The 48,030-nt window shown below is 37.7% G+C and carries 45 protein-coding genes and 1 pseudogene; 26 read left to right on the top strand and 20 right to left on the bottom strand.

The window, feature by feature from the left end; all coding sequences use genetic code 11:
- Positions 1–316 precede the first annotated feature (316 nt).
- Positions 317–1,459, bottom strand: a complete 1,143-nt coding sequence (locus tag KO495_RS15065) for an AI-2E family transporter (RefSeq protein ID WP_215981233.1) — start codon at positions 1,457–1,459, stop codon at positions 317–319.
- 522 nt (positions 1,460–1,981) lie between these two features.
- Here KO495_RS15065 and KO495_RS15060 point away from each other — a divergent pair.
- Complete coding sequence (locus tag KO495_RS15060; protein ID WP_215981232.1) at positions 1,982–3,313, top strand: DUF2254 domain-containing protein; 1,332 nt, start codon at positions 1,982–1,984, stop codon at positions 3,311–3,313.
- Positions 3,314–3,646: 333 nt separating this feature from the next.
- Here KO495_RS15060 and KO495_RS15055 read toward each other — a convergent pair whose 3' ends face one another.
- Together KO495_RS15055 and KO495_RS15050 are read right to left on the bottom strand one after the other, a co-directional pair.
- Entirely contained in the window at positions 3,647–3,862 is a 216-nt protein-coding gene (locus KO495_RS15055; protein ID WP_215981231.1) for a hypothetical protein, read from the bottom strand.
- 44 nt (positions 3,863–3,906) lie between these two features.
- A complete protein-coding gene (locus KO495_RS15050) occupies positions 3,907–4,083 on the bottom strand; it encodes a DUF1328 domain-containing protein (protein WP_215981230.1) in 177 nt (58 codons plus the stop codon).
- Between the two features lie 308 nt (positions 4,084–4,391).
- Between KO495_RS15050 and KO495_RS15045 the strand changes: the two genes are divergently transcribed.
- On the top strand, positions 4,392–4,820 hold the full coding sequence (locus tag KO495_RS15045) for an MgtC/SapB family protein (protein ID WP_215981229.1): 429 nt from the start codon (positions 4,392–4,394) through the stop codon (positions 4,818–4,820).
- Between the two features lie 72 nt (positions 4,821–4,892).
- Here the strand turns inward: KO495_RS15045 and KO495_RS15040 are convergent, their stop codons facing one another.
- From KO495_RS15040 to KO495_RS15030, 3 genes are read right to left on the bottom strand one after another with little or no spacing between them, the layout of a single operon-like run.
- Entirely contained in the window at positions 4,893–6,647 is a 1,755-nt protein-coding gene (locus KO495_RS15040; protein ID WP_215981228.1) for a GMC family oxidoreductase, read from the bottom strand.
- Positions 6,647–7,315, bottom strand: a complete 669-nt coding sequence (locus tag KO495_RS15035) for a gluconate 2-dehydrogenase subunit 3 family protein (protein ID WP_215981227.1) — start codon at positions 7,313–7,315, stop codon at positions 6,647–6,649. The genes KO495_RS15040 and KO495_RS15035 overlap by 1 nt, the downstream gene beginning before the upstream one ends.
- A gap of 16 nt (positions 7,316–7,331) precedes the next feature.
- Positions 7,332–7,895 (bottom strand): thioredoxin family protein, encoded by a 564-nt coding sequence (locus KO495_RS15030; RefSeq protein WP_215981226.1) that lies wholly within the window; start codon positions 7,893–7,895, stop codon positions 7,332–7,334.
- A 185-nt stretch (positions 7,896–8,080) separates the two neighbouring features.
- Between KO495_RS15030 and rph the strand changes: the two genes are divergently transcribed.
- A complete protein-coding gene (rph, locus tag KO495_RS15025) occupies positions 8,081–8,794 on the top strand; it encodes a ribonuclease PH (protein WP_215981225.1) in 714 nt (237 codons plus the stop codon).
- Positions 8,795–8,829: 35 nt separating this feature from the next.
- Positions 8,830–9,483, top strand: coding sequence for an orotate phosphoribosyltransferase (gene pyrE, locus KO495_RS15020; RefSeq protein ID WP_215981224.1), 654 nt, complete (start codon positions 8,830–8,832; stop codon positions 9,481–9,483).
- A 16-nt stretch (positions 9,484–9,499) separates the two neighbouring features.
- Here pyrE and KO495_RS15015 read toward each other — a convergent pair whose 3' ends face one another.
- The 3 genes from KO495_RS15015 to waaA form a co-directional block, all read right to left on the bottom strand.
- On the bottom strand, positions 9,500–10,246 hold the full coding sequence (locus tag KO495_RS15015) for a 3-deoxy-D-manno-octulosonic acid kinase (protein WP_215981223.1): 747 nt from the start codon (positions 10,244–10,246) through the stop codon (positions 9,500–9,502).
- A 201-nt stretch (positions 10,247–10,447) separates the two neighbouring features.
- Positions 10,448–11,092 carry a PEP-CTERM sorting domain-containing protein gene (locus KO495_RS15010; RefSeq protein ID WP_215981222.1) on the bottom strand — a complete coding sequence of 215 codons (645 nt, stop codon included), beginning with the start codon at positions 11,090–11,092 and terminating at the stop codon, positions 10,448–10,450.
- Between the two features lie 216 nt (positions 11,093–11,308).
- The gene (gene waaA, locus KO495_RS15005) at positions 11,309–12,610 is read right to left on the bottom strand and encodes a lipid IV(A) 3-deoxy-D-manno-octulosonic acid transferase (protein WP_215981221.1); all 1,302 of its coding nucleotides are present in this window, start codon (positions 12,608–12,610) and stop codon (positions 11,309–11,311) included.
- A 179-nt stretch (positions 12,611–12,789) separates the two neighbouring features.
- On the opposite strand from waaA, the gene KO495_RS15000 reads away from it, so the two are divergent.
- From KO495_RS15000 to glpG, 5 genes are all read left to right on the top strand, one after another.
- A complete protein-coding gene (locus tag KO495_RS15000) occupies positions 12,790–13,569 on the top strand; it encodes an alpha/beta hydrolase (RefSeq protein ID WP_215981220.1) in 780 nt (259 codons plus the stop codon).
- Between the two features lie 230 nt (positions 13,570–13,799).
- Entirely contained in the window at positions 13,800–14,993 is a 1,194-nt protein-coding gene (locus tag KO495_RS14995; protein ID WP_215981219.1) for a glycine C-acetyltransferase, read from the top strand.
- Positions 14,994–15,096: 103 nt separating this feature from the next.
- Positions 15,097–16,122, top strand: a complete 1,026-nt coding sequence (gene tdh / locus KO495_RS14990) for an L-threonine 3-dehydrogenase (RefSeq protein ID WP_215981218.1) — start codon at positions 15,097–15,099, stop codon at positions 16,120–16,122.
- Between the two features lie 82 nt (positions 16,123–16,204).
- The gene (gene glpE / locus KO495_RS14985; RefSeq protein WP_289847632.1) at positions 16,205–16,537 is read left to right on the top strand and encodes a thiosulfate sulfurtransferase GlpE; all 333 of its coding nucleotides are present in this window, start codon (positions 16,205–16,207) and stop codon (positions 16,535–16,537) included.
- Entirely contained in the window at positions 16,537–17,433 is an 897-nt protein-coding gene (gene glpG / locus KO495_RS14980; RefSeq protein ID WP_215981217.1) for a rhomboid family intramembrane serine protease GlpG, read from the top strand. The genes glpE and glpG overlap by 1 nt, the downstream gene beginning before the upstream one ends.
- Before the next feature lie 80 nt (positions 17,434–17,513).
- Here glpG and KO495_RS14975 read toward each other — a convergent pair whose 3' ends face one another.
- Complete coding sequence (locus tag KO495_RS14975; RefSeq protein ID WP_215981216.1) at positions 17,514–17,900, bottom strand: flagellar basal body-associated protein FliL; 387 nt, start codon at positions 17,898–17,900, stop codon at positions 17,514–17,516.
- 178 nt (positions 17,901–18,078) lie between these two features.
- On the opposite strand from KO495_RS14975, the gene KO495_RS14970 reads away from it, so the two are divergent.
- A complete protein-coding gene (locus KO495_RS14970; RefSeq protein ID WP_215981215.1) occupies positions 18,079–18,681 on the top strand; it encodes a chorismate lyase in 603 nt (200 codons plus the stop codon).
- Positions 18,671–19,534, top strand: coding sequence for a 4-hydroxybenzoate octaprenyltransferase (gene ubiA / locus KO495_RS14965; protein WP_215981214.1), 864 nt, complete (start codon positions 18,671–18,673; stop codon positions 19,532–19,534). Before KO495_RS14970 ends, ubiA begins: the two co-directional genes overlap by 11 nt.
- A gap of 30 nt (positions 19,535–19,564) precedes the next feature.
- Here ubiA and KO495_RS14960 read toward each other — a convergent pair whose 3' ends face one another.
- The 4 genes from KO495_RS14960 to KO495_RS14945 all read right to left on the bottom strand — a co-directional run bounded on the left by KO495_RS14960 (position 19,565) and on the right by KO495_RS14945 (position 24,819).
- Entirely contained in the window at positions 19,565–21,403 is a 1,839-nt protein-coding gene (locus tag KO495_RS14960) for a bifunctional diguanylate cyclase/phosphodiesterase (protein WP_215981213.1), read from the bottom strand.
- A gap of 12 nt (positions 21,404–21,415) precedes the next feature.
- Positions 21,416–22,588: an FIST C-terminal domain-containing protein gene (locus KO495_RS14955; protein ID WP_215981212.1), complete on the bottom strand. Its 1,173-nt coding sequence runs from the start codon at positions 22,586–22,588 to the stop codon at positions 21,416–21,418.
- A 119-nt stretch (positions 22,589–22,707) separates the two neighbouring features.
- Complete coding sequence (locus KO495_RS14950) at positions 22,708–23,379, bottom strand: response regulator transcription factor (protein ID WP_215981211.1); 672 nt, start codon at positions 23,377–23,379, stop codon at positions 22,708–22,710.
- A gap of 12 nt (positions 23,380–23,391) precedes the next feature.
- Positions 23,392–24,819, bottom strand: a complete 1,428-nt coding sequence (locus tag KO495_RS14945) for a cache domain-containing protein (protein ID WP_215981210.1) — start codon at positions 24,817–24,819, stop codon at positions 23,392–23,394.
- Between the two features lie 222 nt (positions 24,820–25,041).
- On the opposite strand from KO495_RS14945, the gene KO495_RS14940 reads away from it, so the two are divergent.
- From KO495_RS14940 to KO495_RS14930, 3 genes are all read left to right on the top strand, one after another.
- Positions 25,042–26,133 carry a TRAP transporter substrate-binding protein gene (locus KO495_RS14940; RefSeq protein ID WP_215981209.1) on the top strand — a complete coding sequence of 364 codons (1,092 nt, stop codon included), beginning with the start codon at positions 25,042–25,044 and terminating at the stop codon, positions 26,131–26,133.
- 86 nt (positions 26,134–26,219) lie between these two features.
- Positions 26,220–26,738 (top strand): TRAP transporter small permease subunit, encoded by a 519-nt coding sequence (locus KO495_RS14935; protein ID WP_215981208.1) that lies wholly within the window; start codon positions 26,220–26,222, stop codon positions 26,736–26,738.
- Positions 26,739–26,740: 2 nt separating this feature from the next.
- Entirely contained in the window at positions 26,741–28,021 is a 1,281-nt protein-coding gene (locus tag KO495_RS14930) for a TRAP transporter large permease subunit (RefSeq protein ID WP_215981207.1), read from the top strand.
- 85 nt (positions 28,022–28,106) lie between these two features.
- Here the strand turns inward: KO495_RS14930 and KO495_RS14925 are convergent, their stop codons facing one another.
- Both KO495_RS14925 and plsB read right to left on the bottom strand, forming a co-directional pair.
- A complete protein-coding gene (locus KO495_RS14925) occupies positions 28,107–28,979 on the bottom strand; it encodes a hypothetical protein (RefSeq protein ID WP_215981206.1) in 873 nt (290 codons plus the stop codon).
- 117 nt (positions 28,980–29,096) lie between these two features.
- Positions 29,097–31,532, bottom strand: coding sequence for a glycerol-3-phosphate 1-O-acyltransferase PlsB (plsB, locus tag KO495_RS14920; RefSeq protein WP_215981205.1), 2,436 nt, complete (start codon positions 31,530–31,532; stop codon positions 29,097–29,099).
- Positions 31,533–31,678: 146 nt separating this feature from the next.
- Between plsB and KO495_RS14915 the strand changes: the two genes are divergently transcribed.
- Entirely contained in the window at positions 31,679–32,152 is a 474-nt protein-coding gene (locus KO495_RS14915; RefSeq protein ID WP_215981204.1) for an NYN domain-containing protein, read from the top strand.
- Here KO495_RS14915 and KO495_RS14910 read toward each other — a convergent pair.
- The 3 genes from KO495_RS14910 to KO495_RS14900 form a co-directional block, all read right to left on the bottom strand.
- The gene (locus KO495_RS14910) at positions 32,136–32,711 is read right to left on the bottom strand and encodes a VTT domain-containing protein (protein ID WP_252738999.1); all 576 of its coding nucleotides are present in this window, start codon (positions 32,709–32,711) and stop codon (positions 32,136–32,138) included. The two genes, KO495_RS14915 and KO495_RS14910, sit on opposite strands and share 17 nt — an antisense overlap.
- Before the next feature lie 175 nt (positions 32,712–32,886).
- Positions 32,887–35,115: an SHOCT domain-containing protein gene (locus KO495_RS14905; protein WP_215981202.1), complete on the bottom strand. Its 2,229-nt coding sequence runs from the start codon at positions 35,113–35,115 to the stop codon at positions 32,887–32,889.
- Positions 35,116–35,192: 77 nt separating this feature from the next.
- The gene (locus KO495_RS14900) at positions 35,193–35,882 is read right to left on the bottom strand and encodes a single-stranded DNA-binding protein (RefSeq protein ID WP_252738998.1); all 690 of its coding nucleotides are present in this window, start codon (positions 35,880–35,882) and stop codon (positions 35,193–35,195) included.
- 341 nt (positions 35,883–36,223) lie between these two features.
- On the opposite strand from KO495_RS14900, the pseudogene KO495_RS14895 reads away from it, so the two are divergent.
- From KO495_RS14895 to KO495_RS14880, 4 genes and pseudogenes are all read left to right on the top strand, one after another.
- Positions 36,224–36,901 (top strand): annotated as a pseudogene (locus KO495_RS14895) (class I SAM-dependent methyltransferase); the annotation flags it as partial.
- A gap of 96 nt (positions 36,902–36,997) precedes the next feature.
- Positions 36,998–37,471, top strand: coding sequence for a peroxiredoxin (locus KO495_RS14890; RefSeq protein WP_215981201.1), 474 nt, complete (start codon positions 36,998–37,000; stop codon positions 37,469–37,471).
- Between the two features lie 181 nt (positions 37,472–37,652).
- Positions 37,653–38,180 (top strand): non-heme ferritin, encoded by a 528-nt coding sequence (ftnA, locus tag KO495_RS14885; RefSeq protein ID WP_215981200.1) that lies wholly within the window; start codon positions 37,653–37,655, stop codon positions 38,178–38,180.
- Positions 38,181–38,284: 104 nt separating this feature from the next.
- Positions 38,285–39,481: an NAD(P)/FAD-dependent oxidoreductase gene (locus KO495_RS14880; protein ID WP_215981199.1), complete on the top strand. Its 1,197-nt coding sequence runs from the start codon at positions 38,285–38,287 to the stop codon at positions 39,479–39,481.
- Between the two features lie 50 nt (positions 39,482–39,531).
- On the opposite strand, the gene KO495_RS14875 is transcribed toward KO495_RS14880, so the two are convergent.
- Positions 39,532–40,263: a transporter substrate-binding domain-containing protein gene (locus KO495_RS14875; protein WP_252738996.1), complete on the bottom strand. Its 732-nt coding sequence runs from the start codon at positions 40,261–40,263 to the stop codon at positions 39,532–39,534.
- A gap of 336 nt (positions 40,264–40,599) precedes the next feature.
- Between KO495_RS14875 and KO495_RS14870 the strand changes: the two genes are divergently transcribed.
- The 7 genes from KO495_RS14870 to KO495_RS14840 all read left to right on the top strand — a co-directional run bounded on the left by KO495_RS14870 (position 40,600) and on the right by KO495_RS14840 (position 47,987).
- On the top strand, positions 40,600–43,989 hold the full coding sequence (locus KO495_RS14870) for a hybrid sensor histidine kinase/response regulator (RefSeq protein WP_215981197.1): 3,390 nt from the start codon (positions 40,600–40,602) through the stop codon (positions 43,987–43,989).
- A gap of 29 nt (positions 43,990–44,018) precedes the next feature.
- Entirely contained in the window at positions 44,019–44,618 is a 600-nt protein-coding gene (locus tag KO495_RS14865) for a Crp/Fnr family transcriptional regulator (protein WP_215981196.1), read from the top strand.
- Positions 44,619–44,731: 113 nt separating this feature from the next.
- A complete protein-coding gene (locus KO495_RS14860) occupies positions 44,732–45,358 on the top strand; it encodes an NAD(P)H-dependent oxidoreductase (RefSeq protein ID WP_215981195.1) in 627 nt (208 codons plus the stop codon).
- Between the two features lie 2 nt (positions 45,359–45,360).
- Entirely contained in the window at positions 45,361–45,837 is a 477-nt protein-coding gene (locus KO495_RS14855; RefSeq protein WP_252738995.1) for a DMT family transporter, read from the top strand.
- A gap of 22 nt (positions 45,838–45,859) precedes the next feature.
- Positions 45,860–46,570 carry a GNAT family N-acetyltransferase gene (locus KO495_RS14850; protein ID WP_215981194.1) on the top strand — a complete coding sequence of 237 codons (711 nt, stop codon included), beginning with the start codon at positions 45,860–45,862 and terminating at the stop codon, positions 46,568–46,570.
- An 88-nt stretch (positions 46,571–46,658) separates the two neighbouring features.
- Complete coding sequence (locus KO495_RS14845; protein WP_215981193.1) at positions 46,659–47,216, top strand: phosphoribosyltransferase family protein; 558 nt, start codon at positions 46,659–46,661, stop codon at positions 47,214–47,216.
- 84 nt (positions 47,217–47,300) lie between these two features.
- Positions 47,301–47,987 carry a 2OG-Fe(II) oxygenase gene (locus tag KO495_RS14840; protein WP_215981192.1) on the top strand — a complete coding sequence of 229 codons (687 nt, stop codon included), beginning with the start codon at positions 47,301–47,303 and terminating at the stop codon, positions 47,985–47,987.
- Positions 47,988–48,030: the final 43 nt, after the last annotated feature.

The raw sequence follows: 48,030 nt of genomic DNA, 5'->3' as shown, positions 1-48,030 counted from the left end.
AAGCTAGAGATTCAGAAAAGTAATTTTTTATTATATTTCAATTTGTTAAGTATCTCTTAAACCGAGTTCAGGTTAAATAACCTCAGATCGGCTCAATAAGCCTTGAATTAAGTAAAACTATCTCACTATATTAAAAACTTCTTAAACAGAGTTGAGATTAAATAAATTAGATGGCCTGATACTCTTGTAGTATCAGGCCATCTAGCTTATTACAATCAAGAAAAATACTGTGATACCCCAAGCAAAAACGTTCTATAACTATATTTAAACAATACTTTTCTAAGTTGATTTTATATGAGTGGAAACGCTACTTTAATTATTGAGTTGCTAAAAATTTAACCCATTTTGATGTTGATTTGAATTGCGCTAATACCAGCTTAATACATACCAATAGCGGTACCGCAATGAGTAACCCAGTTAAGCCCCATAACCACCCTGTAATGAGTAGCCATATAATTATAATAAAAGGATTTATACGCATGTTTTTAGCTAATACTAAAGGGGTAATAAGTTGTGACTCAAGTATGTTGAGTGCCAAAACACCTGACAGGGTAAGTAATACTTTAATATCAACCCCCCATTGAACGGAACCGGCAATGGCTATTGCTGCCAAGGCAAATGAGGGCCCCACAAAGGGAATAAAATTAACAAAACCTACTATTAATCCCCACAACAATGCATCCTCTAAACCCATGGTAGTAAAAATAATTATTGCAGCTAAGCTGAGGCCAATATTAATTACACTAACTGTTAGGATGTAGCGTGATAATTTTTGCTGCATATTTAAAGCAAATTTAAATACGTTACGCTGGCGTTTTTCAGTAACAAATAATTTAACATACTGCCTAAATAGTTTGGGTGAATAAACTAAGGTAAATAAAATTAAGATTATTGTCGTTAATAACTGTATTAGTGCGAGCGGTGCCAAAACCATAAAGTCTGTAGCTAATGAAAATAAAGATGCTTTTAACTGCGTGTGAATAGTGTCTGTTTTTTGCGGTTGGCTGTTAACCTTTGGTTCGTCTTCAAACCATGAAAACCAGCTCTTTTTAACTTCTTGTGATTCAATGTTATCTGGCGTGCTCTTTTTATCAATAGCCCGATTAAGTTCTTCTAATGTTTCTGATACATGCACCGAAAGCTCAGGTAATAACTTGGTCCATTTGGTGACAGGCTCTTCTAGTTGTATGATGAGGGCAGCACTTGGTAGCAATAAACAGCTTAAAAGAAGGGTCGACCCTAGAACACGAGGAATAAAAAGTCGCTCTAATGCTTTTACACCAGGGCTTAATAATAGAGATATTAAACCTGCAACTAAAAGTAAAAGAATTAAATCCTGAGCTAAATATGCGGTATAGAATATAGCTAATACTGTCAGTGTATAAATGCATATTGAGTTAATACTAGTTTTGCGTTCGAATGGCTCTAATTTTGATGATGTAGGTGGTGTTACTGACATAATGGCCTTACTTGGTGTTAAGTTAAGATAACGACATGATAAAAAAGTAAATTAAGCAATATTCACGCCTAACTCTTTAGTTTAAAACTAACATTACAGTTAGCCATAAAATCCTAGTAAAAAACAATTAATTTCAAGCATATAAGAAAATTAAGCATGTGCAAAGTTGATAGGGCCGTTTCTATTACTTATAAACGTTAACGTTTTGATGTTTAATCGTTACAAAGTGTCTATGAAAAAAGTACATTGTAGTCAGTATTTTTTTCATAATAATTATTAATAACTGCATGATATGTTTTATATCAGTAATATAATCAGTTAGTTAAATTATGGCACACTTATAGCTCAGCAGTAATGTTAAAACGATTAACAGCATGTAGGTTTGTCGAGAGAATATAAAGTACAAAGGCTAGTCAGTGAACCACTTTCGTTCAATAGCAAAAGGTTTTGCTAGTGGAGCTAAAAATAATAGGCAATAAGTCAAAGTAGCCAGCGATTTTTTAAGTAGGGAATAACAATTTTATGAGTATAAAAATAGAGCCTTTACTAGAGTCAATAAGAGCAAGTTTTTGGTTTTTGCCCTCAATGATACTTATTTTTACCGTGATTATTGCAACGATCACTATTTGGATCGATATTTCGTTGTTATGGAAATTAAAGTCATATTTTCCAATTATTTACAGTGCTGAAGTCGGTGCTATTAGGTCATTACTCGGTACCATTGCTGCTTCTATGATAACGGTTACGAGTATTGCTTTCTCTATTACCATTGTTGCGCTTACCTTAGCTTCATCACAATTTGGCCCGCGTTTATTGCGAAACTTTATGAAAGATCGCACCACACAAACTGTTTTAGGAGTATTCATTGCGAATTTTTTCTATTGTATTCTTGTTTTTTGTGCACTTAGCTTAGAGGAACCATATAACTTTAGACCAGGTATTACCGTAATATGGGCGATATTAATGACCTCTGTCAGTATTGGTTTTCTCATTCACTTCATCCATCATGTTTCAGTGTCTATTCAAGCTGACTCCGTTGTAGAGGATGTATATTGCGAATTAAAGGAGAGTATAGATAAGCTATTTCCAGACTCACCGACTAATGATTTACAACATGACGAATCAACAGATAAAGAGCTGGGTAATAATGATTATATTTTTAGCAAGAAGTTACGCTCTGAGCATTCGGGCTACGTACAGTTAACTGACTTTTCGCCGCTCATTAAGCAATTAATAGCCTCAGACCTACAATTACAGCTTGATTTTTCTCCAGGAGATTATGTTGTAAGAGGTGGTGTATTTGGTTTACTTCATGCGAAGCAACCTATTGAAGAAAAAACTCTTGATAGTATTAAAAAACACTTTATTTTAGGTAGTGTTAGAACACCTGTTCAAGATCCAGTATTTGCCATAGGTCAGTTAGTTGAAATTGCACTTAGAGCACTTTCACCAAGTATCAATGATCCCTATACAGCCATTACTTGTATTGATAAATTAAATTCCACGCTGTGTAACTTAGCTACAAGAGACTTCCCTAAATCTCATTTCAAAGATGAGGATGGTCAGCCCAGATTACACAGTAAAGCGCTAACTTTTTTAGATGTAGCGAATTCTGCCTTTGATCAAATTAGAAGGCACGCTAAGGATAATACTACGGTAACTATCCGGTTGCTTGAGTCACTTGAAGAGTTAGCCTTACGAGTAAAAAATGAAGAGCAATATCAATTTATTGAGGAACAAATTAAGATGATTTTTGATCAACAAAAAAGCCTTGAAGTTGCTCAATTGGATGCCAAGCTAGTTATAAATAAAATTGAACAAATTGAGCAACGCCTAACGGCTAATAAAACTTAGCTTAAACCTGAAACACGATATGTACGTTTAGCTAGCACTAAAATAACTAGCACCAAAAAGTGAAGGCAATTATTTATAAACGCTACTTGAATCAATTGCTAATTGCTTCAAGCTATTCGATTTAACTTTCACTATTATCTAACACGGCAAGTGAGAAGAAGTTCTTAAAGTGGTCGTTATTATTACTTGTTTTGATTAATCATCCCGACAGAACCACAGGCGTTGAGTCTAATTTATTTTTGCCACACATAAAAAATAGCTAAATAAAAATATTTAGCTATTTTGTTTATTCCCGTTAAACAACAAGGAATATAGTGCTGATGTAATTATAAATTAACAATCATTATCTTTAGTTTCTAGCTTATCTTTAACATCTTCACAGGCATCTTCTATTGCGTTGCCAGCATCTGAAGCGGCATCCTTAGTATCTGACACTACTTTATCAAATTCTTCACCTAACTCTTCAGCGCCATCATCAGAGCATGCCCCTAAACTTAATGCTGCGACAACTGTGATTAATGCTAATGTTTTGTTTTTATAAGTATTCATAATAATCTCCGTTAAAGTAAAATTTTTTATTTGCTCAAAAGACTTTAAGGTCTTGGGGCTTTGCCTCGTAATGCATTGGCAATTAATGAAATGACAAGTAATACGACAAAAATGAAAAATATGATTTTGGCTATGCCGGCTGCTGCGCCAGCTATTCCGCTAAAACCGAAAATAGCGGCAATAATTGCTATTACAAAGAAAGTTAATGCCCAACTTAACATGTTAATCTCCTTATTATTTATCAGAAAGTGTCTTCAATAGTTATAATGCTATAGTTATGCCATGTTTTAAGTTGTTGTTAATTAAGTGATATTTTTGTTGTGAAACTTGGTAGGGATAATGAATAAGTAAACTTTACAGGGTTGATATGTATAATTTTCAAAAAGAATTATTATCAATAAGAAATCGTGAGTGAGCAATGTTCTATAGAGCCTCTTTTGACTTATTACGTTGCGTGTGGAATATATAGATGAATAGTGAGAGCTTTTTTAGCTTTTATTAATACTTTGTAAGGTAGAGGAAATTATAAATGTTTGAAATTAGTTTAGATTTTAATTTAATTATATTTCATTTTATACAGTTAGGAATTGCCTTTGTATTGTCACTACCTATAGCGCTTAATCGTGAGCTGCATGATAGGGGGGCGGGGCTGCGAACATTCCCACTAGTTACCATTGCATCCTGTGCCTTTATGTTGGTTGGTATCAATGTTTATGAAGGCTCTGATGCTGAAGCAAGAGTGATGTACGGTATTATTACAGGCATGGGTTTTATTGGCGGTGGGGCTATTTTCAAAAACGATAGCGGGGTTAAAGGAACTGCCACAGCGGCAGGGCTATGGAACGCTGGCGCTATAGGTATCTCTGTTGCTTACAGTCGTTATGAAATCGCTATTGTATTATCTTTTATTAGCTTTCTTATTTTTCAATTTTCAGAGCTATTTAAACCAAAACAATAACCCCCCAATCAACTCACAGCTTTCATCCAAGCTCAGGTCATTTATTTTTATTACTTAGAAGTCTTAATCATTTTAACTGTAGTGTTGCCATTGTGATTTTATATGTTCAGCGACCCGAAAGGCGTTAGCGTAAATGGTAAAAGTATAAGGTACACTACCGCCTGTTGGCATAAACGAGCCATCAGTTACATATAAGTTGCTTACTTCATGGGCCTGACAATGTTTATTGAGTACAGAGGTTTTCGGATCGTTACCAAAACGACAGCCACCTGCCATTAAATTAGTTGCGGGTGAGCCACTAACCGATGATGAAATATTTTTTGCTCCTAATTCGGCTAATAGTTTTTCAGCCTTTTCAGCTAAATAACTACCCACTTTAAGATCATGTTGATGATAACCAATACGCACATTGGCAACGGGATCTCCCCATTGATCTGTGGTGTTTTCATCAAGTGATACAAAACAGTTATCGTTGGGTAGCCAATCATTAAATACTTCAAAACGTAGGGTTTTATAACGGGTAAATTCACTACGCATACTTTGTTTTAGCGCTTCACCCCATAATAATTGGCTGTTGCCTTGCTCGTCTTCACCCCATTGTGTGCCACGTGCGCGCGCAATAGGGTTTTGATGAAAAAGAAAGTCGATAGTGCCACCTTTTGCGGTGCCAGCTTTACTTATGCCTTGTTGTGATGCCGCAAATTTTTTATCGTTAATTTGATACCAATCTTGTAAAGCGCGATTAATAAAAGGGCCTACAGTTTTCAAATCAGCCACTTTCTCTGGTGTTAACTCATTATAAATAAAATCACCTTGGCCTGTACCACCGCCGCTAAAAAGTAAGTTTTTACCCACTTGACCATTATTATTTGCTAAGCCCTGTGGAAATTTATCGCCTTTAGAAGCAAGCAATAAACGCGAAGTTTCAACGGCTTGGCAAGCTACGACATAAATTTTTGCGGTGGCAATTTCTTCACGTCCTTGGCTGTCGTAATAATGCACGCCACTAATTTCACCTTGGCTATTCGTGGCAATATGAAATACTTTTGAGTTGGGTTTAATGGTGCAATTACCGCTAGCAACCGCATGATTTAATAAGGCTGCTCTGCCACTGCCTTTAGCGCCTGATGAGCAACCATAACTACTACAGTAACCTGAGTATTCGCAGCTACGACGACCCATCGCTGGGCGTGATAAAATAGCGCGTGGTACTGGAATAGCATGATAACCAATATTGTTTGCGGCTTGGTCTATCCATGATGAAATAGGCGACTCAGCAACGGGCGGATAAGGAAAGTCTGCAGATCTAGGCTCTTGGTGTGGGTGATCTACTACACGGCCAGAAACACCAACAATACGTTCTACCATGGCGTAATAAGGCTCTAATTCTTCATAACTAATCGGCCAATCGGCAACGTTAGCGCCTTCAATATCACCAAACTCTGTTTTGAGGCGAAAATCTATTGGTTTTAAGCGATGAAAATAACCACTCATAAAGTTAGATGAACCACCAACCACATTGCCATTCCACCAGCTCCAGCCAGAATCACTGGTTTTTTCGCCTTGCCAAAAACTTACCCCGTCACTGGTTTCGTATTCTTCTTCAATCACGTGCTCTTCATCAGACAACTTCGGGTTGTAAGCATCATGTACGCTAATGGCTAGTTCATCTTTAAAAAACTCTTTTTCGGTTAACCACGGCCCCTTTTCTAAAACCAGTACTTTAGCTCCTGCATTAGCTAAGCTATAGGCAATAGGAGAGGCTCCTGCGCCACTACCAATAATACAAATGTCGGCGTTTAAATTACTTGTTTGAGATGTGGTCATTACTTATGGCCTTGAGGTTTTGCACGTGGCGGTAATTCAAAATAGCGCTGTCCTTTTTCAGGTAACGGAAAGCCACCTTGGTGTTCAAGCCATTGCCAGCCAATACCTTTTGGGTTTCCGCCATAAGCGGCGGGTGTCAGCATGGCTTCAAAAATATAACCGAGCAGTGTATTTAACCAATTTTGACCAGCGCGAGATTGATTAATACCTTTTAACAGTTGTTCTTTTTCAGTAAAACCAAGCTCAACAAAGCTTTGTTTTTTTTCGCTTTGCGCGTAGCCATTTAACCAACCCACTCCTTTTAGAATAAAGTCTTTTTCTGCTTGTTCGGTCGGCTGTATAGTCATTATTTGATAAAGATAAGCCGTGGCATTAATTTGTTTCGCGCTAATATCTTGCGCAGTCGTATTATTACTGTTTGTTGTTGGCGACTCAGGTAATAAATGCTCTAGCGTAGCATTGAGCGTTAGCCATGGGTCGGAATTGAGTAATGATGATAACGCTTTTTGTACATCAGCATTAAACGAGAAAGCAGGAAAAACAGAAGCTGCACCAACACCTGCGGCTGACTTTAAAAGACGGCGGCGAGTGAGGTTTTTGTTTTTAATAAACTCAGGCGTTTGGTAGCTTTCATCAAAAAAAGATTTACCGGAAAATAAGGTCGTCAAAATAATTCCCTAATGTTTAAATGCGTAATTTATGTGATGTTTGAATATACTTTGGCGCAAATGAATTAGACCACTTATGTAAGAAAGTAAGCCATTGTTCTCGTGAATAATTACCATCAACTAACAATTCAGCAGTATCTTTTGACAACAACATTTTACCCGTGGAGGTTGATACATACATATGAGGATAACCCAGTACAGGTGGTAATGATGACATAAACGCTTCATTTTCATTACTGTCGCTAACATTAATTTTTAACAACACATATTGGCTATGCAAGGCTTGATAAATATCGGGATTTTCCTCTAAAAAAGCATCCATTTTGTGACACCAACTGCACCAGTTTCCGCCAACTTCTATTAATACTTGGCGATTACTTGTTTTAGCTAATGCCAGTGCGTCAGTCGCATCTTTAAAAGGATCGCGAGTATCATCATAAACCTTACTGTAGATTGGTAAGTTATTGGCAGAGTAAACCGTTATTGCTGGGCTTTTAGCACACGCAATACCTATCATGCTTAGTGCGAATAAGCCGCTTATACTCAGGCTAAGTAGTATGCTAAATAGGGTGGATTTCATTATGTTCTCGTTATCTTTTTTACGGTTAGTTAATAAGACCCTAGTGACTTGTACTATATTTCAAATGATTTTTATCAGTGTACATCGTTTTATATGGAGTATGACAATAAGCGAACTCGCAATTCAAGCATACTCGGGTATAATGCCGATAATTAATCTACTTACGTTTTTAGAAGGAATACATCATGCGTCCAAGCGGCAGAACATTAGGGCAAATTCGCCCCGTTACAATTACTCGCCAATTTACTGCACACGCAGAAGGCTCAGTATTAATTGAGTTTGGCGATACTAAGGTTATTTGTACTGCTTCAGTTGAAGAAGGTGTACCACGTTTCTTAAAAGGTCAGGGTAAAGGTTGGGTAACGGCTGAATACGGTATGTTACCTCGTTCAACACATACGCGTATGCGTCGTGAAGCGGCTAGTGGTAAACAAAGTGGCCGTACTTTAGAAATTTCACGTTTAATCGCCCGTGCTTTACGTGCAGCGGTAGACTTAAAAGCGTTAGGCGAAAATACTATTTCGGTTGATTGTGATGTAATTCAGGCTGACGGTGGTACACGTACTGCATCTATTACAGGTGCTTGTGTTGCTTTAGTTGATGCTCTTAACTACATGCGCGCGAAAGATATTATTAAAACCAATCCACTTAAACATATGATTGCTGCAGTATCGGTTGGTGTTTATCAAGGTGAGCCAGTATCAGATTTAGACTATGCTGAAGACTCGAACGCTGAAACTGACATGAACGTCATTATGACAGATACCGGCAAGTTAATTGAAGTACAAGGTACGGCCGAAGAAGAGCCGTTCAGCTTTGATGAATTACAAGCAATGTTAGCATTAGCAAAAAATAGCATTAATGAGTTATTCGAAATTCAGAAAGAAGCTCTAATTTAAATTTAATTTATTCAATAGATTAGGAAAATATCGACATGAAAGATTACCAACGTGACTTTATTGAATTTGCGTTAGCCAAACAAGTATTACGTTTTGGCGAATTTACCTTAAAGTCTGGCCGAACGAGTCCATACTTTTTCAATGCAGGTTTATTTAAAACCGGTGGTGACTTAGCGCGTTTAGGTCGTTTTTATGCCGCAGCATTAGTTGATGCTAACATTGACTACGATTTAGTGTTTGGGCCTGCCTATAAAGGTATTCCTATTGCAACGACAACCGCAGTTGCGTTGTACGATCACCATAATGTTGATGTGCCTTATTGCTTTAACCGTAAAGAAGCAAAAACACACGGTGAAGGCGGTTCATTAGTGGGCGCAGAGCTAACCGGTAAAATTATGTTAGTAGACGACGTAATTACTGCGGGTACGGCTATTCGTGAGTCAATGGAAATCATTAAAGCGCAAGGTGCTGAATTATCAGGTGTTCTTATTGCGCTGGATCGCCAAGAAAAAGGTCAGGGCGAGTTATCTGCTATTCAAGAAGTTGAGCGTGATTTTGGTACGCAAGTGGTTGCTATTGTAACGCTTGCAGACGTTGTTACTTATCTTGAAGAGCAAGTAGCAACCCAACCTGAACTTGCTGCTAACTTAGTGAGTATTAATAAGTATCGCGAAGACTTTGGTATTTAATATCAAAAGCTAATGGCTATTTATTGTAGCCAGTTAGTAAGTTAAGCCAGTTTTCATTTGTAAAATGAAACTGGCTTAATTTTTTCTGCTCTTTTAAAAAGGAGCGCTCTAATCTTGCCATATTGTCTTGTTTCCAGCGAACATCGCTCGCGTTATCAGTGCGAACTTCACCGCGATCAAAATCAATTAAGAACACTTCATTTTCATCATTAATCAAAATATTGTGACTATTTAAGTCGTGATGATAAATGCCTTGGTCATGAAAACGTTTAATTGTTGCGCCGATATTTTGCCACAGCGCATCAGTAATTGAGCCTTTACTTAATATATCAACCAGATCGGTTGCTTGAGTAATTCTGCTAGAAAGTAAGTCGGCTTTATAAAAAATACCATAACGAGTTACGCGATAAGCAACGGCCTTTGGCGCGGGCAAGCTTAAACTACTCATATGCTGTAGTAGTGCGTATTCTTTGGCGGCGCGAGTGTTTTTCATACCCGTAAATAAATACGTATCGTTAATGACTTTACCAATGAGACCACCACGATAATAATGGCGAAGCACCCAATGCTGGGTAGGTTTGTTGCGATGTTTTACGCCAATAAACCAAGTAGTGCCGCGACCCTGTGCTGAACCAGTAATAGCATTACGCAGTTGCCAGTATTCAGCATTGAGCATTTCAGGGCTGAAATGCGATATTTCATCACAATTATAAAGACAGTGATCATTATCAAGTACGAAGGTTTTATCTTGGCTTGTTGTCATTAAAAGTTGTTGTATCGCTAGGTGGTTAACAATAAATGTTATTGTCGAGGGGATTAGCTTGAGGGTCAATAAATTCTTATTTTTTTATTGAGGAAGAAACAAAAAAAGACCCAAGCTTTCACTTGAGTCTTTAGGGGCTGTTGATCTTTCGAGATTGTTTTTAACTTTTTAAACTAGGCATTTAGCAAAGCCTATAGCATCTTATGCTTTGCGTCGTGAAGCGGCTAAAGCAAATAAAGCCAGTGCTAATACAGCAATAGTTGTTGGCTCAGGAATCGTGGCAATATTAAACTCACCTAAACTGTTTGCTTGAGTAAAGTTGTGGCTAGTCACTTGGTTGCTTGCATCAAATGATAAAAATTTAAAGCCCTGGCCTAAGCCTTGCGTGTTAGTAATAGCAATATCTAAATTGAAATTATTAGGATCATTTAATTGAAAAACTAAGCCGTCGTTACGCTTTGATGCCCAAGCCCACTTAATGCCATTAGTAATATTAGTATCGCTAGTATCATCTTTAAAAATAATGTTACCGAAGTCATTTAAGTTATTTACACTGAATTTAGCTTTACCTTTACCAGTACTATTTGCGCTATCGGCTAATACAAATAAGGCTAAGTTATTGTTGTATTCTGCAAAAAACATAACTAGTGCGTTGTTTGCTTCATAACCTGTGTTTGAAGAGTAACGAATGTTGCTACCATAACCATAAAAGTCAGTAAAACCTTGATCAAGGTTCAATGCGCCTAAGGCAATATTGTTATTAAGCTTGATTGTAGTCGCATTAACGTGCGTTGTAGTGCTTAGAATAAGTGCTAGTACAAGTGCTAGACTAGTAAATAATTTCATAAAGAGTGTCCTGTTAAACCTAAAAGTAATTAGTACGTCTTAACGTGGTGTTCTTGTGCCAATATAATTAAAGCACAGTTTGATCTAAGCACTGTTCGTGCCATGAATTATTACAACAGGTAAAACAGCATGTTAGTGTTGGAATTATTGGGTGGTTATTAATAGTTTTACATACTGTAAAATTATATGACAGAGGTTAACCAGCTAGGTATTCGTTTATTGGTTTAGGAGGCTTTGTACTTGCTGAAGTGTTGTTTGGGTTGCACCTTGGTTGGCAAGTACTACGTTATAGGCATGTTGCCCTAAAATATGCTGTTGCTCAGGCGCCGAGAGTAATTTGATAACACTATTCGCGAGTTCATCGGCTTGTTCATCAATACTTGTGGTGGTCGCTGGTGTTTTTAGTTGCACTATGCCGTTTTCATGCTGCATTTGCTGCATTACTTCGGTAAAGTTACTCATGTCATTACCGACAATAATAGGTTTCTTAAAGAGTGCAGGCTCCAATGGATTATGCCCGCCAATACTACCGCTAAAACTCCCCCCCATAGTAATAATGTCACCTAAGGCAAAAGTTGCCATTAATTCGCCTAAACTATCGAGTAACCAGATATTTTCATCGTTAATAACCTTTTTATCGCTGCGTTTTATTGTGCTGAAACCTTGCTTTTGACATTGCTCAGCAACAGATTGAAAGCGCTCAGGATGACGAGGTACTAATACTAATAGCAATTGTGGAAAATGGGCTAGAATTTTAGTAAAGGCAAGTAATGCTAACTTTTCATCGCCCTGATGAGTACTGGCGACTATCCATGTTTTACGGTGGTTAGGGATATATTGTGCTAGCTCAGTTTGCTTTTGCGCTAACTCATCATTAATACTGATATCAAATTTTACATTACCACTATTTAGGCATTGCTCAGATCGAGCACCTAATTGTATAAAATGTGCTAAATTTTGCTGGCTTTGCGTCAATATAGTATCAAAACGCTGTAAACATGGAGTGATTAGCGCTTTTAATTTACTGTAGCTGTGTAATGATTTTTTCGATAGGCGGCCATTAATCAGTAGTAGTTTTATTTTTTTGTGATGGCACTGGGCGATTAAGTTAGGCCATAACTCAGTTTCCATAAAAATGACTAATTGAGGTTTGACTCGCTGTAAAAATAACCAAGTACATGGAAATATATCAAGCGGCAAATAACAATGCTGAACAGAATTACCAAAAAGTTTTTTAACTTGCGCAGAGCCAGTAGGCGTAAACGTGGTAACCGTAATCGCTAGTGCAGGGTAGTTAGTTAATAACTCATTAATGAAAGGTTTAAGGGCAAGTACTTCACCGACACTGGCTGCATGCACAACAATGCCGTCAGGTTTGATTGAGTTAGAAATAAACCCTAAGCGCTCTGATATGCGCTGCCGATATTGCTTGTTATTTTTAGAGCGTAAAAGTAAGGCAATCAGCACTATAGGTAACAAGCTTAATAAAAGTATACGGTAAAATAGCAAGGCAAACATAAATTGCTCTATAGTGAGTTAGTCGGTAGATTATACGCAAGCAATCAACTAAATATAAGTGTTAGTCAGTTATGCTCATAAAATTAATATCATCGTTTTCACATTCCTTTCACCCTAAACCTAATTCGTGCGAGCTGTTTCAGGTTTTATCTTATTGCTATCGACACAAACGCAAATTCATGGCGCTATTGTTACTATGTTGCCCATTTACCTCTATGGCGCTAGCTGATATTGAGGCAGATGAAAAAGCACTGCCAAGCCATATGGTTAAGTTTAAAGCCGATGTCGACAGACGGTTTTTATTGGCGGCAGATTACCTTCATTTCCCTCAAAAAGAAGCCGCTCAACACATGGGTGGTGTGTTGATTTTGCATGACTGCAAAGAGAGTCGTAAAAACTATCAGGAGCTGGCACAAAATCTAGCTAATAGCGGTTTACATGTGTTGTCATTAGACTTTAGAGGTTACGGTGATAGCACGGATAATGGTTTTTTTGAGCAAGAATTAAAAAAACAGGCTAAAGATTTAGTGAGCTATCAGAGTGACTTGGCTCTATTAACGTCATATTGGCCTGAAGATGTTATAGCAGCTTATCACTATTTGCGTAAAGAGTTAGATAAGAGCAAAGGCATTGCGGTTGTTGCTAGTGGCTGCTCTAGTGGCTATACGCTTGAGTTGGCACAAAAATATCATGTTAAAGCTTGGGTATTATTAAACCCTGAAATGTCATATAGCGATAAAGAACGTTATAAAACCTTACTTGACGCTCCTAGTTACTTTGTTAGCTCGGGGCATCAATTAGCTAGTCTTAGCGTTGCTCAAGAATTATTTAATTGGAATGGAGATAAAAAATCTAAAATTCAAATATTTAAAGTAGATAAAAACAATAGTCAGCTTCTCAAAAGCAACAGAAGATTAGTAATAGATATTGTTGAGTGGTTAAAATTTAATTTGTCATAAACAGTGGTTCGGGGTATTTAAAACAACAATAGAGCAGCAGTAAAGCTTTTGTGACACTCAGTTAAAATTTTACAAAATATCATTCGGCTTATGGCGCATTTGATTGATGATTGTCGTACAATAGCAAAAACGCTAAAGCTGGCTACAGTTAACACTATTATTTGGTAAAAACCAAAACGTAATCAGCGCTTAGATAAGCTAAATATTCAATTACCTGTTGAGGCGAAAACATGTCAGCAAATTTCTATCATCATATTCAAGATCAAATTAATCAAGTAAAAGCCGATGGCTTATATAAAGCGGAGCGTGTTATTACCACTGCTCAGCAAGCCAATATAGCCGTAGCTAGCGGTGAGAAAGTTGTTAATTTTTGTGCGAACAACTACTTAGGCTTAGCGAACCATCCTGCGTTAATTGCTGCAGCAAAAACAGGCTTAGATGAGCATGGTTTTGGTATGGCATCAGTGCGCTTTATTTGTGGTACACAAGATATTCATAAGTCATTAGAGCAAGGAATTAGTGAGTTTCTAGGCATGGAAGATACTATTTTGTATTCATCATGTTTTGACGCTAATGCGGGTTTATTTGAAACCTTATTAACGGGTGAAGATGCGATTATTAGTGATGCGTTAAATCACGCTTCTATTATTGATGGCGTACGTTTATGTAAAGCAAAACGTTTTCGTTATGCAAATAATGATATGGCAGCATTAGAGCAGTGCTTAATTGAAGCAGAGGCTGCTGGCGCGCGTTTTAAGTTAATTGCTACTGACGGTGTTTTTTCAATGGACGGCGTTATTGCTAATTTGAAGGGTGTTTGTGACTTAGCTGAAAAATACAATGCTATGGTTATGGTTGATGACTCACACGCGGTTGGTTTTGTTGGTGAACAAGGTCGTGGTAGCCATGAATATTGTGAAGTAATGGGGCGCGTTGACATTATCACTGGCACCTTAGGTAAAGCTATGGGTGGCGCTTCGGGTGGTTACACTTCAGGTAAAAAAGAAGTGGTTGAATGGTTACGTCAACGTTCACGTCCCTATTTATTTTCTAACTCACTGGCACCAGCCATTGTTAATGCTTCATTAAAAGTACTTGAACTATTAGCAGACGGTGATGATTTACGTAAAACCTTAAAAGATAACGCTGCTTATTTCCGCAATAATATGGAAGCTGCTGGCTTTACTTGTGCAGGGGCCGATCATGCAATTGTTCCTGTTATGTTAGGCGACGCTAAAGTAGCCAGTGATATGGCTAACAAATTACTTGCCGAAGGTATTTATGTTATCGGCTTCTCATTTCCTGTTGTACCGAAAGGCCAAGCCCGTATTCGTACGCAAATCTCTGCAGCACACAGTAAAGCTCAGCTAGACACTGCTATTGATGCGTTCACTCGTATTGGTAAAGAAATGGGTATTATTTAATAATTAATGACATAGTCACTTGTATAGCCCACTTACATGAAAAATATAAATTGGGCTATACAACTTAGCTATGCCGATATTGGTAGTTAGAAAGAGAGCAATAATGAAATCTTTAGCAAAATTAAAAGCAGAACCGGGTATTTGGTTAACCACCTCTGAAAAACCTGAAGTAGGCCATAATGATTTATTAATTAAAATTAAAAAAACCGCTATTTGTGGTACCGATATTCATATTTATAATTGGGATGAATGGTCGCAAAAAACTATTCCAGTACCTATGGTGGTTGGTCATGAATATGCAGGCGAAGTGGTTGGTATTGGCCAAGAAGTAAAAGGTTTTAGTCTTGGTGACCGAGTTTCGGGTGAGGGTCATATTACTTGTGGTCATTGCCGTAACTGTCGTGGTGGTCGTACGCATTTATGTCGTAATACTGTTGGTGTTGGTGTTAATCGCCCTGGCTCCTTCGCTGAATACTTGGTGATCCCTGCTTATAATGCTTTTAAATTACCTGATGAAATTTCAGATGATTTAGCGGCTATTTTTGACCCGTTTGGTAACGCTGTACATACGGCATTGTCTTTTGATTTAGTGGGCGAAGATGTTTTAATTACCGGTGCTGGCCCTATAGGTATTATGGCGGCAGCGGTTGCTAAGCATGTTGGCGCACGCCATGTTGTTATTACTGACGTTAACGAATATCGTTTAGAGCTAGCACGTAAAATGGGTGCAACACGCGCTGTTGATGTAAGTAAAGAAAACCTTAAAGATGTGATGAATGATTTAGGGATGACGGAAGGTTTTGATGTTGGTATGGAAATGTCAGGTGTACCTTCGGCATTTACCGGTATGTTAGAAAATATGAATAATGGCGGTAAAATTGCCATGTTAGGTATTCCTGGTAGTGATATGGCGATTGATTGGAGCCAAGTTATCTTTAAAGGGTTAACCATTAAAGGTATTTACGGTCGAGAAATGTTCGAGACTTGGTATAAAATGGCCAGCTTAATTCAATCAGGTTTAGATTTATCACCGATTATTACGCATCATTATAATGTAGATGACTTTCAACAAGGTTTTGATGTAATGCGCTCTGGTCAGTCAGGTAAAGTTATTTTAGACTGGACCTAATCAAAGCGTGTAACGATCAGGCCCGTAGTTTTTAAATGACTCGGGTCTTATTGCAAATATAACAAAGAAAGAGGTAACTATTTTGGCAAGCAATGAAGAAGTTTTTCAACATATGAATGTAAATGAATTGCATGAGGTCTTGGCAAATAAAACCCATGTTGTTGTTGATATTCGTGATGCTACCTCTTTTAAAAATGGTCGTATTGAATCTGCAATCCATTTAACTAATGAGTCGTTACCTGAGTTTTTAAGAACCGCTGACTTTGATATGCCTGTTGTTGTGTGCTGTTATCATGGTATTTCAAGTCAACAAGCCGCTCAGTTTTTAATTAGCCAAGACTTTACCGAGGTTTATTCTTTAGATGGCGGTTTTGAGCAATGGCAAGCACTATACCCTGAAAACATTGAGCGCTAATGAGTGAGCCGTTAAATCATCCTGTTGATGAAGCATCAGCGCTAGTTTCGTTAGTTGAGGTTAAAGCCCATAATATTGCGCTTTTATTTGCTAATTATTTAACGTCGCTGGATATTATTGCAAAAGTTGTTGAAGCCGATAGCGGTTTTATTATTTATTGTGAGCAAGCAAAGCTGGCGCAAGCACAGCATGAATTTGAACAATTTATTAAACAGCCTTATGCGCAAAAATACCAACAAGCGGCTTGGCAAAGTGGTGAAGTTGTTAGCGTACGTAATGGTGAAGCGTCCTTGCTTGATACTTTTAAACAAAGCTTTTTAGCTCATGCGGGTATGGTGACGTTAAGCGTTTTTGCCATATGTTGGGCGGTTTTTATTGCTAGTAGTGTTAGTCCAACCTGGGCGCAAAGTTTATTTAAGGCATTGCAGTTTTATCCACAGCTATCAATCGATGCTTTTATAGCGCAACCGTTACGAGTGCTAGGGCCAGCATTTTTCCATTTTTCATTATTACATATTGTTTTCAATACTATGTGGTGGTGGCAATTAGGTGGCAGTATTGAGAAAACCTTAGGCAAAGGCACTTTAATTAATTTGTTGCTACTGTCGGCGATAGTTTCGAATTTAGGGCAATATTTAGTGTCAGGTCCGAACTTTGGTGGTTTATCTGGGGTTGTTTATGCGCTAGTGGGTTTTGTTTGGTGGTATGGTTATTTAGCACCCGAGAAAGGCTTATCGTTATCTAAACCTATTGTAGGGTTTTTACTTTTTTGGTTAATATTGGGGTTTGTTGATTTACTCCCTGTAAATGTTGCTAATACCGCGCATTTACTTGGTTTGTTATCAGGCTGTTTTTTAGCGGTATTTACTGTGAAAGTACTAAAAAAAGATAAGTAAAGTTAGGATACTTAATCAATATAATCAATAAAACACGGCATAACTATTAGCCGTGTTTTTGTTCTAAGCTTAAGTTGTGTTTAGTTATCTAACCATTGGGTAAAGAGTAATTTTTTGATTAAAGGCTTTCCTGTTTCTTTGGTGAGTAAATCTTTAACCTCTTCTTCGCACATTAATTGAATTTCAGCACGACCTTTCATTGACTTGATTCTAGCCTCGCCTTGTTGACCGATAATGTTAATAATAGCATCGCGTAACAGTGGCGCATGATGTTCAACAATAGACAAGTTATCACCTTCAACCATTAGCTCAACAGTTAAACGTACAAAGCCCATTTTCTTCTTTACTGCCACATAATTGGTAACTATATCAGGCTCGAAACCATAATAGGCATATTTAGAAGCGTGAGCAGAAGCTGAAAATAGTGAAATGGATAACAATAATAAAGTGAAGAAATATTTAAGCATAAAGACAAACTTACCGTCAGTTTAAAGTGAGAAGATTATTCCTTATGATAACCTTATTTTAATGTTTTGCTTGTTTATTTTATAAAAAAGGCAAAATTTTTATTGATGCTCTTTAGGTCAATGAGTTCTGCAACAAACAGTGTTATTATAAGCGCGTTTTTCGTTACTATTAAATTTTATGAGCCAGCCACACCCATTATTTCCTGTTACATTAGCTAGCCATTGGCATGATCCTAGCCGCAGTCAGTTAACTCATTCTTTATTAGACTGGTTACTCGATTCTGCGTCGCTTACTGCAAGGTTAAAGAAGCACTGTACTCATTTTAGTGTTGAGCTTTTGGGACAAAAAGTTGAGGCATGCAGTGCTGCTGAAGCTACTGCTGAAATTTGTGCAGGAGAGCAAGTACTCGTAAGAGAAGTGCTTTTGCATTGTGACCATGTACCACAAGTGTTTGCGCGCAGTTTATTACCGTTATCGAGTTTAACGGGTGAAGAGCAACACTTAGCTAACTTAGGTACTCAATCGTTAGGACAAGTATTATTTAGTAGCCCGTTATTAACACGAAAAAAAATTCATATAGCCTCGTTTGATAAACAGTCAAGCGTCGGGCAGCTTTCACAGTATTTACAATTAGCGGTAGGGAAGCCCTTATGGGGGCGTCGCTCTACGTTTATGTTAGGCGATAAACCACTCGTAGTTGCTGAAGTGTTTTTACCGCAAGCATTCGCTTATCAACAAACGCCTTTGAGTGTTAACGCAGGAATAAATCATGCTGAGTAAGTTAAACCAAAATTGGCAAGCTATTAAATTAATCACGCGTATGGACAAGCCTATTGGCACTTATTTACTATTATGGCCAACATATTGGGCATTGTGGATAGCTAGTGATGGCTGGCCGAATTTTCATTTATTACTCGTTTTTACGCTTGGCGTTTTTATCATGCGTAGTGCTGGCTGTGTGATTAATGATATAGCGGACAGAAAAATAGACGGTAAAGTTGAACGCACCCAAAACAGGCCTTTAGTGTCAGGAATGATGACCACTAATACCGCCATTAATTTATTTGGCATATTAATAGGCATGGCGCTGGGTTTAGTGCTTACTTTGAGTTGGCCAACTATTTACTTATCGGCAGTGGCATTGGCACTTGCATCACTTTATCCCTTTATGAAACGCTACACTCAATTACCGCAAGTGGTACTTGGTGCTGCGTTTAGTTGGGGTATGATAATGGCGTTTTCTGAAGCGCAGGGTGAAGTGCCGTTAGTTGCTTGGTTGTTATTTATTGCTAACTTACTATGGACTGTAGCTTATGACACTATATATGCCATGGTTGATCGAGATGATGACTTAAAGATAGGAGTTAAATCAACCGCTATTTTGTTTGCTGATAATGATAAGCGCATTATTGGTTTTTTACAGTTATTAGTACTGGCTTTACTGTGGACTGTTGGTGACATTCTTGCCTTTGGTTGGCCTTATCAATTAAGTATTGTTATTGCTGGTGCAATGTTTACTTACCAACAAATCCTCATTAGCAATCGAGAGCGAGAAGCTTGCTTTAATGCCTTTTTACATAACCATTGGGTGGGCATGGTGGTGTTTATCGGTATTATGATTGAATATTTATAGCTCGTAGTGTTGTGGCACTATAATAAGCTTTTATTCACTTGAATTAAGTAGCTCGATAAAGCTTTCTAAAGGCAATGGCTTACTAAAATAAAAGCCTTGGTAGTGATAACAACCCAAGGTTTTCAAACAATTTAATTCTTCTAAGGTTTCAACGCCTTCAGCCAATACTTTCATATTCAAGGTTTTACCAAGGCTGATAATCATACTGGCAATGGCAGCACTTTCGCTTGATTGATTAATATTGGTGACAAACGAGCGATCTATTTTTAACACGCTAGCAGGGATTTTTTTTAGGTAGTTAAGCGAAGAATAACCTGTGCCAAAATCATCAATAGCGCAATCAACCGATTGTGCTTTTAAAGCATTAATTAAGGTTATCGACTTTTCAATATCTTCTACCAATAAGTTCTCAGTAAGCTCTAAGGCAATGTGCTGAGCATTAATCTTTTGTTGCTCAATTGCTGCTAACATTTTGTCTTGAAAGTCAGCCTGAATAAGTTGCTTTGCACTAATATTAATAAATACGCGTTTAAAGCTACTAGGTAACCCCAATGTTTCTAATTGTTTAATATCACGGCACGCTTGCTCTAAAACCCATTGTCCAATAGCAATAATTAGATTACTTTCTTCAGCAATGGGAATATAAACCGCAGGTGACTCCATACCATGCACGGGATGTTGCCAGCGTAGTAACGCCTCAGCTCCCGTGATTTGTCCTGAATGGTTATATTGCGCTTGGTAGTGCAGTCTGAAATCGCCAGCGACTAAACTGGCTTTCATGTCTTCAATATAAGCCAAGCGTTTATTGATTTTATCCGACATTGCAGTGTGATATTGCAATCCAAGAGGTGTTTTAGCGCGCTTAGCTTCATACATCGCAATATCGGCATATTTAATAATACTGGTCGACATATCACTTTGTAATGGGAATAGTGCATAGCCAATACTGCAACTTAACTTATAAGCATTGCCATCAACTATAAAAGCGGAGGCTAATGCTTGATTGATACTTTGAATTATTTCACTAATTTCGAGTTGATATTCCTGACTTTTTTGAGATCTTAACTGATTAATTAATAACGTGAATTCATCACCACCAAAGCGTGCAATGTCAATATTTTGATTAGCAATAGTATGCAATCTGTTAGCTAGGGTGACTAATATTTTATCACCAACGGCATGCCCTAAGGCATCATTAATGGGTTTAAAGCGGTTTAAATCGATAAAAACAACAGCACCAAGCTGGTTATCTTTTATGGCATTATCAATAGAGTTCGCTAGTAAATTATTAAAATGTTGTCGGTTATATAAACCGGTTAAACCATCATGCTGTGCTTGAAAAATGACTGTTTCTTCAGCAAGTTGTCGAGAATAAACTTCTTGTACTAAAGAGTCGTGCACAATAGAGGTATAACAGCTGGTGGCTAGCTTGTTTAAAATAGGTGTGAGCGCTTTTTGAACTGTTGTTTCAATTTGATAATGTGTTTCAAAAATAAGCACGCCATGTTTAGGAATAATAAAGCCATAAAGGTGCTGACCGTTTTGACAAGTAAACATTTGCTTGAGTTTTGTCTGTTCTACTTGCAGTGCAAAATCTTGTAATATTATATTATTTTGCCATGGTTGATTACGCTTGTTTTTAGGAATACTCAATAGGTGATTAAAGCTATTATCTTCTTGTGCTGAAAATGACTTGGGAGTACCGTTTTTATCGGTATAAATGTAAACATGTGCACTGGTTAAGTTTAAACGGCTAAAGCAAACTTTTAAAAATACCTTTAACATGGCATTAAGATCAAGCTTATTGCCAATGGCCATAGCAAGCTCGTGTTGTAATGAAATAATAAATAATGCGTTGTTGTTCATCATACTGTTATTAAATTACCATGAAATGATTACTGTTGATTTATTGAGTAGCCGAATGGCGCCGCTTTTATTCTTTGCTATTTCACCTAAGGATAACACCCCAAAAAGATTATTGTGCTGGCACTGTTGAGCGATAACAGCAATTTCCCTTGAAAAGTCTTCTTGCATATATAAATCGCGACTAATGCAGTCAAATACCATAGTAGCTGAAAACTCATGCTTGTATTGAGTTAGGTCATTTATTGATGTTGTTATTGTGTTTCTAGTAGGTGTAAGAGAGGTGATTGCCGCCTGTTTCGCTGAGTCTATTAAGCTGTCGATATTGCTCTTGAGTAAATAAACCATACTATTTACAGGAACATTACCTAAGCATTGTAGTTGGTTATTAATCGCTAAAATGGGATCACGTACGATTAAGTTATGGTTAATATCTTCGATGCCTAGAGGGAAGTGCTTTGCTATCTCGAAAAAGTCATCTGTATCAAAACAATAGTCGCTTTCACTTTCAATAATGTTCTTGTAAGTCTCAAAGGCAGGCAGGTAGTTTAAACTGTGCACCGTTTGTCCTTGCGCCTCTGACACTAAAAAAGGCCCTTTAAAGGTTTCCCAACCATGGGCTATACCGATGCTTAAATCGTAAGGTAAAGCGGCTAATTGAATGGTGTCACTAAGTAAGCCTTGGTTGCTGTAAATACAAGGTTTTTGAATGAAATCTAAATTACCAGCACCACCTCCTGCGATAGAAATATCATGATCGAGCAGTTCAAACAATGTATCTAAAAAGTTCTCTACACCATTAACCAGGCTATCATAAAACATCAGTAAACTGCTTTCGGCAATAGTAATAGCGTATTGGGGGTCGCTTAAATAAGCCTCTAGTGCTTTTTCTGTTTTAATGGCGCTTAAGTGAGTGAAATTGGCAATGTTAATGTGCTCATTAAACCCGATGATTAGTGAACCTTGCTCTAGAACATTTTTTTGATGGATAATTAGTGGATAAATACCGCCGCATACAGGTAAGTCGAGTTGGGTTAAAATAGGGTCGAGTTGTGCGGGAGTGTAATTGTTTTGGTTGCAGCTTAATATTAACAGACTTTTTGCAGGGCTTTGCTTAGCTAATGCTATACCTTGTTCCAGCTCTGTTAGTAAAGGGCTAGTGGTATGCCAACAGAATAATGTAGTAGCCATGTTGTTAACCCTCCTTGTTATTTACAAGCCTAAACGGTGTAATAAATATGCAATATTGATAATGCCTAATAAATGTAAATAAAACCAGTTTTTTCTTATATGCCAATTAGTTATAAAAACTACTCACTATCAACCAGTCCATGATTTACCGCATAGCGAATTAGCTCTGCTAAGCTATCTACATTGAGTTTTGCCTTAATATTGCGTCGGTGAGCTTCAACGGTGCGAAAGCTAATATTGAGCATTTTTGCAATGGTTTTACAGGCGTACCCTTGCGCTGTATAGGCTAAAATAACTTGCTCTCGCGTAGTAAGCTTTTCTTTTTCATCACCGAGTGGACTATCTATTAAGGCTTGAGCAATTGAGGGGCTGAAATATTTTTCCCCTGAGGCTACCGCTTTTATCGCAGCGTATACTTCTGCAGAGCCAGTGTCTTTTAGAATATAACCCGACGCACCTGCTTGCATGGCGCTACTCACAAACTCTATGCTGTCATGCATACTAAAAATAAGTACGCGTGTATTTTTGAGTTGCTCGGTAATAATTTCGGTGGCATCAATACCGTTCATGTCGGGCATGCTAATGTCCATTAAAATAACATCAGGTTTTAGTGTTAAAGCTTGTGTTAACGCATCTTTACCGTCTTGAGTTGACCCAATAATATTAATGTCATGATAATAAGACAGACAAGCAGTTAAGCCATCTTGCACCATTGGGTGATCATCAACTAATAATACCGAGGTTATGTACTCACTGGCGGTGTTATTAGTGCTCAGTTCAGAGTTTTCCATCTTGTTAGGCTCCTATTCATGCGTGTTATTTTTAGTTATGGGCGGCTCAGGTTTGTTAGATGATTGTCTATTGGCATTAAAATAAAAAGCAAAAACGTGTGTTGGAATATTGGCTGTAATAATAGTCCCTAACTTGGATGAACTAATGGTGAGTTGGCCACAGTGGTATTCAATACGTTCGGTTAGGTTGCGTAAACCAATACCAAAAGCCTGTTGGGGAGTACTAGTATTAAACCCTTGTCCGTTATCGGCAATAACTAACGTTAACCATTTATTTTCTATTGATAAGTCGATAGTGACTTTAGTGGCGTTTGCGTGTTTTTCGATATTGATCAGCGACTCCTGCACCACACGATATAGACTGGTATTAATATCGTCTGGTAATAGTTTACTGAGTTTAGGCTTAGTTATTTCAACATTAATGCCAGTTTGTTTTGAGAACTCTTTTCCTAATGACATGATGGCGGCAGATAAGCCAAGCTCGTCTAAAATCCTCGGGTGTAAATGGTGAGAAATGCGCCGTACTTCTTGAATGGCAACAGCAAGGTTTTTTTCAGCATCTTGTAAAGGTTTGGGCTTACTCTGCTGCTGTTGGCTTAAGAATATGCCAGTGGCTTCTATTGAATATTTTATGGAAACCAAAATTTGCACAATACCGTCATGAAGCTCACGCGAAACATGGCGATGTTGCTCTTCGCGTAAATTAATAATTTTTTGACCAAGCTCGGTAATTTTTTTATCGGCTTTTTTCTTATGGCTAAGATTGATGCCTAGGCCAAAGATGAAAATAATGAAAATGGCACTTAAAGCCACTAACAAAATAATTTGTTTTGTTTTATTAATGTGTAAATCAATTTTTTGCTGCAAGGTGGCGAGCTGTTGGTTCATATCATCAAGATAAATACCTGTGCCTAACATCCATTGCCATGAGTCTAAATAGGTTGAATAACTCATTTTGTCGGCAACGGTTTGGCTTGATGGTCTCATCCAGGGGTAATGTAGAAAGTCACCGCCCGCTTTGGCGTTACTGATGAGTTGTTGAATTATTTTGTCGCCTTGTTCGCTTTCTATATGCCACCAGTTTTCACCGATGCGGTGCGGCTCCTTAGGATGAGCAATATTAACCCCGTGTTGATCATAAGCAAAAAAATAACCGTCATCACCGTTGTATAACAACTTATCAATAAGCTTTTTAACATCGGCTTTTTTTTGCTCATTGGTTGCATCGGCTATTGGGTGCATATGGTGAATAGCCGAACTCACTAAGGCGGTGTAGTTTTTAAGCTCTTGCTGTTTTTGTTGAATAAGGAAGTTTTCAAGGGTTTTGAGGTTTTGATTGGAAAGCGTGCGGTACTCACTGGTAACAAAAAAGTAAATAACAATGGAGGTCAATATAACTTGTAACACCGCAATATAAAATAAGCGTAGTGGTAAAAGCATAATCATTTTCCAACAGTTATTAATACAGCGGTAAATAATTACAAACTTTCAATAAAAGCACTAGTATTACTTTAGCTTATCGGTACTTAGCGGCTAAGACTTTGGTCGTAGGTGTTATTACTAATAGTATTTTTAGTCAGATTACTTACTATAGTTAAGCACTAAAAAATTATAAAAATAACGACAATAACAATTCAATATTACAATGACAGGAAGGAAGGTATGAAAAAATCAATTTTTGTAAAAGCCGCGCTGGTTGTGTCGCTTGGCTTATCATCGCTGGGTTTAACGTCAGTGGCGTTAGCTGATGATGGTAAGAAATACCGTTGGAAGTTAGCAGAAACTTGGGGGCCAAATTTTCCTATTTTCGGTGAAGCTTCGAAGAATATGGCTAAAATGGCCAAAGAAATGTCAAATGGCCGTTTAGATATTCGTATTGATTCATCAAACAAACATAAGTCGCCACTGGGCATTTTTGATTTTGTGAAAAGTGGTCAATACCAAATGGGCCATTCAGCTTCTTATTATTGGAAAGGTAAAAACTTCAATACCATGTTTTTCACCACAGTACCTTTTGGTATGACCGCACCTGAGCAATATGCGTGGTTTTACCATGGCGGTGGCATGGAGTTAATGAAAAAAGTTTACGATCAATACGGTATTTTATCGTTCCCAGGTGGTAATACAGGTAACCAAATGGGCGGATGGTTTAAAAAAGAAATCAATAGCGTAGAAGACTTCAAAGGCTTAAAAATGCGTATCCCAGGTTTTGCTGGCGAAGTATTGGCTAAGCTTGGTGCTAAGCCAACGAACATTCCTTCAGGCGAGTTATATACAGCTTTAGAGCGCAATACTATTGATGCTTTAGAGTGGGTTGGACCTTCGTTAGATTTACGTATGGGCTTCCATAAAATTGCGCCATACTACTACACAGGTTGGCATGAGCCAGCAACTGAGCTGCAATTTATGGTTAACGAAAAAGCATACAATGAGTTACCAAAAGACTTACAAGCTATTTTAACCGTAGCTATGAAAACTGCGGCTTATGACATGTATGTGCAATCAATGCATGCCAGTGGTGAAAACTTAGCGTCTTTGAAAAAAGACTACCCTAATGTACAAATGCGTTCATTCCCGAAAGAAGTTATGAATAGCATTGTTAAAGCAAACGATGAGTTATTAACTGAATTTGCTGCTAAAGATTCAATGACTGCAGAAATCTTAAAATCATTAAACGATTATAAAGGTCAAGTTCGTGCATGGACTAACTTGTCTGATCGTGCCTACCTTGATAATTTTGACGAAAATAAATAGCGTTAATTGCTATTAAACTTAAAAAAGCTGTTAGTTAATTCATACACTAACAGCTTTTTATTAAGCTTATTTGTACTGAGAATAAAATGAATACAATGTTAAAAATAGTCGGGAAAATTCTTGATGCCTTAGGAAACTTTTGTAGTTTGTTAATGGTGTTGATGATTCTTAATGTTTTCTATGATGTGGTAATGCGCTACTTTTTCAATGATGTCAGTATTGCCATGCAAGAGCTCGAGTGGCACTTGTTTGCTGCGATGTTTATGTTTGGTATTGCCTATACCTTAAAAGAAGATGCTCATGTTAGAGTCGATATTTTTTACGATAATATGCAAGCGCGCAACAAAGCGTTTATTAATATTTTTGGTTCGTTATTTCTCGCTTTACCTATTACTTTATTAATTCTTTATTACAGCTGGGATTACACTTTCGATGCCTATGAAATGGGTGAGGGCAGTGGTGACCCCGGTGGTTTACCGCATCGCTGGATAGTACGTAGTGTTATTCCTCTTTCATCGGTATTTTTAATGCTCGCTATTTTTCATGTGGTACTAAGTCAAATACAAGTACTGATAGCCGCTAAAAAACTAACTGAGGAGCAGTAATCATGACAGGTATTGTACTTTTTGCTATTGCTCTGGTTTGTTTATTTTTAGGCTACTCAGTTGCCTTTACCTTTGCCGGTGTTTCTTTAATTGTTGGCGTGTTTGTTTTAGGTGCCGATTTATTTGCTTTTATGCCGTACCGCATTATGAGTATTATGGAAAACACCATTTTAATGGCAGTGCCTATGTTTATATTTATGGGGATTGTGCTGCAAAAAACGGGTTTAGCTGAGCGTTTATTAGAGTCAGCGGCCAAACTCTTTGGCAGCATTGCTGGCGGTGTTGCTATTTCAACAATTGTTGTTGGCGCTTTACTGGCAGCGTCTACCGGTGTTGTTGGTGCTAGTGTAGTGGCAATGGGAGTAATTTCATTACCGGTGATGCTTAAAAATAATTATCACCAACCTACGGCAACAGGGGTGATATGCGCCTCTGGTACGTTAGGGCAAATTATTCCGCCGTCTATTATTTTAATTATTTTAGGCGATGTTATGGGCGTACCTGTTGGTGACCTATTCCGCGCCGCGATTATCCCAGGCATGATGCTTGTTGTCGCTTATGTGGTGTACATTTTAATTTTGGGCAAAATAAAACCTGAATTTGTGCCGCCGATTACCGTGACCGAAAACAAGCGTGAATTATTAGTGCAAGCACTTAAGGATATTGTGCCGCCATTAATTCTTATTTTAGCGGTGCTAGGCTCTATTTTTAGTGGTATTGCCACGCCAACCGAATCATCGGCAATAGGCGCGGTAGGCGCGGTAGTTTTGTCTATTTTCTACGGCAGTTTTTCTTTTGGAAAAATGCACGAAGTGTCAAAAGAAACCGTTAAAGTGACTTCAATGGTATTTGCGGTATTAATTGGTGCCACTGCTTTTTCTATGGTGTTTAGCTATTCTGGTAGTGAGTACATTGTAGAAGACTTCTTTATGGAATTACCTGGCGGTAAATGGACCTTTATTATTTTAGCGATGCTAGCTATTTTGATTTTAGGCTTCTTTATCGACTTTATTGAGATTGCCTTTCTCGTCGTGCCAATATTATTACCCGTTGCGATAGCGCTTGATATTAATTTGGTGTGGTTTGCTATTTTGATTTCTATGAATTTACAGACATCGTTTCTGACGCCACCGTTTGGCTTTAGTCTATTCTACTTAAAAGGCGTCGCGCCGAAATCACTACGCACTACGACGATTTATAAAGGGGTTATTCCGTTTATTTTAATGCAAATAGCCGTATTACTTTTAGTTATCTTGTTCCCAGAGCAGCTGATATTCTCGTAAGAAAAAGCGACTCACTAAAGTGTTAGTGAGTCGCTTAGTTTGATCTGCCAAAGTCCTAACAGAACATACCTCATCTGAATGTAACCTATCTGATCGGTTTTATTTTAGCGTTTACTTTTTTCATGTGCTCGCGAAAGTTCTTATCAAACTTACTCTCGCCGCAGGAAAAATGAGAGGTTGTTGCTTCTACTGAGCTACCAAGCATTTGTTCGCGGTGAATAGTACACGTACCATTATCATTTTTAGTAATAGCATGGTGACCAGTACGCATGGTACTTTGCTGATACTTTTCATCACGAGTTAACTGTTTCACTGAATGGGGGACTGGTATTTGTTCGCCGTCCATTGCAGAGGCAGAGCGTGCTTGCGTATGCTCTTTATATAGCTGATTTGCCGCCTTGCTATTAATAGCGCTTCTTAAGCGTGTGAGCTGCTCGGTTGCCGATAAACGTGGTTTATTGGGGCCTGTTGTCTCGGGTAAAGCAGGTCTTGGTGGTAGTTCTGGTGCTGGATTTTGTCGCTGTGCTTGCTCCAGTACTTTATCCGGTACTTTCTCTGGTACTGGCTCTGTTAGTTGTTGTTCTTGAGGTGGTGCTTCTGCTAACAATTGCTGTAACACTTCGGGCGCTATTTTAGGCTTGGTAGCTGTTGCTTTTTTTATGCTTGTATTTGTGCTGGCGATCGACTCTGACTTTTTTTCAGTTTTAGTTTCAATTTTAGTTGTATCAGTTATGTCAGTTACTTGAGCTTTATTTATCTCAGGCGCGATTTTTTCAGGTATTGGCTTTGCTTTACTCGGACGATAAATATAGCTTTTGATGGCAGGTTTGGTTGCTTTTATCGCGGGGAAGGTTTTTTCAGTATGACTGAAATAGATCAGCGCAGCTAAAATAATTAGGTGTAAAATCGCAGAAATAACAACCGCAGTATAACGTCCGTTTAACACCTTATTTAACAAAATAACCAACACTTATAATATAAGAAAAAATTAAGTAAATCAGTAGACAAGCTAAACCTAGTTAGGTTCCCCTTATCTACTGAAATTGGTTATTTTGTCTTATTTACTAACGTTAAATTAACGCGCAATACTTTGTAATACTTCAATATCAACTAAGTTGATGATGGTGTTTTTAACTTCTTCCATCTCACTAGTGGTGATAAGCAGGCCATCGTCATTTAAGGTAATATAGCCTTGCTCACGCATGCTAGCGATTAAAGTGGCTTGCGCCTTTTTATCGATGAATTCAGGGGCATTGATATTGTTTAATACCGATAAACGTTTTGCTATAGCAACCACTTTTTCTTCTAAGTCGCGTTTGCTTAGCGGAGCAAGTCTACAGCTTAGCAGAGCAATAATCGCTAAACGCTGTAAGCTTTCATCGATACACTCGCCCATTAAACGTACATTGCCTAATAAAGCGGTATTGTCAGTTAATGACCAATAATCGGCTTTACTAACCTGTGCAATATCCATGTTTTGCAATACAGTCAGCACTTGCTTAATTTGTTTAGTTAATGTTTCGTGATTTTGATATAAAAACAGCTCTTCTTTAAGCAAACAAACAATGCTTTGCGCTTTACTGATTAGCTCGGTTTCCGCGATTTTATTGTGGCGCTCTAATAATCTAAAGACAACCGACGGTAAAATATAGGCATGAAGAATATTATTGCGATAGTAACGCATCTCCAAACAAGCAATGTCATCTAATGAAATAATAGTACCGAAGCTGTCCTCGGTTACTGTGACTTTATTGAGTGAAATAACGTGAGCTAAAAGTTGCTGACCGTTTTCTTGAGGAATGGTTATTTGCTCACTAAAAGGAGCTTGCTTTTGAATAGCCAAAAAGAAATCAATCTGCTTTTCTAGCTCAACTTTTGATAACGCCTTGTTTTTAGTGGCATGTAAAATAAGCGCAATAATTGCTACACCATTAAGAGCAACACTCTTATTAATATTAACCATAACGTTGTCGGCAAGTGTGTTAACCGTTGGCGTTAACCAGTTTGGTTTTTGTGGCTCAATAGGGTCGATGGCATCTTTCCAGTCAGGAACTTTTTTATTTAAAAAGTCATTAACATTGATTGGCTCGCCAAAATTTACGTAACCGTTACCGTAGTTACGTAAGCTTTTAATTGCTTTGAATACACCTGAAATCGACTCGCCTTTTTTCTCACTGCCGTTTAGCTCTTTGTGATAAGTGCCTACTTCCATAACGTGCTCGTAACCTAAATATACCGGTACTAAAGTCAGCGGGCGGTCAATGCCACGTAGTAAGCTTTGAATGGTCATGGCTAACATGCCCGTTTTTGGTGATAGCACTTTACCTGTACGGCTACGACCACCTTCGGTGTAATATTTAACAGAATAACCACGCTCAAATAACAGGCTTAAATATTCACGGAAAATAGTTGAGTACAAACGGTTGCCGCCAAAACTACGGCGAATAAAAAACGCGCCGCCTTTTCTAAAAATGCTACCTGCAGGCCAAAAGTTTAAATTAATGCCAGCGGCAATACGTGGCATCACTAAGCCTTCTTGTAGAATGACGTAGGATAATAATAAATAATCCATATGGCTGCGATGACACGGCACATAAATTATTTCTTGTCCATCTTGCGCTAGTTTACGCAAGACCTGAGCGTTGTTAACTTTAATGTCGCTATATAAACGACCCCATAGCCAATGAAGAATGCGCTCACCTAAGCGCACCCACGAAACGCTGTAGTCACCGGCAATTTCGTCCATCATGGCAAGGGCTTGTTTTTTTACTTTTTCTTCGCTAATTTTTTTACTTTTGGCTTCATCGCTAATCATACGTTTTATTGATGGATTAGCCATTAATGCATTAAACATTTGCTGACGATGCATTAATCGCGGCCCTTTGGCTGCAATCGTTTGACGATGGAAGTGAAAGCGTGCCACGCGTAATAATTTATGCGCTGCTACTTCATCAGTGCCGTGGTTGTCTGAAATATCTCTAAACGATAGTGCTTCACTAAAACGTACTAAGGTATCGCGACCTGAGAACAATACAATAAAGAATTTTCTTAACCAACTTGGAGATTCTTGGTCGGTTAGTAAAGTACCCACGTTAGCATTGTTTTTTTCTTTAGTGGGCGCGCGTCCCCAAATAACATTGGCAGGAATTAATTGTGCATCAAGATCTTCACGTTGGGTGTGCAAGGTTAATAGCGCTAAACCTTGCTCAATCGCTTTGGTTTTACTTGCTTTTCGCCATGAGAATATTGGTGTTGGTTTATCTAAACACAGTACGCGAGTGTACTTAACGTTTTCAATAGTAATTTGTTCAAGTGGATCAGGTAAACCTTGCTTTTTACATGCGTTTTGTAGCGCTAATAAATCACTCGCGGATTGGTGGCGAATAATATAAAAAATGGGATGATTCTTTTCACAGTTAGGTAGTCGGCTATCCGTTACTATTTTGCAACGAACTAAGACCAATAACGGCAGTTTTAATAAGAAATAACAAAGTGAGCGTAAAGCCTGCATAATCGATACTTTCAATAAATATTAGTGCACCAAAAGGCGAAGTTTAACATTGTTTATAAAAATAGTCTTGGTTTGAGGTCAAAGAAATAGCGTGTCACGCCAATATTCTCTATGATGGACTTTCATAGGGTTTATAGGAAATTGATGTGAAAAAAATAGCGGTTTTTGTTGATGTGCAAAATATATATTACACCACGCGAGATACCTTTTCTCAGCAATTTAACTATCGCTTATTATGGCAAGAGTTAGCAGCACAAGGCGATATTGTTATCGCGAATGCGTATGCGATTCAGCGTAGCGATGATCAACAACATAAATTTCAAAAAGCGCTTAAACATATTGGTTTTGAGGTTAAGCTCAAACCTTATATTCAACGTCGTGATGGCTCAGCTAAAGGAGATTGGGACGTGGGAATTACCATCGATATAATGGAAGCTGCAGCAGATGTTGATATGGTGGTTTTGTTGTCGGGAGATGGCGACTTTGATTTACTATTGAAAAAAGTAAAAGAAAAATTTTCAGTAACTACGCAAGTTTACGGTGTAGAAAAATTGACTGCACAATCATTGATTAATGCCTGTGACGTTTATCATAAAATTGATGCTAGTTTACTGATGTAGCGTTTTTACTATTTTTTTTGCGTACCTTTACTAAGTAGGCTGTTAAAAGTAGGGCAATGACAAATAGTACGCCGCTCGCTATTAACTCTGTTTTTGCGCCCAATCGAATACCGCTACCGGCTAATGAAAAAATGACCATTTGTGGAATAAAGCCAACTAATGAACCACTGACATAAGCTTTCATTGATACCTTACTAACTCCAGCAACAATATTAGTGAGAAAGTTACTGCCAATAGGCAGTAACCGAATAACAATAACCTTGAGAAAGGTTTTTTCAGCAATAAAATCCGATAAGCTGTTAATTTTATCTGGGTATCTCGCGCGCACCCGTGCAGCCAATAAATAACGAGATACACTGAAAGTTAGCCAGCATCCGACCGTTACCGCTAATGTTGCAACAATGGCGCCCATTACCGCCCCTAAATTAATGCCTGCGACTAAGGCGGCTATTTGCCTTGGTAAAGCACAACTGGTTGCTAACGCTAAAAAGCCAAATAGCAGTAATGTGTTGATAATGCTGTGTGGTTCGCTTTGTGTAAACTGTACAATATTAACCATATCAATAGTCCATTGACGTATTGATATGTCTTTGAAAAAAGATTGGGAAAATAAATACCAGCCTCCTAGTACCAGCAACAGGCAAATAAGAGTACTAGTAATGAAAACAACTTTTTTTGATGAAACAACAGTTGAGGAGCTTGGTATTGGTGTAGGAGCCATTAAATTGCTATCACTAATTAGTATCGATTAAGCTACTGAGTAGTTTCGCTTTGGCCTGAGCAAATTCATCGGCGCTTAAAAAACCTTGCTTATTTAGTTGTACTAGCTTTTCTAATGCATTAACCAACTCGGTATCAATAACACCAGGTTCACTTGCTTTGGTTATAGTGCTGCGATCATTTTTATTAATACTGTCAGTATTGAGGTCGTCAGCGCTAAAGGCGTTATTAGTGGGAGCTAAGCTTTCCTGATTACTTAAATTGGCCTCTTCAACATGCACTGTTGGGCGTAATGTATCTGCTTGTTGATGTAATGGCGCGGTGTCAGTAATCATAGTTGGTTGGGCTGGAATGGTGTTTTTATTAGGTAAAGGCGCACGCGTGCCCGTATTGCTCGCATTAATAGTGTTAGCAATTAACCAGCACCAATCTATTAGCTCATCTATTACAACGAAGTAACCTTTTTTAGTAATACGGTCGCTGCCCTTACGTAAATATAGGCACACAGTCGCGTTAATTTTTTGCGGCTCACTAATGGATAAACTAATTTTACGTACTTTACCATCAACCATTTTGTCTGTTTGTTCACGTTGAAAAATATCACGTAATGCTTGCTCGTGTTGGTCACTAAAGCCATGTTCACTACTCTCATTATCAATGGTATTGATCACATCATCACCTAGTAATATTTGACAAGCGCTTATATTACACAACTTAATAGAGCGGCTACTTTCACGGTGGTGACGTTTATATAAAGACAGGGTTGCTAAATCAGTGCTCAGTACCATACGAGCATATTGTTTACGTACAAGCGTTTTTGCAGAAAGCTTTTTGATTTGAATACGATAAAACATCAATACCACTAACGAGCAAGCGATTAATGCGAATAATAGATAGGTAAATATACCCGTACTAGATGATTCAGCTAGTTTGGTTGTGGCAGTACTTGCTGATTGTAGTAATTGATGTGCAGCGCCACTCTTTGTGTTTAACAGGAGTAATTCAGACTCTGCTGTTTCAAATAGCATTACAGTATTTTTGGGTGAGATATCGTTTGGTAGCTGCCACTCAAGTGTTGATGATAAGCTTTCATCATCGTCGTAGGAGTCTTGCGTACTAAGCTGCACTGAACGTAAATGCCACTGAGGCTGGCTATGCAACATTAATATTTTATTGCGTAAATTTTTAGCGCTGCGGCCTTTATAACTAATAATGCTGTTCTTAGTTAGTAAACTATTATCTTGATAAATTATGTGTGTTGGAGGAGAAAAACGCCAATCCTCACCACCTAAACTTAATGATAAAAGCTGTTGTTTTTCTCCTTTCGCTATTTTTTGGTTGTGATAATGGTGAGAAATAACTAATTGATCATTATGTTTTTTAGGCCACACAAATTGTTGAACTTTTTGAGCGCCAACAAGAAAAATACTATTGTGTATCTTGCTGTTATTTAGGTAGGGATTATTTGTCGGCACACTATAACTACGTAAGCCAAATTGATTAGGAATGATGCGTAATATAGTCCCTGAATATAGGGGGTGACTAGTAAGAGACTCCGTACCATTTAAAGCAATATATAATAAACCAAAATCTTCATCCCAGGGTTTTCGGTCAGGATGAAAACTCAATTGCGTAACGGTGTCACTAACATTGGCTAAAGCGATACGAACAACTTCTCGTTTGGTGGTAGTATCGACTTTAGCGCTAGTCATAGAGCTAAGCTGCCACTCGATAATTACCGCGTCGGCACTACTTGTTGGAGCGGCTTGATTGTCTTCAATGCGTAAGGTGTTTACGGTTTTGTCGGTACTTTCTGTGTGAGCGGTATAAAAGGTTTTATAACCTGGCTCATCTTTTAATAAAAAATTGGGGTGTAGTGTAACTGCGTTGAGACTAACAGTATTTTTATGTATTTTAGCTAAGTCGAGCAATAGTTTTGCGTTTTGTTCATTGCTTTGCTCAACCAAATAAATTTTACCACTGAGGTGGCCAGCAAAATATTGTGAGCTTTTCCCTGGATGAGCAATTAAGTGCTCCCATGACTGTACGCCTATCTCATTAGCTTTGGAAAGTTGCAGGGTATGATTTGAAATATAGCGAGTTATTGCTGAATTATTATTGCTTGTGTCAAACGCACGAGAATAAGGCGTAAATAACACTATTGAAAGCAAAAAAATCACAAACAACAGTAAGAAAAAATAACGCAGTTGTTCGGTGTTAAAAATTTTGGGTATGCTCGACATATGTTAACGAGTATCCGTGCTGATTGTGCCAAATAGTCCGTATTGGGCTTAGTGAATTTATTATAATAACAAAAGTATCATTTTTTAAATAGATGTAGCTTTATGACTTCAATAAATTGTGACTTTTGCGTGTTGCTGGTGTAGCTAAGCTTTCCTTCAATCACTAATTCATCGCCAGTAGTCGCATGTTCTGCTAAATATTGCGCTTGTTTTCCCCAAATATGTATTGCTCGCTCTATTGAAGTGGTTAACCATTCCTGCTTTTCAGTACTATAAGCATCATGCTTAATTACCACGTCTGCTTGGGTGAAATGCTTGTTATGTTCAGTAAGCATTAATTGTGGTGTAGAGGTTAACGTGGCACTACAGTGAATTTGGTTAATAGATTGAATGTAACCTTTAGGAAATTGCTGAATAAAGCTCGCATGCACAATTGCAGGGTGCTCACTGTTTGCGTCTTTACTCGTTGCAGGTTTGATATTACTTAAGTAGCCATGAACTAAAACCACATCGCCTTTGTTAGCATGAAGTAATGACTGCTCAACTAAGTCACCTTCAACTTTAACATGATGATAGCTAGTCCATTCTTTATAGGTGTTGGTTTTTTTATCTAACCATTTACTGGTAGTGGCCAGTACAATTTCAGTAATCGCAACAACTGGATTCGCTTTGTAACGAATATCGGGTTTTGCGACTAAATTACCTAATAAACTTACAGTGCAAAGTTGAGGCGAACTTTGCTGAGATATAGCGCTTGATAATGGCAAAATTGAACCTAATTAAAGATAAGTAATACATTGTATTTTAAGTATTATCGCTTTGCATTTTGAATCGAGCAAGTATTAATCGTGAAATATATTGGCTTAGTAAAAGACAAAGAAGGCCATGGCTTTTATAATGAAGCTAATATTCTAGAGTCTAATCAAAAAATCTTATCCTTTCTCGATAAGCATATAGGAAGTTAATGAGCCAAGCAGCCCCAGAGTTTAACGACAGTAAATTAACCAATATTGCTGTTGCTTATGTTGACTCAGTTGACAGCGAGCAAGCCAAACGAATTGCAGTCAAGTGGCAATTCCCTTATTTAGGTGATGTAGCTGCAGCCGCTAAACAGCCAGCATTAGATTTTTTGCTGCAAGTGAACTGTCACACCTTAGAGTTATGTAAGTTAGATGAACCAAAACTTGGCGCAATCAAAGTTGATTTTGTTGAAGGGGCTGTTGCGCATCGTCGCAAATTTGGCGGCGGTCGAGGGCAAGATATTGCTAAAGCAGTCGGTTTAAAACATGGTTTTACACCGCACGTATTAGATGCCACTGCAGGTTTGGGGCGTGACGCTTTCGTTTTAGCAAGCCTAGGCTGCCAACTTACTTTAATGGAGCGTATGCCAGTAGTTGCTGCGCTGTTAGATGACGGTATTGAACGCGCCAAATTGAATAGTGAAGTGAATGATATTGCTAATAACATGCAGCTTATTCATGCTTCATCTATTGAGAGCATGAGTTTGGCGACTACGCCCGATGTGGTTTATTTAGACCCTATGTTTCCTCATCGTGAAAAGTCAGCTGCGGTGAAAAAAGAAATGCGTATATTTCAATCACTCGTCGGTGAAGACTTAGATGCAGACAATCTACTTGAGCCAGCCTTAGCGTTAGCTAAATATCGCGTTGTTGTTAAAAGACCTAGCTATGCCCCACCGCTTGACAATAAAAAGCCTTCAATGAGCATTAATATGAAAAAAAATCGCTTTGATGTTTATGTTAAACAAGCAATTCCTAAGTTGTGATCACAAATGCTTACTAGCACTTAACAGTATTAAGCACTACCCTGTATTACTACTATTATTTTAACAAAAACCACAGACGAAAAATTAAGGTATTTTATGATCCAAGTAAACAGCGCTATGCCAGAAGGGCAATTACAGCAACGAAAAAATGGTGAAACCATTATTCACAATACCGAGGAATTATTTGCTAATAAAAAAGTCGTATTATTTGCTGTTCCGGGGGCATTCACACCAACTTGCTCTGAGACGCATTTACCAGGGTATGTGGTATTAGCGGATGAGTTTAAAGCCAAAGGGGTTGATGCCATTATCTGTTTATCAGTCAATGATGCTTTTGTGATGAATGCATGGGGTGAAGCCCAGAATGCTGAAAACATTATGATGCTAGCTGATGGTGATGGCAGTTACACGAAAGCGCTAGGGTTAACTATGGATACTGCCGCTTTTGGTGGTATACGCTCTCAGCGTTACGCTTTAATTATTGATAATGGAACAGTGAGTAGTGTTAATGTTGAAGCGCCAAAATCATTTGAAGTTAGCAAAGCTGAAGCGCTATTAGCTCTTTTATAACAAATGGCGTAATGCCAATTGTAAGTGATAAACAAGGTGTAACACGAAAGTTTAATGAAAACGATTAACATTATTAATGTATTGTTTTTATTAGTTTTTATTTATTGTGTTACATCTTTTAACTTGAGGTCGTGTTATTTTTAAGGCACAATTGCCGCAATTGAAATTATGAGGCGAACCCATGTTAAAAGCTGAAATGGTAGAAAAATTAAATCAACAACTTAATTTAGAATTTTACTCTTCAAACTTGTACTTACAAATGAGTGCTTGGTGTGAAGAAAAAGGTTTTGCAGGCGCAGCTGAATTTTTACGTAAACACGCGAATGAAGAAATAGACCACATGAATCGTTTATTTACGTATGTTAGCGAAACGGGTGCATTACCAATTATTGGTGCTATTGAGGCTCCACCTCACCAATTTGATACATTAGGGCAGTTGTTTCAATTAACCTATGAACACGAGTGTTTAATTACGGCCCGTATTAACTCACTTGCGCATGAAGCATTTACTGGACAAGACTACTCAACCTTTAACTTTTTACAGTGGTATGTTGCCGAGCAACATGAAGAAGAAACATTATTTAAAGGTATTTTAGATAAAATTAACTTAGTGGGTAACGACGGCCACGCTTTATTCTTCGTTGATAAAGACTTAGCTGAGTTGGCTAAAAGTGGTAGCACTAGCATTATGACTGGCGCAAACCCATAATAAACGGTTTTATCGACTGTAACGAAAGGGCTTAATAGCCCTTTTTTTGTATTCGCATTATAATGGCGCCATTATAAATAGCGTTTACTCATAAAGGTTTTATCTTGATCACTACAGATGTATTAATAATTGGTGCTGGCGCGGCAGGTTTAATGTGCGCTGCAACTGCGGGCTATCGTGGTAAAAGCGTTGTAGTAGTTGATATGGGTAAAAAACCTGCGCGTAAAGTGCTGATTAGTGGCGGTGGTCGTTGTAATTTTACCAATGAAAATGCCACACCAGAAAACTACCTTTGCCAAAACCCTCACTTTGCTAAATCGGCATTAAGCCGTTATTCGGCACAAGACTTCATTGATTTAGTCGATCGCCATGGCTTGAATTACCACCATAAAACATTAGGGCAATTGTTTTGTGATGACAGCGCACAAGATTTAGTTGATATTTTAATGACCGAATGTGAATGGGCTGGCGTAGAAATTAATTTGCGCAGCGAAGTATTGTCAGTAACTCCATTGCAAGACGAAAAAACATTAGGCTATATCGTAAAAACTCATGATAAAAGCTATCAATGTCAATCACTGGTAGTGGCATCAGGTGGTTTAACTATGCCTAAATTGGGCGCTTCACCAATCGGTTATAAAATTGCGGAACAGTTTGACTTGAATGTACTTGATACCGTTGCTGCACTGGTACCTTTTACCTTGCATGATCACGATAAACAGCGCTTTGATGGTTTGTCAGGCATTAGCTTGTTGACCGAAGTTACCAGCGAAAATGGCGTGATGTTTAAAGAAAATATTTTATTTACCCATCGCGGTTTATCAGGCCCTGCTATTTTACAAATATCTTCTTTTTGGCGTGCAGGACAAGCGGTAACCATTAACTTATTACCTGAGCACAAGCTCAATGAGGTGTTAATAAATTGGCAAAGTGAGCAAGGTCAGAAATCGGTTAAAAATTTACTCGCGACTTTACTACCAAAACGCTTTGTTGATGTGTTGGTTAAAGACGGCGTTATTGCTGACAAACCAATAAAGCAACTTAATCACCATGATATTTCAGCGTTAAGTGAATACTTACATGCATGGCAGATAAAGCCGAACGGCACAGAAGGTTATAGAACCGCCGAAGTAACTTTAGGTGGTGTTGATACCGATGAACTATCGAGCAAAACCTTTGAAAGCAAAAAACAAACAGGCTTATTTTTTATTGGTGAAGTGATTGACGTTACTGGTTGGCTCGGGGGCTATAATTTTCAATTTTGCTGGGCAAGTGGTTATGCTTGCGGACAAGCTGTTTGATTATTGTTACTACACAATTATTTAATGTTTAGACTGTTCAGGTTTTGATATTACATATCAGGGAAGTTGTTGGAGGAGTACAAATCAAATATTTTGTCATAACGGCCACTTTGTTTCAGTGCTTTTAAGCCTTTATTGAACAAGTCTTTAATATGCTCTTCACGAAATAAAATACCATTAGGGCTTTTACCAAAGAGTGGGAATTTATCGACTAGCTTAGAGGTATCTATATTACTTTCGCTTGCAACTTTAAGGCGGTAATAATCAAAAATGTGCTGATCTATTTGTATTACTTCAAAACGCTCCAAAAACAATAGCTCTACTTGTAATTCTTGACTATTGTTTTCCCTATATAAAGGGTTTTTCTTAGCCATTTCAGCATAAGCCCCCCCCAAATGTTCTACAGCTCCTTGCCAAGACATCACTGAATGTGACACTAAGTCGTTAAGGTGAGAGAATTGAAAGTGATTTTTTTTGAGCGCATAAGCAAAGTTTTCGTAGGCGTAAGCTTCATCAGACAAGAAACCCTCAAGCTTTTCTATGGCTAATGTCTTTTCATTAATATCGCATACGGCATCAACATCCTCAAATTGGTAAGATTTTATTCGTCGAGCATAAGGGTAATAAAGCATTTCCAGCTCATAGCCAGCAGGTGCTAATGCTTCTTGTATGAGAGAAAAAATGATCCCATTATTTTTTTCGGGCATTACCCAAGGAGCAAGCGCATCTCCACAGGCAATAGTAATCTTTTTACCTGCTAGACACGAAAAGGAACTTAACAAACTAATAGCTAATATAAATAAATGTAATCGCATAGATATACAGTAGTTATTTTAATAAAAATAAAACATGAAATAACTATAGTCGAATAAAGTAATGGTGTGTTGAATATTTTAATTAACTAATGCTATCAAAAACAAACAGCTAGTGTTTTTGGAAAGTTCGAAAGTAGTGTTTTGCTAAAGGTATGCGATATCGCATTAATTAATGCCTTACTTTAGTTAGCAAATCATGCATTTGAGGTTATAGTTAATACTTCATAAAGGTATCAATTATGTATAGTGCTAAAGTAAGCAAAGTAGAGAGTCAGTACCTATAAATTACTTACAAGGGAAAGAATGAATATAAAAACTCCTGAAAATACGAGTAAGTTATTAATACCATTATTGGTTATTATTTTCGCAGTTGCGGTAGGAATAATTTTAAAGGTTCAGGATAATAAGCTAATTAGCACTTTGGAAAAATCGATAGCTAATCAATTAAGTGACACTTTTCGAGAGCAAAAAAACGTTTTTGATGACTTCATAAATACCCAACACCTCCATTTATCTTTTCTGTTAGATACACCTCCTATACAAGGAATAAGCCGTGCACAGCGAAATAATGGCATTGATCCTGTTGATGGTACTAAAACTGATATTTGGGCGACAAGGTTGTCCATTATATTTACATCGTTAGTGAGTAATTACCCTGCAATTTCGCAAGTGAGGCTAATTGACGCCAAAACTGGCTTTGAATTAGTACGCGTTGATAAAATAGGTCAAAATATAAAACGTATTCCTCAAGCTAAACTACAAAATAAAGGGTCCACTGAATACTTTAAAGAAACTATTAAGTTAGCCGAGCGAAGTATTTACACATCAGAGCTTAACCTTAACCGTGAAAATGGTGTTATAGAATACCCGATTAAACCTACTATTCGTTTTGCGGTACCTGTTTATAATGATGATAATGATTTGTATGCTTTCGTCATTACCAATGTATTGGTTGCAGACTTGTTGAAAGAGTTACAAAGTATTAGTGGTGCTGCGAAAGCCAATTTTTCTATGTTAGATCAAGATGGCAACATTATTGAGCATACTGACGAGCGTTATATATTTACTAAAGACTTAGCACCAGAGCTGTCTTGGGAGCGGTTGTTTAAGAGTGAGCCTTGGCATCAATATCCCCTTAAACTAATTTACTATGAGAATGGACAAAATAGATTTATTTCACTGTTTAGAGATCTACGATTTGCTCCTATTAGCAGTGGTGGTGCTACGCAATTTACTTTTATCAATTCAATTAGTGAGAGTGATTTTGACGAATTATTATTGGAAAAGCGCTTAGCCAACTTGGGATACTTTTCTATCATTTTTGTTATTTTTATCATTATTACCCTAATTTTACTGTTTTATATTAAAAGCGCTGCACAGTTAAAGAAAACCCGTACCGAATTTGCTGCGATTATTCATGGTGCATCAGATGGCATTATTGCTATTAATAAAAAATATGAAATTGAAAGTTATAATACGGCCGCGGCTGATTTTTTTCCTGAGTTAAACCGATCTAAAATAGGTTTACCTCTAACAGACGTGATTGATTTTATTGAGGAGTTTAAGGAGTCGTTGGCATTTCCAGCTTTAATTGAAAGTGACAATCATCATTTTACTATTAAAGCGTCAAATAATAAGGATGTACTGCGTGTTAAATTTTCTCAAATAGTCGATGAGAATAATCAAACTATAGGCACTGCTTTATTTATTCAGGATATTTCAGAACAACTTAAATACGAACAAGAGATTAAAGATATTAATGCTTCTTTAGAAGAACAAATAACAGAACGTACTGCGGAATTAGAAAAAGAGCGTAAAAATGCTATTAATGCCTCTAATATTAAAAGCAAATTTGTTTCAACAATTAGCCATGAAATGAGAACTCCATTAAATGGTATTTTAGGTTCATTAGATTTAATTTCACAAGAGCCGCACTCAGAGCATGTTGGTTCGTTATTAACAATGATGGACTCAAGTGCTAATTCACTCGCGGTGTTAATTAATGATGTTTTGGACCTGTCAAAAATAGAAGCAGGCAAGCTAGAAATTACCGAAGACGAATGCAATGTCATCAACTTAATTGAAGATAGCGTTATTGCACTTTCACCCCAAGCGGTGAGTAAAGGAATTGATTTAGATGTCGATATAACCGCAGTACAATATAGCCACTTAAATACAGATGCTGGTCGACTGATACAAATACTAAATAATTTAATTGGTAATGCCTTGAAGTTTACTTTGCATGGTGGTGTTTATGTTGCCGCGCGTACTTCTTTAGTTGCTAATAAAGTGAGGTTAGAGGTCGAGATAATAGATTCTGGTATTGGTATCGCTAAAGAGAATCAGCAGAAACTCTTTCAATCTTTTGCACAAGAAAATAACACTATTGCCTCAGAATTTGGCGGTACGGGATTAGGGTTATCTATTAGCAAGCAGTTATGTGAATTAATGGACGGTGATATTTCTGTAGTATCAGAGAAAGGAAAAGGAAGTACTTTTTCTTTTTATATCGATTGTGAAATGGTTAATGCGCAGCTAATTAATAATGTTGGTGTTTTAAACGGAGAATCATTTCAGTTATTTTTATGTAGCCCATTTTTAGAGAAAAAGTGGGCTAATGTTGTCCGTTTACTTGGTGGGACTATTGTGAATGAGCAAGCACAATATTTAATTGTTGATTGTCATCATGCTCAATATCAACATATTAAAGAGGATGAAAAAACACTCGCTAACACTATTTTGCTTTCTCGACATTTAGAAAATCATGGTCATATCAAGCACTCTCTGGCTTTTTTGAACCGCCCAACAAAATTACTCTCCGTTTTACGACTATTTTCTAGTGATACTGCTTTGTTAGATATGTTCAAGCCAGAGCAGCCCCTTAATGAAAATATTGATTACCCTAACTTAGCTCATAAAACATACTTGGTTGTTGATGATAATTATATTAACGTTAAAATTGCCAGCCATTTACTTGCGGCGGTAAATGCTAAGGTTATTGTTGCTAATTCTGGCGTTGAGGCACTTGAGAAACTGATTATTGCCGCACAAGACGGTGTGTTTATTTCTGCGGTGTTGATGGACTGTCAAATGCCAATTATGGATGGTTATGAGGCAACGAGTCGCATTAGAGCTGGTGAAGCAGGTGATTCTTATATTACTACGCCTATTATTGCGCTCACCGCTAATGCTATGTCAGGGGAGCGTGAAAAATGTTTAGCGCTAGGTATGAGTGAATATTTAACAAAACCTATTGAGAGTAATCGCCTGTACTCTATCTTAAACGATTTTATTGACCCCGATACTCTTGCTCAGCAAAACAGTCAAATAAATAAAAATAATAATGCTGTAGGCGCAGTAGATACTCCCTTATCTCTAGATAAAGCCGATGCGTTAGAGCGCCTGCTTGGCGATGAAGCGCTTTATACTAGCTTGCTCGATATGTTTATTGAAGATACTCCAGAGATGCTATCCACATTAAGGAAGAATATTGAGGAACATGATCTTGCTTCTATTAAAGAGCTTAGTCATGAACTTAAAGGGGTGGCAGGTAATATTGGTGCGACCAAATTACAAGTTATTTTACGTGATATTGAAAGTGCAACGAAACAAAGTGATTTATTGCATTGTCAGCAACTTATTAATGAGTTAGATATTGAATATCAAAAACTTATTACTATTGTTGAAGGTTAGTTATTTATTTAATTCGCGATAAATTAGTTATGTCATCAGCATATCAGCATTTACAAACAACCCTTAACCAGTACTACGCTTTATCAGATAAAGCGTGGCAGGCTTACTTGGCGTGTTGTTCAATAAAAGAAATAGCCAAAGGGGAAGTATTATATAGCCTAGGTGAACGCCCAAAAAGCTTTATGTTTATTCACCAAGGTTTAATGCGCGCTTACGTTATTGATGACGACGGCCATGAATATAATAAAAATTTCTTTGCAGAAGGCCGTTTCCCTGGCTGTATGAGTGCTTTACTTAACGGTGAGCCAACTACAATTGCGATTGAAGCCGTGGAGCGTTGTCAGGTGGTTGAAATTAACCATCAACAATTCAGAGCTGCGCTATTTAATGACTCGGACTTAATGGCTTTTCATATTCACTATCTTGAAAAGCACTGGCTATTAGAAAAAGAGCCTAAAGAAATAAGTTACTTACAATACGAAGCCAAAGCGCGTTACCTCAAGTTTTTAGCTAACTATCACACCTTATTACCACGTTTACCTCAATACCATATTGCTAGCTATTTAGGTATAACAGCCACTCAACTAAGTCGAATTAAAAAAAGCCTATCTACAGCATCACTAACCTGAGTTCAGGTTAACCATTTGAAATAAATTGCTTGTTTTAGCTTATATCAACATATGTAAAGGCATCAGTATTTTAACTTTCGTAAACTACAGACATAGTCACTTGGAGATATACTATGTCATTAATCAATGCCCTTAATTGGCGTTATGCCGTAAACGAATTTTCGCCACAAACCCTATCACAAACGCAGCTTTCTGGTTTAATTGAAAGTGTTCGTTTAGCCCCAGCTTCATACGGAATTCAGCCATATAAACTTATTGTTATTACGCGCGACGAGGTTAAGCAGGCTTGTTTAACCCATAGTTATGGCCAAAATAAAGTCGTAAACTGTTCGCATTTATTAGTATTTGCTCATCAGACTGAAGTGACGACAGCTAATATTCGTCACTTTATTGCGCAGTTAGCGCTGACGCAGAATAAACCTGTGAGCGTATTACAGCAGTATCAAACTCAAATTGAGCATGATTTATTAAGCCGAACAGCACTGCAACAAAGCCAATGGGCTGAACAACAATGTTATATCGCTTTAGGCACCTTACTCACTTATGCCGCTGCTAATGAAATTGATGCTTGCCCCATGACTGGGTTTGATAGCGTAGGTATTAACCAAGTTCTTAAGTTACACGAACAAGGGTTAAGTGCTGCTATTTTATGTCCCGTGGGTATACGTGCCGCAGATGATAGTAGCGCGCAACGACCTAAACACCGTTTAACGCGCGATCAACTTGTTATGAGCATGTAATAATGATGAATATTTGCATTGGGCTAGCTTTTTCTGCAGGTGTTTGTATTGCTATACAAGCAGCAATGAATGCACAGCTTGGTAAACTGCTACATAACAGTTTAATCGCAACAAGTTATGCATTTTTGAGTAGCTTTTTATTGGTGTCGCTATTGGTACTTTATTTAGGGGGGAGCAAGCAGATTTTCTCTGACCAAAGTACTATGTTGGTATCGCTCAGTAAGAATATGAGTACTGTACCTTGGTATTTGTGGTTGTCTTTTATTTTTAGTGTGATTGGCGTCGGGAGTTTTTATTTTTTAATCCCTAAAATGGGCGTTGGCAATATGATGAGTTATGCCCTGACCGGACAAATACTAATGGCGATGTTAATCAGTCACTTTGGATTATTTGATAGCCCAGTGAAAATAATGTCATTAGATAAACTGATAGGCACAATATTGCTGGTGATAGCTATTGTGCTCATTAACAAGGAATAACTAATAAATAAGGAATAAATTTATGAAGGAACTAGATCGTAATTTAGCTAACCTAAATCAGTTTTGGCAGCAATTAAATGCCAGTCATAAAGAGGGTATTTTCAGCCATCAAAGCTGGCCTTATAAACAATGGCAAGCCGATTTTACTTTACCTAATAAAGCACTTACCGAAATTTTATTAACGGATAGTAACCAAGGCAATGTTTTTACTACTGTTGATCAGAGTGATTTACCTTTAATAGATTTCAAGCTTAAAAGCCATTTAGTGGTGATGACTTTAAAAATGAATAATGTCAGCGAACACTCAGCTACCCACAGTGATGGTGTTGAAGAAAATGGCGTAGTTATTAAAAAGCTGAATAAAGATGATAGTGCTTTATGTTGGGCTGAGGCTTGTGGTTTAGCATTCGGCTATGACATTGATGCTAATGTTGTACAAGGCTTGCTAAAGGATACTAATACGAGTGTATTAGCTTATATCATTAACGGCGAAATTGCAGGAACTGCGATTAGCTACCAAAGCGGTGATACCTTAGGTATTCACCAACTTGGTACCGTACCTAATTATAGAAAAATGGGCGTAGCAGCAAAGCTAATGACGTATTTACTTAAACAAGCACAAGATAATGGCTGCCATTATGTGAGTTTGCAAGCCTCCCAAGCGGGTTTACATTTATATGAAAAAATGGGCTTTAAAGCCCTCGCCAAATTAAACAGCTGGGTAAGAGAGTAATTTACCTGAGCTAAACGCATGAATAATTGTTTATAGTTTACTTAGTCAGTTATTATGGTTGGTTATTTACACTGAGGAAATACCATTAATGAACAAAGTATTTATTAGCGCGCAGCAACTGATGGAAGACTCTTTTCGGCTGGCGGCTAAAGTATATCAAGATGGCTTTCGCCCACAATTCATTATTGGTATTTGGCGTGGTGGTGCGCCTATAGGTATTGCGGTACAAGAGTATTTTGACTTTAAAAAAGCCAGTGCAGATCATATAGCAGTGCGTACTTCATCTTATCAAGGTATTAATCAACAAAAGAAAGAAATCACGGTGCATGGACTGCATTATATTGTGGAACAAGCCAACGCCGATGACAGTATTTTAATTGTCGACGATGTTTTTGATTCTGGGCAGAGCGTACAAGCGCTTATTACACAGTTACAACTACAAATGCGTAAAAACATGCCGCAAGACTTACGTATTGCATGCCCTTGGTTTAAGCCACAAAACAACAAAGTGGCTCTAATCCCAGATTATTACTTACACGAATCTGACGAGTGGTTAGTGTTTCCACACGAAATTTCAGGGTTAACTCCTGATGAAATAGTAAATGGTAAGTCTGATTTAGCAAATGTTTTGCATTTATTTGAATAATTCTTGTGGTGATACGCATTAAAACTCACCAGTTTTTTATTCTAATGATACTATGGCGCACTTTCCCTTTTTTAAGTCAACAGCATGTTGCTTCAACCCCAATTTACGGTCGATACTGATAGTACCAATACCTCGCTTTTTGAATCAATTTCAGATGATATTAGTACTAAAGGTTATAGTATTCGCCCTTATGCATTACCTGAACATTTAGCGCAGCTATTATTAGAGCAGGTCACCGAATTACCTGAACAGCAGTTTAAGCGAGCGGGTATTGGCAGGGCACAAGATCATATTATTAATGACTTTGTTCGCACTGACGAGATATGTTGGATTACCGGAAACTCTGTTGCAGGGAGCGCTTGGATAAAATGGACACAATCATTGCAAGCGTATTTAAATCGGCGCTTATTTTTGGGGTTATTCTCATTTGAAAGTCATTTTGCGCATTATGCTAAAGGTGATTTTTATAAAAAGCATAAAGATGCATTTACCGGCGAAGGAAACCGTGTTTTGTCTGTGGTGGTTTATCTGAATCAACATTGGCTTGCCGATAATGGCGGAGAACTAGTGATTTATGATGACAAGCAAATCAACAGCGGGATTATTGATGATCATATTATTAAGGTAACGCCAAGTTTTGGCACTATGGTCGTTTTTTTAAGTGAGGAATTTCCGCATGAAGTATTACCTGCTAAATGTGATCGCTACTCTATTGCAGGGTGGTTCCGCTTAAATAATAGCATTGCTAATAATATTGACCCACCAAGTTAGCGGTAATAGGTTAAATAACCTGATCTCGGCTTAACAAATGTTT

The organism is Colwellia sp. D2M02, assembly GCF_018860755.1.
In the GTDB taxonomy this organism is placed as follows: Bacteria; Pseudomonadota; Gammaproteobacteria; order Enterobacterales; family Alteromonadaceae; genus Colwellia; species Colwellia asteriadis.
This window is presented reverse-complemented; position numbering and strand designations above follow the sequence as displayed.

What these genes read in the sequence shown, in the direction of transcription:
- KO495_RS15065 (WP_215981233.1), bottom strand. Translation starts at nt 1,459, where the DNA reads ATGTCAGTAACACCACCTACATCATCAAAATTAGAGCCATTCGAACGC.
- KO495_RS15060 (WP_215981232.1), top strand. Translation starts at nt 1,982, where the DNA reads ATGAGTATAAAAATAGAGCCTTTACTAGAGTCAATAAGAGCAAGTTTT.
- KO495_RS15055 (WP_215981231.1), bottom strand. Translation starts at nt 3,862, where the DNA reads ATGAATACTTATAAAAACAAAACATTAGCATTAATCACAGTTGTCGCA.
- KO495_RS15050 (WP_215981230.1), bottom strand. Translation starts at nt 4,083, where the DNA reads ATGTTAAGTTGGGCATTAACTTTCTTTGTAATAGCAATTATTGCCGCT.
- KO495_RS15045 (WP_215981229.1), top strand. Translation starts at nt 4,392, where the DNA reads ATGTTTGAAATTAGTTTAGATTTTAATTTAATTATATTTCATTTTATA.
- KO495_RS15040 (WP_215981228.1), bottom strand. Translation starts at nt 6,647, where the DNA reads ATGACCACATCTCAAACAAGTAATTTAAACGCCGACATTTGTATTATT.
- KO495_RS15030 (WP_215981226.1), bottom strand. Translation starts at nt 7,895, where the DNA reads ATGAAATCCACCCTATTTAGCATACTACTTAGCCTGAGTATAAGCGGC.
- rph (WP_215981225.1), top strand. Translation starts at nt 8,081, where the DNA reads ATGCGTCCAAGCGGCAGAACATTAGGGCAAATTCGCCCCGTTACAATT.
- pyrE (WP_215981224.1), top strand. Translation starts at nt 8,830, where the DNA reads ATGAAAGATTACCAACGTGACTTTATTGAATTTGCGTTAGCCAAACAA.
- KO495_RS15015 (WP_215981223.1), bottom strand. Translation starts at nt 10,246, where the DNA reads ATGACAACAAGCCAAGATAAAACCTTCGTACTTGATAATGATCACTGT.
- KO495_RS15010 (WP_215981222.1), bottom strand. Translation starts at nt 11,092, where the DNA reads ATGAAATTATTTACTAGTCTAGCACTTGTACTAGCACTTATTCTAAGC.
- waaA (WP_215981221.1), bottom strand. Translation starts at nt 12,610, where the DNA reads ATGTTTGCCTTGCTATTTTACCGTATACTTTTATTAAGCTTGTTACCT.
- KO495_RS15000 (WP_215981220.1), top strand. Translation starts at nt 12,790, where the DNA reads ATGGCGCTATTGTTACTATGTTGCCCATTTACCTCTATGGCGCTAGCT.
- KO495_RS14995 (WP_215981219.1), top strand. Translation starts at nt 13,800, where the DNA reads ATGTCAGCAAATTTCTATCATCATATTCAAGATCAAATTAATCAAGTA.
- tdh (WP_215981218.1), top strand. Translation starts at nt 15,097, where the DNA reads ATGAAATCTTTAGCAAAATTAAAAGCAGAACCGGGTATTTGGTTAACC.
- glpG (WP_215981217.1), top strand. Translation starts at nt 16,537, where the DNA reads ATGAGTGAGCCGTTAAATCATCCTGTTGATGAAGCATCAGCGCTAGTT.
- KO495_RS14975 (WP_215981216.1), bottom strand. Translation starts at nt 17,900, where the DNA reads ATGCTTAAATATTTCTTCACTTTATTATTGTTATCCATTTCACTATTT.
- KO495_RS14970 (WP_215981215.1), top strand. Translation starts at nt 18,079, where the DNA reads ATGAGCCAGCCACACCCATTATTTCCTGTTACATTAGCTAGCCATTGG.
- ubiA (WP_215981214.1), top strand. Translation starts at nt 18,671, where the DNA reads ATGCTGAGTAAGTTAAACCAAAATTGGCAAGCTATTAAATTAATCACG.
- KO495_RS14960 (WP_215981213.1), bottom strand. Translation starts at nt 21,403, where the DNA reads ATGATGAACAACAACGCATTATTTATTATTTCATTACAACACGAGCTT.
- KO495_RS14955 (WP_215981212.1), bottom strand. Translation starts at nt 22,588, where the DNA reads ATGGCTACTACATTATTCTGTTGGCATACCACTAGCCCTTTACTAACA.
- KO495_RS14950 (WP_215981211.1), bottom strand. Translation starts at nt 23,379, where the DNA reads ATGGAAAACTCTGAACTGAGCACTAATAACACCGCCAGTGAGTACATA.
- KO495_RS14945 (WP_215981210.1), bottom strand. Translation starts at nt 24,819, where the DNA reads ATGCTTTTACCACTACGCTTATTTTATATTGCGGTGTTACAAGTTATA.
- KO495_RS14940 (WP_215981209.1), top strand. Translation starts at nt 25,042, where the DNA reads ATGAAAAAATCAATTTTTGTAAAAGCCGCGCTGGTTGTGTCGCTTGGC.
- KO495_RS14935 (WP_215981208.1), top strand. Translation starts at nt 26,220, where the DNA reads ATGAATACAATGTTAAAAATAGTCGGGAAAATTCTTGATGCCTTAGGA.
- KO495_RS14930 (WP_215981207.1), top strand. Translation starts at nt 26,741, where the DNA reads ATGACAGGTATTGTACTTTTTGCTATTGCTCTGGTTTGTTTATTTTTA.
- plsB (WP_215981205.1), bottom strand. Translation starts at nt 31,532, where the DNA reads ATGCAGGCTTTACGCTCACTTTGTTATTTCTTATTAAAACTGCCGTTA.
- KO495_RS14910 (WP_252738999.1), bottom strand. Translation starts at nt 32,711, where the DNA reads ATGGTTAATATTGTACAGTTTACACAAAGCGAACCACACAGCATTATC.
- KO495_RS14905 (WP_215981202.1), bottom strand. Translation starts at nt 35,115, where the DNA reads ATGTCGAGCATACCCAAAATTTTTAACACCGAACAACTGCGTTATTTT.
- KO495_RS14890 (WP_215981201.1), top strand. Translation starts at nt 36,998, where the DNA reads ATGATCCAAGTAAACAGCGCTATGCCAGAAGGGCAATTACAGCAACGA.
- ftnA (WP_215981200.1), top strand. Translation starts at nt 37,653, where the DNA reads ATGTTAAAAGCTGAAATGGTAGAAAAATTAAATCAACAACTTAATTTA.
- KO495_RS14870 (WP_215981197.1), top strand. Translation starts at nt 40,600, where the DNA reads ATGAATATAAAAACTCCTGAAAATACGAGTAAGTTATTAATACCATTA.
- KO495_RS14865 (WP_215981196.1), top strand. Translation starts at nt 44,019, where the DNA reads ATGTCATCAGCATATCAGCATTTACAAACAACCCTTAACCAGTACTAC.
- KO495_RS14860 (WP_215981195.1), top strand. Translation starts at nt 44,732, where the DNA reads ATGTCATTAATCAATGCCCTTAATTGGCGTTATGCCGTAAACGAATTT.
- KO495_RS14855 (WP_252738995.1), top strand. Translation starts at nt 45,361, where the DNA reads ATGATGAATATTTGCATTGGGCTAGCTTTTTCTGCAGGTGTTTGTATT.
- KO495_RS14850 (WP_215981194.1), top strand. Translation starts at nt 45,860, where the DNA reads ATGAAGGAACTAGATCGTAATTTAGCTAACCTAAATCAGTTTTGGCAG.
- KO495_RS14845 (WP_215981193.1), top strand. Translation starts at nt 46,659, where the DNA reads ATGAACAAAGTATTTATTAGCGCGCAGCAACTGATGGAAGACTCTTTT.
- KO495_RS14840 (WP_215981192.1), top strand. Translation starts at nt 47,301, where the DNA reads ATGTTGCTTCAACCCCAATTTACGGTCGATACTGATAGTACCAATACC.